57 protein-coding genes (2 of these 57 only partly in view) are annotated in these 56,213 nt (G+C 61.7%); 3 read left to right on the top strand and 54 right to left on the bottom strand.

Features of this window, described 5'->3' with window-relative positions:
- Positions 1-1,260, top strand: partial view of an SLC13 family permease gene (locus PCLY_RS19575; RefSeq protein ID WP_061241324.1) — the 3' portion only. Its footprint begins 198 nt before the window's first position; 1,260 of the gene's 1,458 nt are visible here — the last part of the coding sequence; its start codon lies off the left edge, out of view; its stop codon occupies positions 1,258-1,260.
- Between the two features lie 116 nt (positions 1,261-1,376).
- Here PCLY_RS19575 and PCLY_RS19580 read toward each other — a convergent pair whose 3' ends face one another.
- The 12 genes from PCLY_RS19580 to ccmA form a co-directional block, all read right to left on the bottom strand.
- Positions 1,377-1,871: a hypothetical protein gene (locus tag PCLY_RS19580; RefSeq protein ID WP_231740180.1), complete on the bottom strand. Its 495-nt coding sequence runs from the start codon at positions 1,869-1,871 to the stop codon at positions 1,377-1,379.
- Positions 1,872-1,969: 98 nt separating this feature from the next.
- Positions 1,970-2,473: a DUF6630 family protein gene (locus tag PCLY_RS19585; protein ID WP_231740181.1), complete on the bottom strand. Its 504-nt coding sequence runs from the start codon at positions 2,471-2,473 to the stop codon at positions 1,970-1,972.
- A 180-nt stretch (positions 2,474-2,653) separates the two neighbouring features.
- Positions 2,654-2,980: a hypothetical protein gene (locus PCLY_RS19590; protein WP_061241326.1), complete on the bottom strand. Its 327-nt coding sequence runs from the start codon at positions 2,978-2,980 to the stop codon at positions 2,654-2,656.
- Positions 2,977-4,188 (bottom strand): c-type cytochrome biogenesis protein CcmI, encoded by a 1,212-nt coding sequence (gene ccmI, locus PCLY_RS19595; protein ID WP_061241328.1) that lies wholly within the window; start codon positions 4,186-4,188, stop codon positions 2,977-2,979. The genes PCLY_RS19590 and ccmI overlap by 4 nt, the downstream gene beginning before the upstream one ends.
- Complete coding sequence (locus PCLY_RS19600) at positions 4,185-4,673, bottom strand: cytochrome c-type biogenesis protein (protein ID WP_061241330.1); 489 nt, start codon at positions 4,671-4,673, stop codon at positions 4,185-4,187. Before PCLY_RS19600 ends, ccmI begins: the two co-directional genes overlap by 4 nt.
- On the bottom strand, positions 4,670-5,209 hold the full coding sequence (locus PCLY_RS19605; protein ID WP_061241332.1) for a DsbE family thiol:disulfide interchange protein: 540 nt from the start codon (positions 5,207-5,209) through the stop codon (positions 4,670-4,672). The genes PCLY_RS19600 and PCLY_RS19605 overlap by 4 nt, the downstream gene beginning before the upstream one ends.
- Positions 5,206-7,179: a heme lyase CcmF/NrfE family subunit gene (locus tag PCLY_RS19610; RefSeq protein WP_061241334.1), complete on the bottom strand. Its 1,974-nt coding sequence runs from the start codon at positions 7,177-7,179 to the stop codon at positions 5,206-5,208. The genes PCLY_RS19605 and PCLY_RS19610 overlap by 4 nt, the downstream gene beginning before the upstream one ends.
- Positions 7,176-7,664: a cytochrome c maturation protein CcmE gene (gene ccmE, locus PCLY_RS19615; RefSeq protein WP_061241337.1), complete on the bottom strand. Its 489-nt coding sequence runs from the start codon at positions 7,662-7,664 to the stop codon at positions 7,176-7,178. The genes PCLY_RS19610 and ccmE overlap by 4 nt, the downstream gene beginning before the upstream one ends.
- On the bottom strand, positions 7,661-7,837 hold the full coding sequence (gene ccmD / locus PCLY_RS19620; RefSeq protein ID WP_037002829.1) for a heme exporter protein CcmD: 177 nt from the start codon (positions 7,835-7,837) through the stop codon (positions 7,661-7,663). Before ccmD ends, ccmE begins: the two co-directional genes overlap by 4 nt.
- Positions 7,834-8,589, bottom strand: coding sequence for a heme ABC transporter permease (locus PCLY_RS19625; protein WP_061241339.1), 756 nt, complete (start codon positions 8,587-8,589; stop codon positions 7,834-7,836). The genes ccmD and PCLY_RS19625 overlap by 4 nt, the downstream gene beginning before the upstream one ends.
- Before the next feature lie 65 nt (positions 8,590-8,654).
- Positions 8,655-9,326 carry a heme exporter protein CcmB gene (ccmB, locus tag PCLY_RS19630; protein ID WP_037002833.1) on the bottom strand — a complete coding sequence of 224 codons (672 nt, stop codon included), beginning with the start codon at positions 9,324-9,326 and terminating at the stop codon, positions 8,655-8,657.
- The gene (ccmA, locus tag PCLY_RS19635; protein WP_082768113.1) at positions 9,323-9,967 is read right to left on the bottom strand and encodes a cytochrome c biogenesis heme-transporting ATPase CcmA; all 645 of its coding nucleotides are present in this window, start codon (positions 9,965-9,967) and stop codon (positions 9,323-9,325) included. The genes ccmB and ccmA overlap by 4 nt, the downstream gene beginning before the upstream one ends.
- Before the next feature lie 230 nt (positions 9,968-10,197).
- On the opposite strand from ccmA, the gene fliK reads away from it, so the two are divergent.
- Positions 10,198-11,748: a flagellar hook-length control protein FliK gene (gene fliK / locus PCLY_RS19640; RefSeq protein ID WP_061241343.1), complete on the top strand. Its 1,551-nt coding sequence runs from the start codon at positions 10,198-10,200 to the stop codon at positions 11,746-11,748.
- Positions 11,745-12,089, top strand: a complete 345-nt coding sequence (locus tag PCLY_RS19645; RefSeq protein WP_061241346.1) for an EscU/YscU/HrcU family type III secretion system export apparatus switch protein — start codon at positions 11,745-11,747, stop codon at positions 12,087-12,089. Before fliK ends, PCLY_RS19645 begins: the two co-directional genes overlap by 4 nt.
- A gap of 200 nt (positions 12,090-12,289) precedes the next feature.
- On the opposite strand, the gene PCLY_RS19650 is transcribed toward PCLY_RS19645, so the two are convergent.
- The 42 genes from PCLY_RS19650 to PCLY_RS19855 form a co-directional block, all read right to left on the bottom strand.
- A complete protein-coding gene (locus PCLY_RS19650) occupies positions 12,290-12,712 on the bottom strand; it encodes a DUF2802 domain-containing protein (RefSeq protein ID WP_061241347.1) in 423 nt (140 codons plus the stop codon).
- Positions 12,713-12,715: 3 nt separating this feature from the next.
- Positions 12,716-13,195, bottom strand: a complete 480-nt coding sequence (locus PCLY_RS19655) for a chemotaxis protein CheW (RefSeq protein WP_003243242.1) — start codon at positions 13,193-13,195, stop codon at positions 12,716-12,718.
- Positions 13,196-13,290: 95 nt separating this feature from the next.
- Entirely contained in the window at positions 13,291-14,124 is an 834-nt protein-coding gene (locus PCLY_RS19660; RefSeq protein WP_061241349.1) for a CheW domain-containing protein, read from the bottom strand.
- 86 nt (positions 14,125-14,210) lie between these two features.
- Positions 14,211-14,999 (bottom strand): ParA family protein, encoded by a 789-nt coding sequence (locus PCLY_RS19665; RefSeq protein WP_061241351.1) that lies wholly within the window; start codon positions 14,997-14,999, stop codon positions 14,211-14,213.
- 82 nt (positions 15,000-15,081) lie between these two features.
- Positions 15,082-15,891, bottom strand: a complete 810-nt coding sequence (motD, locus tag PCLY_RS19670) for a flagellar motor protein MotD (RefSeq protein WP_061241353.1) — start codon at positions 15,889-15,891, stop codon at positions 15,082-15,084.
- Positions 15,892-15,903: 12 nt separating this feature from the next.
- Entirely contained in the window at positions 15,904-16,644 is a 741-nt protein-coding gene (locus PCLY_RS19675) for a flagellar motor protein (protein ID WP_061241355.1), read from the bottom strand.
- A 25-nt stretch (positions 16,645-16,669) separates the two neighbouring features.
- The gene (locus PCLY_RS19680; protein ID WP_061241358.1) at positions 16,670-17,800 is read right to left on the bottom strand and encodes a protein-glutamate methylesterase/protein-glutamine glutaminase; all 1,131 of its coding nucleotides are present in this window, start codon (positions 17,798-17,800) and stop codon (positions 16,670-16,672) included.
- A 45-nt stretch (positions 17,801-17,845) separates the two neighbouring features.
- Complete coding sequence (locus PCLY_RS19685; protein ID WP_061241360.1) at positions 17,846-20,071, bottom strand: chemotaxis protein CheA; 2,226 nt, start codon at positions 20,069-20,071, stop codon at positions 17,846-17,848.
- A 12-nt stretch (positions 20,072-20,083) separates the two neighbouring features.
- On the bottom strand, positions 20,084-20,872 hold the full coding sequence (locus tag PCLY_RS19690) for a protein phosphatase CheZ (RefSeq protein ID WP_061241362.1): 789 nt from the start codon (positions 20,870-20,872) through the stop codon (positions 20,084-20,086).
- A gap of 19 nt (positions 20,873-20,891) precedes the next feature.
- Positions 20,892-21,266, bottom strand: a complete 375-nt coding sequence (locus PCLY_RS19695; protein ID WP_169968482.1) for a chemotaxis response regulator CheY — start codon at positions 21,264-21,266, stop codon at positions 20,892-20,894.
- 99 nt (positions 21,267-21,365) lie between these two features.
- Positions 21,366-22,112 carry an RNA polymerase sigma factor FliA gene (gene fliA / locus PCLY_RS19700; protein WP_061241364.1) on the bottom strand — a complete coding sequence of 249 codons (747 nt, stop codon included), beginning with the start codon at positions 22,110-22,112 and terminating at the stop codon, positions 21,366-21,368.
- Complete coding sequence (gene fleN / locus PCLY_RS19705; RefSeq protein WP_162843938.1) at positions 22,109-22,939, bottom strand: flagellar synthesis regulator FleN; 831 nt, start codon at positions 22,937-22,939, stop codon at positions 22,109-22,111. Before fleN ends, fliA begins: the two co-directional genes overlap by 4 nt.
- Positions 22,940-23,030: 91 nt before the next feature.
- On the bottom strand, positions 23,031-24,341 hold the full coding sequence (flhF, locus tag PCLY_RS19710) for a flagellar biosynthesis protein FlhF (RefSeq protein ID WP_061241366.1): 1,311 nt from the start codon (positions 24,339-24,341) through the stop codon (positions 23,031-23,033).
- A gap of 11 nt (positions 24,342-24,352) precedes the next feature.
- Positions 24,353-26,482 carry a flagellar biosynthesis protein FlhA gene (gene flhA, locus PCLY_RS19715; RefSeq protein ID WP_394326858.1) on the bottom strand — a complete coding sequence of 710 codons (2,130 nt, stop codon included), beginning with the start codon at positions 26,480-26,482 and terminating at the stop codon, positions 24,353-24,355.
- 103 nt (positions 26,483-26,585) lie between these two features.
- Complete coding sequence (gene flhB / locus PCLY_RS19720) at positions 26,586-27,722, bottom strand: flagellar biosynthesis protein FlhB (protein ID WP_061241371.1); 1,137 nt, start codon at positions 27,720-27,722, stop codon at positions 26,586-26,588.
- A 9-nt stretch (positions 27,723-27,731) separates the two neighbouring features.
- The gene (gene fliR / locus PCLY_RS19725; RefSeq protein WP_061241374.1) at positions 27,732-28,508 is read right to left on the bottom strand and encodes a flagellar biosynthetic protein FliR; all 777 of its coding nucleotides are present in this window, start codon (positions 28,506-28,508) and stop codon (positions 27,732-27,734) included.
- A gap of 13 nt (positions 28,509-28,521) precedes the next feature.
- Positions 28,522-28,791, bottom strand: coding sequence for a flagellar biosynthesis protein FliQ (fliQ, locus tag PCLY_RS19730; RefSeq protein WP_061241377.1), 270 nt, complete (start codon positions 28,789-28,791; stop codon positions 28,522-28,524).
- Positions 28,792-28,802: 11 nt separating this feature from the next.
- Positions 28,803-29,588 carry a flagellar type III secretion system pore protein FliP gene (gene fliP / locus PCLY_RS19735; protein ID WP_061241378.1) on the bottom strand — a complete coding sequence of 262 codons (786 nt, stop codon included), beginning with the start codon at positions 29,586-29,588 and terminating at the stop codon, positions 28,803-28,805.
- On the bottom strand, positions 29,588-30,019 hold the full coding sequence (fliO, locus tag PCLY_RS19740; RefSeq protein WP_061241380.1) for a flagellar biosynthetic protein FliO: 432 nt from the start codon (positions 30,017-30,019) through the stop codon (positions 29,588-29,590). The genes fliP and fliO overlap by 1 nt, the downstream gene beginning before the upstream one ends.
- A 2-nt stretch (positions 30,020-30,021) precedes the next feature.
- Positions 30,022-30,498, bottom strand: a complete 477-nt coding sequence (fliN, locus tag PCLY_RS19745; RefSeq protein WP_061241383.1) for a flagellar motor switch protein FliN — start codon at positions 30,496-30,498, stop codon at positions 30,022-30,024.
- 70 nt (positions 30,499-30,568) lie between these two features.
- On the bottom strand, positions 30,569-31,540 hold the full coding sequence (gene fliM, locus PCLY_RS19750; RefSeq protein ID WP_061241387.1) for a flagellar motor switch protein FliM: 972 nt from the start codon (positions 31,538-31,540) through the stop codon (positions 30,569-30,571).
- 12 nt (positions 31,541-31,552) lie between these two features.
- Positions 31,553-32,074 (bottom strand): flagellar basal body-associated protein FliL, encoded by a 522-nt coding sequence (gene fliL / locus PCLY_RS19755; RefSeq protein ID WP_061241391.1) that lies wholly within the window; start codon positions 32,072-32,074, stop codon positions 31,553-31,555.
- Between the two features lie 240 nt (positions 32,075-32,314).
- Positions 32,315-33,541 (bottom strand): flagellar hook-length control protein FliK, encoded by a 1,227-nt coding sequence (locus PCLY_RS19760; RefSeq protein WP_061241394.1) that lies wholly within the window; start codon positions 33,539-33,541, stop codon positions 32,315-32,317.
- A 67-nt stretch (positions 33,542-33,608) separates the two neighbouring features.
- On the bottom strand, positions 33,609-33,962 hold the full coding sequence (locus PCLY_RS19765) for an Hpt domain-containing protein (protein WP_061241399.1): 354 nt from the start codon (positions 33,960-33,962) through the stop codon (positions 33,609-33,611).
- 30 nt (positions 33,963-33,992) lie between these two features.
- Positions 33,993-35,681: an ATP-binding SpoIIE family protein phosphatase gene (locus PCLY_RS19770; protein WP_061241401.1), complete on the bottom strand. Its 1,689-nt coding sequence runs from the start codon at positions 35,679-35,681 to the stop codon at positions 33,993-33,995.
- Entirely contained in the window at positions 35,681-35,986 is a 306-nt protein-coding gene (locus PCLY_RS19775) for an STAS domain-containing protein (RefSeq protein ID WP_061241404.1), read from the bottom strand. Before PCLY_RS19775 ends, PCLY_RS19770 begins: the two co-directional genes overlap by 1 nt.
- Positions 35,987-36,071: 85 nt before the next feature.
- Positions 36,072-36,521: a flagellar export protein FliJ gene (fliJ, locus tag PCLY_RS19780; protein ID WP_061241407.1), complete on the bottom strand. Its 450-nt coding sequence runs from the start codon at positions 36,519-36,521 to the stop codon at positions 36,072-36,074.
- 46 nt (positions 36,522-36,567) lie between these two features.
- Positions 36,568-37,914, bottom strand: a complete 1,347-nt coding sequence (gene fliI, locus PCLY_RS19785; RefSeq protein ID WP_061241409.1) for a flagellar protein export ATPase FliI — start codon at positions 37,912-37,914, stop codon at positions 36,568-36,570.
- A complete protein-coding gene (fliH, locus tag PCLY_RS19790; RefSeq protein WP_061241411.1) occupies positions 37,904-38,707 on the bottom strand; it encodes a flagellar assembly protein FliH in 804 nt (267 codons plus the stop codon). Before fliH ends, fliI begins: the two co-directional genes overlap by 11 nt.
- Before the next feature lie 3 nt (positions 38,708-38,710).
- Positions 38,711-39,727, bottom strand: a complete 1,017-nt coding sequence (gene fliG, locus PCLY_RS19795; RefSeq protein WP_061241412.1) for a flagellar motor switch protein FliG — start codon at positions 39,725-39,727, stop codon at positions 38,711-38,713.
- Complete coding sequence (gene fliF, locus PCLY_RS19800; protein WP_061241414.1) at positions 39,720-41,507, bottom strand: flagellar basal-body MS-ring/collar protein FliF; 1,788 nt, start codon at positions 41,505-41,507, stop codon at positions 39,720-39,722. The genes fliG and fliF overlap by 8 nt, the downstream gene beginning before the upstream one ends.
- A gap of 10 nt (positions 41,508-41,517) precedes the next feature.
- Positions 41,518-41,847, bottom strand: a complete 330-nt coding sequence (gene fliE / locus PCLY_RS19805; protein ID WP_017679158.1) for a flagellar hook-basal body complex protein FliE — start codon at positions 41,845-41,847, stop codon at positions 41,518-41,520.
- 234 nt (positions 41,848-42,081) lie between these two features.
- Positions 42,082-43,497, bottom strand: coding sequence for a sigma-54-dependent response regulator transcription factor FleR (gene fleR, locus PCLY_RS19810; protein WP_061241416.1), 1,416 nt, complete (start codon positions 43,495-43,497; stop codon positions 42,082-42,084).
- 3 nt (positions 43,498-43,500) lie between these two features.
- Positions 43,501-44,715, bottom strand: a complete 1,215-nt coding sequence (locus PCLY_RS19815) for a sensor histidine kinase (RefSeq protein WP_061241418.1) — start codon at positions 44,713-44,715, stop codon at positions 43,501-43,503.
- Positions 44,716-44,880: 165 nt separating this feature from the next.
- The gene (locus PCLY_RS19820) at positions 44,881-46,356 is read right to left on the bottom strand and encodes a sigma-54 dependent transcriptional regulator (protein ID WP_061241649.1); all 1,476 of its coding nucleotides are present in this window, start codon (positions 46,354-46,356) and stop codon (positions 44,881-44,883) included.
- Between the two features lie 257 nt (positions 46,357-46,613).
- Entirely contained in the window at positions 46,614-46,907 is a 294-nt protein-coding gene (gene fliT / locus PCLY_RS19825) for a flagellar protein FliT (RefSeq protein WP_061241420.1), read from the bottom strand.
- Positions 46,908-46,933: 26 nt separating this feature from the next.
- Entirely contained in the window at positions 46,934-47,314 is a 381-nt protein-coding gene (gene fliS / locus PCLY_RS19830) for a flagellar export chaperone FliS (protein WP_061241427.1), read from the bottom strand.
- 113 nt (positions 47,315-47,427) lie between these two features.
- On the bottom strand, positions 47,428-47,820 hold the full coding sequence (gene fliS / locus PCLY_RS19835) for a flagellar export chaperone FliS (RefSeq protein ID WP_061241430.1): 393 nt from the start codon (positions 47,818-47,820) through the stop codon (positions 47,428-47,430).
- 6 nt (positions 47,821-47,826) lie between these two features.
- Entirely contained in the window at positions 47,827-49,293 is a 1,467-nt protein-coding gene (gene fliD, locus PCLY_RS19840) for a flagellar filament capping protein FliD (protein WP_061241431.1), read from the bottom strand.
- Positions 49,294-49,371: 78 nt separating this feature from the next.
- Positions 49,372-49,755, bottom strand: a complete 384-nt coding sequence (locus tag PCLY_RS19845; protein ID WP_061241434.1) for a flagellar protein FlaG — start codon at positions 49,753-49,755, stop codon at positions 49,372-49,374.
- Positions 49,756-49,827: 72 nt separating this feature from the next.
- The gene (locus tag PCLY_RS19850) at positions 49,828-51,312 is read right to left on the bottom strand and encodes a flagellin (protein WP_061241436.1); all 1,485 of its coding nucleotides are present in this window, start codon (positions 51,310-51,312) and stop codon (positions 49,828-49,830) included.
- Positions 51,313-51,558: 246 nt separating this feature from the next.
- Positions 51,559-56,213, bottom strand: the 3' portion of a protein-coding gene (locus tag PCLY_RS19855) for a glycosyltransferase (RefSeq protein ID WP_231740182.1). Its footprint extends 439 nt past the window's final position; the window shows 4,655 of its 5,094 coding nt (coding positions 440-5,094); its start codon lies off the right edge, out of view; its stop codon occupies positions 51,559-51,561.

A 56,213-nucleotide genomic window follows, 5' to 3' on the forward strand; every position in this document is an offset into this window, starting at 1 on the left:
TCGCTGCTGCCGATCCTGTTGATCCCGGCGCTGGGCATCGACAGCCTCAATGCCGCCACCGCGCCCTACGCCAACCCGACCATCTACCTGTTCCTCGGTGGTTTCGTGCTGGGCCTGGCCATGGAGCGCTGGAACCTGCATAAACGCATCGCCCTGATGACGCTGCTGGCCATGGGTAGCAAGCCGAGCAAGCAGATCGCCGGCTTCATGATGGCCACGGCCTTTCTCAGCATGTGGGTGAGCAACACCGCCACCACCATCATGATGCTGCCCATCGGCCTTTCGGTGATCGGCATGCTCACCAGCGAGAAGAACACCGGCGAGGCCGAGCGTGAACGCTTCGCCACTGCACTGCTGCTGGCGATTGCCTATGCCGCCAGTGTCGGCGGTATCGCCACGCTGATCGGCACCCCGCCGAACGCCCTGCTCGCCGCTTTCCTCGCCGAGAACTATGACGTGCAGATCGGCTTCGGCCAGTGGATGCTGCTCGGCGTTCCAGTGGCGGTGATCATGCTGGCGTTCATCTGGTGGTGGCTGACCCGTGGCGGCTTCAACCTGGCCGGGCATGACAGCACGCAGCTGATTCGCGGCGAACTGGCCGAACTCGGTCCGCTGAGCCGTGGCGAGAAGCTGGTGGCCATGGTGTTCGTCGCCACCGCACTGGCCTGGGTGTTCCAGCCGTTGATCTCCGACTGGGTGCCCGGCGTCAATGACACCAGCATTGCTATCGCCGCGGCACTGGCGCTGTTCATCATTCCGGTGGACACCAAACAGCGCGTATTCCTGATGAACTGGGAAAGCGCCAGCAAGCTGCCCTGGGGCGTACTGCTGCTGTTCGGCGGCGGCCTGTCGCTGGCGGGGGTGATTCGCAGCACCGGCCTGGCCGAATGGATTGCGCAGAGCCTCGGAGCCCTGGGCGCCCTGCCAGTCATCGCGATGATCGGCGTAGTGGTGCTGGTGATCATCTTCCTCACCGAAGTCACCTCCAACACCGCCACCGCAGCAGCCTTCCTGCCGCTGCTCGGCGCGCTGGCCGTGTCGCAGGGCATGCCGGCCGAGCTGCTGGCGATTCCTGCCGCCATCGCCGCCAGCTGCGCCTTCATGATGCCGGTGGCGACGCCGCCCAACGCCATCGTGTTCGGCACCGGGCACATGAAGATACAGTCGATGATCAGGGCGGGCTTCGCCCTCAACCTGTTCGGCGTGGTGCTGGTGACGGTGATCAGCTACCTGCTGGTGGGCATGATCTGGGCACATTGAGCCTGGATCGCACCAACAAGAACGGCGCCTTCGGGCGCCGTTTTTTATGGTGCGTCGCTTTTGCCGAGGGAAAGATACGATTGATACCGGACCTTTCCCAAACTATTCGAAGCGCCTTAAAAAATACTGTCCCAGCTCCGGGTGGTAAATGCGCTGATAGCTATATATTCACCGCTCCAGGACTTGAACGTCAGCGTGCCATTAAAGTCCGGATAGACCGTCTTCTTTTCATTCAGCAGCCACAGTTGCACATTTTCAATCGGTTTCGAGGTGACTTTCAAATCGCCACTCTCTGGCGCCATATGCGGCAAGCTATAAACAGCGCGCTTTAACTGCCCGCGATAGCGGTAAATCATCGGACTGCGATAATCCTGCGTTTTTGGCCGGTAATACTGGTTGTAACCAACAATACTGACTTCATTGCCACTAAAGCTGACGAACATGAAATTGGGGGTTTCGCTGGTAATCAGGCTGTTATCCGCCAGCATTCTCGATACATCTTCACGACTTAACAGGCTGTTATCCCTGCGGTCGAGGCCGGTGTAAACATGAAGACCCTGCAGATCGGTCATGGCTTTCAACAACAGCTCTTTCGAGGGCGTCGGGTGCATCCAGCGCACCGAACGAGACGTACAACCGCTGACAATTAACAAAATGATCAGACATATCGCTAACCGGCCGGCGGTAGCGGGGGTTACATACGAAGATCTCAGCACAGCACCAGTCCTCGCGGTTGTAATTGCAGATTGAGTTGCTCGATTTTGGGCTGCTCAGTGATGACGCAGATGAAACGCGGATTTTCATGCAAATAGACGTTGCCATCACGCTGCAGCATACCGACCTCCAGCAATTGCAACCCGGCCTGTTGTAATTGCTGCTGCAACACCGGCAGATAAAAACCACCGGCGTCATACAGGAACGCTTCACGACTGATGTCCTGAACCGGAAAGCCCTGCTCATCATAAAGACTGTCGGTAGACAAGGTAATACCGGCCTGCTGAACCGGTGCCAATGCGTTTAATCCATCAACACCCCAAGGATCAAATTCCTTCCATTCGACATAACAAAGATAACGCTCACCCAACAGTGCATCCAGCCAATAGAGTTGCTTATACTCCCCCTGCCGCTCATCAACCGCAGGCACTGCAGTATATTTTTCCGAGAACCCCGGAATGGCTTGCGCCAAAGCAATTAACAGTGCTTCATCACTCATACTTTATCCTTTTAGCTTATGTAGGTGAAGTGTCCTTACTCTTTTAAGTTGCTGAAGCGACTAGCCAATCATTACGGCAGAGGAATAGGCGGCTATGTGAACCGCCGTGCATCCAGAAGAGGCTGACGGATAAATGGAAAACGGCGCCAGAGGCGCCGTTGAAAGGCCAAAACAAATGCCTCACCGAGATTGGTAGTGCCGGTACAGCCCTGGCGGAATGCCCGAGCTGTCGGTTTCCTGCCACGGCCCGCCGGCTTGCGAAGACCAGCTCCAGCCGCCGTCCCAGCGATAGAAGACGCGCTCGCGGTAGTACAGGTCGCGCGCCCCTTCGACCACGTAGACGCCCAGCCCCGGATTCCAATGACTCTTGACCCCGGGTGGTGGCGCATAGCGCGGATGCGATGGCTGCTGCACCGGCGGCAGCTCACCCACCGGCGCACTCGGCTGCTGCAAAACGCAGCCACTGAGGCCAAGCCCGAATGCGCAGGCGAGGATCAGGCGCTTCACTGGGCCTGCCCGTCGCGGCTGTCGATCAACAGCGTCTGCACGTCACGAGCGGTGTTGGCAACTGGGCCGGTCTTGCCGCTCCACTCGCCCTGGGTGGCATTGCCAGCGCGGGAAACGCGGGCCACCAGCTGTACCTGGTCGAATCGGGAAATCTTCAGTTCGGGCATCATCGCATCCACGTCGGAGAGGCTGACTTGCGCCGGCAGGTCAGAGACCTTCAGGCGTTTGACCGCCAACGGCATCGGCGGGCCGCTGAGAGCGCGAGCGAAGACGAATACGGCATCGTCCGGCTGCACGTTCTTCTGCACCTCGGGCGACAGCGACACGCTGACCTCCAGCGCATGCACCTTGGCCTCCGGCGCTGCAGCCGTGCTCGGCTGCTCACCCTCACCCAGTTGCTGACGGGCGCGTTCGATGCCGCCGACGATGGCCGCGCGGGACGGGTCCTGCTCCGGCAACACGGCGACCAGGCGCTCCCAGTAACGCACTGCATCAGCATAGCGCTGACTTTCATAGGCCGCGATGCCGAGCAGGCCAAGGCTGGTGACCTCCTGCGGGTCCGCCTTGAGCGCCTCGTCGGTGAGTGCCTGGAGTTGCTCGTTCCACTGTTTGCCTTCGGCAAAATACAGCGCCTGCGCCCACTGACCGAGCAGCTCCGGGGCACGCCCGGCAATCTGCACGGCGCGTTCGAACGCCTTGGCGGCGTCGCCGGCACGCTCCTGCGCCATGTAGGTACGTCCCAGGAAGTACCAGGCTTCGGCCGAATCTGGCTGCTGCTTGACGGTCTGCTCCAGGCGCGCGGTCATCTCCTCGATGCTCTGCGGCTGCATGGCCGCCAGCTGACGGGTCTGCTCGACCTGGTCGAGCGCGCCCCAGTGCAGGTACAGGGCCACACCCAGCACCGGGACCAGCAGCGCCGACACCAGCGGAATCTTGCCGCCGAGCACGCTGCTGCGGCGCTGCACGCCTTCGGTGTCATCGAGCAGCTCGCGCGCGGCCTCGGCGCGACCGGCCTCCAGCTGCGCATCATCGAGCACGCCAGCCTGGCGCTGGACTTCCAGCTCCTGCAGGCGCTCCTGATAGAGAGTGACGTTGAGTGCGGTGCGGTCTTCTTCGGCCTGCAGCTTGCGAATGCGCAGCACCGGAATCAGCAGAAACGCCAGGGCGGTCAGCAACAGCAGCCCGGCGGGCAACCAGAAATCGATCATCGGTCTTTCTTGTCCTGAGAGGCTTGGTCGAGCAGTGCGGCGAGGCGCGCCTGCTCATCGACGGAGAGGCCTACGGCCGAACGGTTTTTCTGCTGCCCACGACGGCGCAGGACGATCACCCCGAGCACGCCAAAACCCAGCACCAGCAGGCCGGCCGGGCCGTACCAGAGCAGCAGCGTGCGACTGGTCAGCGGCGGTTTGTAGAGCACGAAGTCACCGTAACGCGCGACCAGGAAATCGATGATCTCATCGTTGCTCTTGCCCGCTTCGAGCATGCGGTAGATCTCGTTGCGCAGGTCCATGGCGATCGGCGCATCGGAGTCGGCGATGTTCTGGTTCTGGCACTTCGGGCAACGCAGCTCTTCGACCAGGTTGCGATAACGCTGGCGTTCAGCCTCGTTGGCAAACTCGAAGGTATCGATGGCGGCATGCGCGCTGGCCAACAGGCCCAGCGCCAGACCGGCGGAAATCAGCAAACGCTTCATGGCTGGGCCTCGTCGACCAGTTGCTGATAGACCGGCGCCAGTTGCTCACGCCAGATGCGCTCGTCGATGGCGCCGACGTACTTATGACGAATGATGCCCTTGGCGTCGACGAAGAAGGTTTCCGGCGCGCCGTACACGCCCAGGTCCAGACCGAGGCTGCCTTTGGCATCCTCGATATTGAGCTGGTAGGGGTTGTGCAGGTCACGCAGCCACTTCTGCGCCGGCTCGAGCTGATCCTTGTAGTTGATGCCGTGGATCACCACTCCGGCTTCGGCCAGCTTGTTCAGTACCGGGTGCTCGTGCCGGCAGGCCGGGCACCAGGTGGCCCAGACGTTGACCAGCGCCGGCTTACCCTTGAGATCGTCCTGGGTCAGGGTGCGCGACGGATCGGTTACCGAGGGCAGGCTGAAGGCCGGAAATGGCTTGCCGATCAAAGCCGAAGGCAGCTCGGACGGGTCGAGGAACAGGCCGCGATAAAGGAACACGGCAATCGCCAGAAAGGCCAGCAGCGGCAACAGCAGCAGCAAACGTCTCATGCGTTGGCCTCCTGCATGCCCAGGGCTTCGCGCACGCGGGTTCTGACCTTGATCCGGTAGCGCTTGTCAGCCGCGGCGAGGAAGCCGCCGAAGGCCATCAGCAGACCGCCGAGCCAGATCCAGCGCACGAAGGGTTTGATGTGAATGCGCACGGCCCAGGCGCCCTGCTCCAGCGGCTCACCCAGGGCAACGAACAGATCGCGGGTGAAACCGGCGTCGATGCCCGCCTCGGTCATGGTCGACTGCTGCACGGTGTACAGACGCTTCTCCGGGTGCAGCACCTTGATCTGCCGCTCGCCGTCGAAGACCCGCACCGTCCCCTTGTCGGAGATGAAATTGGGCCCTTCGTGGTGCACCGCGCCTTCGAACTGGAAGCGATAGCCCGCCAGTTCCACCGATTCACCCGGCGCCATGCGCAGGTCGCGCTCGTAGCTGCCCAGGCTGGTGAGCACCACACCCAGGGCGCACACAGCAAACCCCAGGTGCGCCATCTGCATGCCCCAGTAGCTGCGGGTCAGGCTCGGCAGGCCCTTGATCAGGCCCTTGTGGCGCGTCTTGTCGAGAATGTCGCGCACCCCGGCCAACACCACCCAGAAGGCCAGCAGGCAGACCGCCAGCACGGCCCAGTGGAAATCGCCATGCACGAAGGTGGCGATCAGCGCCAGCACTACGCTGGCGATCAGCACCGGAGCCAGCATGCGCCCCAGCCAAGTCAGCGGGGTGTCCTTCCAGCGCACCAGTACACCGACAGCGATCACCGCCATCAGCAGCGCCATCAACGGCAGGAACAGCGCGTTGAAATAAGGCGGGCCGACCGACAGCTTGGCGCCGGTCAGGGCGTCGAGCACCAGCGGGTAGAGGGTGCCGAGCAGGATCATCGCGGCCGAAACCACCAGCACGATGTTGTTGACCAGCAGCAGCGTTTCACGCGACCACAGGCCAAAACCGACCTGGCTCCTGACCACCGGCGCACGCACGGCGAACAACGCCAGCGAGCCGCCGACCACCACCAGCAGGAAGGCGAGGATGAACACGCCGCGCTCCGGATCCGTGGCAAAAGCATGCACCGAGGTCAGCACACCGGAGCGCACCAGGAAGGTCCCCAGCAGGCTGAGGGAGAACGCGGCGATGGCCAGCAGTACGGTCCAGCTCTTGAACACGCCACGTTTCTCGGTCACCGCCAGCGAGTGAATCAGCGCGGTGCCCACCAGCCAGGGCATGAAGGAGGCGTTCTCTACCGGGTCCCAGAACCACCAGCCGCCCCAGCCGAGTTCGTAGTAGGCCCACCAGGAGCCGAGGGCAATACCGATGCCAAGGAAGGCCCAGGCGATGATGGTCCACGGCCGCGACCAGCGCGCCCAGGCGGCGTCGAGTTTGCCGCCGAGCAACGCGGCAATGGCGAAGGCGAAGGCCACGGAGAAACCGACGTAGCCCATGTACAGCATCGGCGGATGCACGATCAGGCCGAAGTCCTGCAACAAGGGGTTGAGGTCGCGACCATCGGTCGGAGCATTCGGCAGCAGGCGCTCGAAGGGGTTGGAGGTGACGATCAGAAACAGCAGGAAGCCGACGCTGATCATGCCCATCACCGACAGCACGCGGGCGAGCATCTCTTCCGGCAGATGGCGCGAGAAGATTGCCACGGCGAAGGTCCAGCCAGCCAGGATCAACGCCCACAGCAGCAAGGAACCTTCGTGCGCGCCCCACACCGCGCTGAATTTGTAGTACCAGGGCAGCGCCGTGTTGGAGTTGTTGGCCACGTAGGCGACGGAGAAATCGTCGACCATGAAGGCATAGGTCAGGCACAGGAAGGAGAACAGCAGAAAGGCGAACTGCCCCCAGGCAGCCGGCTGCGCCAGGCTCATCCACTGGTGGTCACCACGCCAGGCACCGATCAGCGGCAGAGTCGCCTGTACCAGGCACAGACACAGGGCCAGGATCATCGCCAGATGGCCGAGCTCGGGGATCATTGCGCGCTCTCCTGCTGATAGCCCTGTTTGGCGGCCTTGGCCTCATTGTGCTTCTGCATCATTCCGCTCTTTTCCAGTGCCTGCATGACTTCAGGCGGCATGTAGTTCTCGTCGTGCTTGGCCAGCACCTCGTCGGCCACCAGCACACCCTGTTCATTGACCCGACCGAGGGCGACGATGCCCTGCCCTTCACGGAACAGGTCCGGCAGGATGCCGCTGTAGCGAATGGTCACGCCATGCGCGCCATCGGTGACGACGAAGTCCACCTCCAGCGAATCGGCGGAACGCTTCAGCGAGCCCTCTTCCACCAGGCCGCCGGCACGAATGCGCGTATCGACCGGCGCCTCGCCATTGGCGATCTGGCTCGGGGTGTAGAACAGGTTGATGTTCTCCTGCAGTGCGGTCAGCGCCAGCGCCACGGCGATGCTGACGCCGCAGAGGATGGCCAGAATGATGTACAGACGTTTCTTGCGAACCGGATTCACTTCGACTTCTCCCGGCGCAAACGGCGCGCCTCGTCTTGCAGGTAACGGCGACGGGCCAGAATCGGCAGCGCCACATTCAATGCCAGGATTGCCAGGCTGATGCCGTAGGCGCTCCAGACATATGCGCCATGGGTGCCCATGGCGAGAAACTCGGAGAACGAGGAAAAGCTCATGCCTTGCCCTCCACCAGATTCTGCACTTCGGCTTTCACCCAGCTGCTACGCGCTTCGCGCTTGAGCACTTCCAGGCGCATGCGATAAAGCAGTACGGCACCGAAGAAGCAGTAGAACCCCAGCACCGCGAGTAGCAACGGCAGCCACATTTCCACCGGCATGGCCGGCTTTTCGGTGATCTTGAACGTGGCGCTCTGGTGCAGCGAGTTCCACCACTCCACCGAGTACTTGATGATCGGGATGTTGACCACGCCGACGATAGCCAGTACCGCGCAAGCCTTGGCAGCGCTGTCGCGGTTGCTGATGGCATTACCCAGGGCGATGACACCGAAATAAAGAAACAGCAGGATCAGCATGGAGGTCAGCCGCGCATCCCAGACCCAGTAGGTACCCCAGGTCGGCTTGCCCCAGATGGCACCGGTCAACAGCGCGATGGCGGTCATCCAGGCACCGATGGGCGCAGCTTGCTGCAGCGCTACGTCGGCCAGTTTCATCTTCCACACCAGGCCAACCAGGCCGGCAATGGCCAGCATCACGTAGATGGACTGAGCGAGAAAGGCGGCAGGAACGTGGATGTAGATGATGCGAAAGCTGTTGCCTTGCTGGTAGTCCGGTGGCGCGAACGCCAGGCCCCAGACCAGACCGGCGACGATCAGCAACACCGCAGCGATGCTGAGCCAGGGCAGCCAGCGGCCGCTCATCTCATAGAACCACTTGGGCGAACCCCATTTGTGAAACCACGTCCAGTTCATGCTCGACTCATTATTCAGGCCTGATCCGGCGGTTATCCGGTTCAGATGTCAGTCACGGTTCGTTGTTATTCGCCGACGCTGATGGTCAGACCGGCGGCAATCGCAAAAGGTGTCAGGGTCACCGCCAAAGCAGTGAGGCTGGCCAGCCATAACAGATGACCGGTCGCCGGCAATCCTTGCAGGGCCGCCTGCAACGCCCCGCTGCCAAGAATCAGCACCGGGATGTACAGCGGCAGAATCAGCAGCGCCAGCAGCAGACCGCCGCGCTTGAGACCGACGGTGAGCGCCGCGCCCACCGCACCGAGCAGGCTCAGCACCGGAGTGCCGAGCAGCAGGGATATCAGCAGCACTGGCAGGCAACGCCCGGGCAAACCGAGCATCAGCGCTAGCAAAGGCGCCAGCAAAACCAGCGCCAGACCACTGAACAGCCAGTGTGCCAGCACCTTGGCCAACACCAGAAGAGGCAGGGGGTGCGACGAAAGGACCCACTGTTCGAGCGAGCCATCTTCGAAATCACTGCGGAAAAGCCCGTCCAGCGAGAGCAGCACGGCCAAAAGCGCCGCCACCCAGACCAGGCCGGGAGAAAGGGTTTGCAACAATTGCGTCTCCGGCCCCACCGCCAGCGGAAACAGGGCGATGACGATGGCGAAGAACACCAGGGGGTTGGCCAGATCGGATGGACGGCGCGCCAACAGGCGCATCTCGCGCGACAACAGCTGAGTGAAGACATTGCTCATGCGGCGTACTGCCCCAGATCCAGATCGCGATAAGTCGCCGGCTTGTGCTGCAGGCTGTGGTGGGTGGTCAGCACCACCACGCCGCCGCGCTCGCAATGGGCGGCCAGATGCGCTTCGAGCTGCGCCACACCGCCCTTGTCCAGTGCAGTGAAGGGCTCATCGAGCACCCACAACGGCGGTGTATCGGCAAGGTACAGACGCGCCAGGGCCACACGACGCTGCTGGCCGGCCGACAAGGTATGACAGGGGACGTCCTCGAAACCACGCAGGCCGACTGCCTCCAGCGCCTGCCAGATCGCCTCGCGGCTGGCCGGGCGATGCAGCGCGCAGAGCCAGGCCAGGTTCTCTTCGGCAGTCAGCAAGCCCTTGATGCCAGCGGCATGACCAATCCACAGCAGGTTGCGCGCCAGTTCGCCGCGTTGCTCGGACAAGGTCTTGCCCTGCAACAGGATGTCACCGGAGGTCGGCTGGCGCAGGCCGGCGACCAGCCGCAGCAGACTGGTCTTGCCACTACCGTTGGGCCCGCTGATCTGCAGCATGTCACCGCCATCGAGACGAAAGGCCAGTTGCTCGAAGAGCATGCGCCAATCCCGCTCACAGCTGAGCGCCACGGCTTCTAGAAGGGGAACGGGACGGGTCATCGATACCTGGCAGGGTTAAAGTCGACGGTGCTCCGGCCGCTATACTGACGCGTGCCGGAGGTACTATGCGCAGCGGGGCGGCATTATACATGGCGCGCCGCTGTCCCCGCAGTCAGCATTTTCGACAGGGTGTGAATCGCGTAGGCTGGGCCATGCGCGCCAGCAGTCGAAACCACCGCACCAGGCGCAGCCCTACGGCACCAGCACAGGACGGAGCCTCACCAAAGCCCATGAGCGAAATCAGCAGTCCACGCCCGCTCCCCCCTGCGGCTCCTGTCATCCGTAACACGGCGACGGCCGCCGATATGGCCGTGCGCCTGCTGCAACCGCTGGAAGGTATGCTGGCCGCCGGCGAAAGCGCCAAGGCCGAAGTGATAGCCGTGCGCGAGCAGGCGCAGAGCTTTCAGTTGCTGCTCAAGCTAACCCTGGAAGGCGGCCGCCAGGCCACCGTGCAGGCCGACAGTTCGAGGCCGCTGGCCCAAGGCACGGCCCTGACCGTGACCGCCCTTTCCGATACGCGCCTGAGCGTACTGCTGCAACCAGGTAGCGACAAGGCCGTGACCCAGCTTGACCTGCAGCAACTGCCACCCGGCACGCTGGTGCAGGGCAAGGTCGTCAGCAACGCCCCAATGCCCACGCCAAATGCGCAGAACGCGCAGAACGCGCAGACGATCTATCGCCTGGTGGTCAACCTGCTCAACACACCGCTGGCGGGCAACAAACTGGCCATCGACAGCCCCTTGAACCTGCCGCTCGGCAGCCTGCTCAGCGCCCAGGTGCAAGGCAGCCAGAGCCTGGCGTTTCTGCCGCTCAGTGGCCGCCTGGACCAGCTGGTTCTAGGTCAACAGCTGGCCGCTCAGCAGAACCGCCAGGCCTCGCTGGAAGGCCTCTTCAAAGGCCTGCAAGGGTTGGCTGGTGCTGACGAGGCGCTGCGCGGTAGTGTCGACAAGCTACTCGGCGCCCTGCCCGACAGCAGCCAACTCAGTACCGCCAAGGGTCTGGCGCAGGCACTCGAGGGCAGCGGCCTGCTATTGGAGGCCAAGCTGCTGCAAGGCCAGACCAGCGGCCTGGCGCAGGACCTCAAGGCCAACCTGCTACGCCTGATCGCACAACTGGCCCCGCAGCTACCTGGCGGCGCTGGCTCCCTGGCCGGGCTGCAGAACGCGCTCAATCAGAACCTGCCGAACCTGGCCAGGCAACTGCTCGGCGTCAATGCCAACGGCACGGCCCGCCAGCAGGCCCTGACCTTCCCCCTGCCCTCGCGGCTGCTGCAGAACATGGATGGCGAAGCCGACCTGGAAACCCTGCTCAAGCTCGCTGCTTCTGCCATATCAAGGCTGCAGACCCATCAATTGTCCAGCCTGGCGCAGACTCAGGTAGACGCCAACGGCAACCAGTTGACCACCTGGCAGCTGGAACTGCCGATGCGCCACCAGCAGGAGGTGATTCCGCTGCAGATCAAGCTGCAGCGCGAGGAGCAGAACGCCAAAGGCGAGAAGAACGAAACCAAGGAACCACTATGGCGGATCGATCTGGCCTTCGACCTCGCTCACCTTGGCCCGCTGCAGGTTCGTGCGCAGCTGCTGCGCGGCAGCCTGTCCAGCCAGCTCTGGGCCGAGCGTGCCGACACGGCATCGCTGATCAGCGCCGAACTGGGCAACCTGCGTGAGCGTCTGCAGGCCGCAGGCCTGGAAGTGGGCGAGCTGGCCTGCAGCCAGGGCATGCCTCCACAGGGGCCGAAAACCTCGCTGGAGCAACGCTGGGTGGATGAAACCGCATGAGCCGCAAGCAGCAGCAACCCCAGGCTCGCCAAGCCATCGCCCTCAATTACGATGGGCAGAGTGCCCCTGTACTCAGCGCCAAAGGCGATGACGAACTGGCTGAAGCCATTCTCGCCATTGCCCGTGAATACGAAGTCCCGATCTACGAGAACGCCGAACTGGTACGCCTGCTCGCGCGCCTGGAACTCGGTAATGCGATTCCAGAATCACTGTATCGCTGCATTGCCGAAATCATCGCCTTCGCCTGGTACCTCCAGGGCAAGACACCGCCCGGCTTTACGGCGGATGCCGAGCGCGACGTCACCCCGCCGCTGCCATTGCTCAAGGGCCCGCCCCACTGAGTATCAGTCGCTCGCCAGGCCCTGGCGTAGCGCCTGCCAGAAGCGACAGATGCACTGAACTGCCCGCGGCACGGGCGACCATTGCAGAATTTCACGGATTCGACAGCGCAGGGCAAAAGCCCGGCAATGATCGGCCAGGCGGACGATCGGTGACTCAGGGGCCCTGACGAGGTGCTCGACAGAGCGTCAGGGCCGGGCCGCTAGCGCGACTGCCCCGCTTTGGGCTTGTGCAGCCGGCTGATCAGCTCAGCCTCGGCCGTACTCAGGCCGCAGGACTGGGTGAGATCATCGACGCTGGCCCCCATGCCTACCAGGCGAGCGGCCTGAGTGAAGGACAGACTGCTGGGGTCGCGCTGCTCGATCTGGCTGACCTTGTCCGGTAGCGGCGCCACCACTCGGCGCAGCTCATGCAGCTCTTCACCCATGCGAATGCTGCCGGTCAGGTAAGCATCCAGCCGCTTGTTCAGCTCCTTGATCCGCGCGTCGCGCACGGTGTCGCGCTTGGCCTGCTCAGCCAGCAGACGCTGCTGGTTGCGATACAGGCCATTGCAGGCGATGCCCAATGCCACGCATAGCAGCGCCACGAAGGCCAGGGCCGCGGCAAGCATGGCAAACTCGGACATGGCTCAGATGCTCTCCAGCTCCGACCACTCTTCCTCGGACATCATCTTGTCCAGCTCGACCAGGATCAGCAGTTCGCCATTCTTGTTGCACACGCCCTGGATGAACTTGGCCGACTCGTCGTTACCAACGTTCGGCGCCGTCTCGATCTCGGACTGACGCAGGTACACCACTTCAGCCACGCTATCGACCAGGATGCCCACCACCTGCTTGTCTGCCTCGATGATGACGATGCGGGTGTTGTCGGTAACCGGCGCCGAACCCAGGCCAAAACGCTGACGGGTATCGATCACGGTGACCACGTTGCCGCGCAGGTTGATGATGCCCAGCACATAGCTCGGCGCACCCGGCACTGGAGCAATCTCGGTGTAGCGCAGTACTTCCTGTACCTGCATCACGTTGATGCCGTAGGTCTCGTTGTCCAGGCGAAAGGTCACCCACTGCAGAATCGGATCTTCGGCACCTTGTGCAGAACTTTTCTTCATGTCCCTAGCCTCGTCAAAAACCGCTCAGTGCGGCATGCGCGGGTCGACCCGCTTATCATTAACTATAGAGCCGGTTGGCACAGGCTCACCAATTCTCAATGCACTTTTCCGCCATTCAGGCGTTTCGCGCCACCACTGGCGATCAGTTCGGCCAGCGCCTCCACGTCCAGCAACGCGCACATATGTTCGATCACCGTGCCGGCCAACCAGGGGCGCTGCGCTCGCTGACTGCGCCATTTGACCTCGCTCGGGTCGAGGCGGATCGAGCGGCTGACCTGATGAACCGCCAACCCCCACTCGTAGCCCTGAACCGAGATCACGTACTGCAGGCCCTCGCGGAAGTCTTCGCGGTAACGGTCCGGCATCACCCAGCGCGCCGTGTCCAGCACCTTCAGGTTACCGGCCTGGCTCGGCAGAATACCGAGGAACCACTCCGGCTGACCGAACAGCGGAGTCAATTCCTGGCCTTCGAGCGGATAGATCGAACCCAGGCAGATCAGTGGCACGGCAAGGGTCAGCCCGGCAACGTCGAACAACAGGCACTCGAAGGGCTCCTCGGCCCACGCCGGACGACCATCGGCCAGCAAGGCGGCTGGTTGCGGCGCCTGTTCAGCGGCCGTGGCGACCTCCGGCGGCGCCTGTTCGACGACAGGCGCCTGTACCGGTGCCAGCAACTCCACTGGAGCAACCAGCACCGGCGCCTGCGACTCGAGCACCGTGGCCAGGGCAACCGGAGCAACCGGGGCCACAACAGGCGCTACGGGTTCGAGCAGCCTGGCATCACGCACCTGCTCCTCGAGCACTGCGGCCTCGAACTCGTCGAGACTGACGGACATTTCCAGTTCAGCAGCGGCATCCTGCAGCAGACCATCGAGATAGGACTGCAGGGCGAGCTGGGAACGCGTGGCAGTGGCGAGGTTACGACTCATGACTGAAACCCGGGATAAGATCTTTACAGCCTATCGGCCGCAGCATGCTCCGACTTGAGTGACGCAGTTCAACACAGACGCGCATTTCAGGCCACCTGCGTCGCAGGCTGATGGCTGAGCAGGTGCTTGAGCAGCGCCCTGTAGGCAATCACGCCACGGCTGCCGGCATCGAACTGCGAAGGCGTGCGCCCCGCCCGACTGGCATCGCGCAAGCGCGTGTCGACCGGAATGTAAGCCGGCCACAGGTGTTCAGGATAGGAATTGCGCAGCACCCGCAGCGTGCTCATGGACGCCTGGGTACGACGGTCGAACAACGTCGGTACGATGGTGTAAGGCAAGGCCTGCTTGCGCGAGCGATTGATCATCGCCAGCGTGGTGATCATGCGTTCCAGCCCCTTCACCGCGAGGAACTCGGTCTGCACCGGGATCACCAGTTGCTGACTGGCCGCCAAGGCATTGACCATCAGTACGCCAAGCAGTGGCGGGCTATCGATGATGGCGTGATCGAAATCCTCCCACAGCTGCGCCAGGCTCTTGGCAATCACCAGGCCCAGGCCGCTCTGCCCCGGCGACTGACGTTCGAGCGTGGCCAGCGCCGTGCTCGACGGCAACAGGGAGATATTCTCGTGGCTGGTACCGTGCAACAGCTGCTTGGGCAGGCCCTGCGGCACGTTGCCCTGGTGCAGGAACAAGTCGAAGCAACTGTGCTCCAGCGTATCGGGATCATGACCGAAATAACTGGTCATCGACCCATGCGGGTCAAGATCGACCACGACCACACGCTTGCCGGCATCGGCCAACAGGCCTGCCAGGGCGATGGAGGTAGTGGTCTTGCCGACCCCACCTTTCTGATTGGCTACTGCCCAGACTTTCATCTTCTCTCATCCTCCCGGCAAGAGGCGCTCAGGCCGAGAATGGCTGTCGCACGCACGCAGCAGGCGACTGGGATTTGACGGCTCACGACTGTGGAACCCCCGACGCAGACGCCGGTGCAGGTTGCGTGCCAGCTCCCGACTGCTGAGTCGCGGCACTGCCAGCGCTACGTCGCGTGTCGAGATTGCGCGAAATCACCAATACCACGCGGCGGTTTCGCCCCCTGCCCTCCGCTGTGGCATTGTCGGCTACCGGCTGGAACTCACCATAGCCTACGGCCGCCAGACGTGAGGGGTCGACACCATCCATGGCGAGCATGCGCACGATGCTCGACGCACGCGCCGAAGACAGCTCCCAGTTGGTTGGATACTGGGCAGTCTGGATCGGTAGATTGTCGGTAAATCCCTCGACCTTAACCGGGTTCTGATAAGGCGCCAGAATCTTGGCGACCTTCTCGATAATATCGAATGCCTGATTGTTCGGGATCGCATCGCCGCTGGGAAACAGCAGGCTGGAGCTCAGCTCGATTTCGATCCACATCTCGTTGCCACGCACGGTCAGCTGATCGCTCTGGATCAACTCACCAAATGCCTCTCGCACACTGGAGGCAATGTTTTGCAAGGTGGAATCCGAACTGGGATCGTCGAGCGCGGTGTTGTCGGGCTCACTGGTGCGAGGTCGCTCCTCACCAACGGGAATCGGCTTGATCGAGCGATCAGGCTGATTGAATACACCGGTCAGAGACTCCGAGAGAATCTTGTACTTGCCTTCGTTGATCGAGGAGATCGAATACATCACCACGAAGAAGGCGAACAACAAGGTGATGAAGTCGGCGTAGGAAACCAGCCAACGCTCGTGATTCTCGTGTTCCTCATGATGCCGCCTGCGCGCCATGCCATACCTCCATCAGTCCATGAAGCCTTGCAGCTTCAGCTCGATGGAACGTGGGTTTTCACCCTCGGCGATGGACAGGATGCCTTCGAGAAGCATCTCGCGATAACGCGACTGGCGCAGCGCGATGGACTTGAGCTTGTTGCCCGCCGGCAACAGCAGCAGGTTGGCGAAACCGACGCCGTAGATGGTGGCGACGAAGGCCACGGCAATACCGCTACCGAGCATGCTCGGGTCGGCCAGATTGCCCATCACGTGAATCAGGCCCATTACCGCGCCAATGATACCGATGGTCGGAGCGTAGCCGCCCATGCTCTCAAACACCTTGGCCGCCTGGATATCGCGCGCCTCCTGGGTGTAGAGATCGACCTCGAGGATGCTGCGAATGGACTCAGGCTCGGCGCCGTCGACCAGCAACTGCAAGCCCTTGCGCGCGTACGGATCGGGCTCGGCATCAGCCACTGCCTCCAGACCCAGCAGGCCCTCCTTGCGCGCCACCATGCTCCAACCGACCACGCGATTGATGCCGCCCACCAGATCGATGCGTGGCGGGAAGAAGATCCAGCGCACAATCCCCATGGCGCGCTTGAACACCTGCATCGGCGCCTGGAGAAAAGCGGCGCCCAGCGTACCGCCAATGACGATCAGCGCCGCCGGGCCGTTGAGCAGCGCCCCGGCGTTGCCCCCTTCAAGGTAATTGCCACCCAGAATGGCAACGAACGCCAGGATGACGCCGATTAGGCTCAATACATCCATGCGCAGGTTCCACACTTAGCCTTGGTCACTGGCACGCCTCGGTCAGGTGCCGACCGATGTCATCCAGACCGTAAACCGCATCGGCCAGGTTGGCCTTGACCACCGCCATGGGCATGCCATAGATCACGCAACTGGCTTCATCCTGCGCCCATACCTGACTGCCCCCCTGCTTGAGCAGGCGCGCACCCTCGCGGCCATCGGCGCCCATACCGGTCAGCACCACGGCAAGAACCTTGTCGCCGTAGGATTTGGCGGCAGAGCCAAAGGTGATATCAACGCAGGGTTTGTAGTTGAGACGCTCGTCACCGGGCAGAATCTTCACCACGCCACGCGCGTCGACCATCATCTGCTTGCCGCCAGGCGCCAGCAGCGCGAGCCCGGGACGCAGGACATCGCCGTCCTCGGCCTCCTTGACCTGAATGCGGCACAGCTTGTCCAGGCGCTCGGCGAAGGCCTTGGTAAACGCGGCGGGCATATGCTGGATCAGCACCAGTGGCGCCGGGAAATTGCCCGGCAACTGAGTCAACACGCGCTGCAGCGCCACCGGACCGCCCGTGGAGGTGCCGATGGCCACCAACTTGTAGGCCTTGCGCTTGGGCGCTGACGATACAGGAGCTGCGCCACCGGCCGAGACCGCCGGACGTGCAGCAGCGGTGGGCGCCGGAGCAACCGGCCGCGTCGAAACGGCTGGACGACTAGTCGGCGCCGCACTCGGGCTGGCTGCGGTCGGCGCCACTGCAGCGGAGCTGAAACGACGATTGCTGCGGGCGATGCTGTGGACCTTCTCGCACAGCATCTGCTTGACCTTCTCGGGATTGCGCGAGATGTCTTCGAAGTTCTTCGGCAGGAAATCCACCGCACCGGCATCCAGCGCATCGAGCGTAACGCGGGCACCTTCATGGGTGAGCGAGGAGAACATCAAGACCGGAGTCGGGCAACGCTGCATGATGTTTCGTACTGCGGTGATGCCGTCCATCATCGGCATCTCGTAATCCATGGTGATCACGTCTGGCTTGAGTGCCAGCGCCTGATCGATGGCCTCGCGCCCGTTGGTGGCCGTGCCCACGACCTGAATGCTGGGGTCAGCAGACAGAATTTCCGAAACGCGCCGGCGGAAGAAACCGGAGTCGTCCACCACCAGAACCTTAACAGCCATACACTCTCCTAGACGGCGCGAAGCCATGGCCCGCGCCGCAAAACATCAGAAACGTCGAGCGTAGCGCTTGAGCATGCTCGGTACGTCGAGAATCAACGCGATGCGTCCGTCGCCGGTGATCGTGGCGCCAGACATTCCGGGCGTGCCTTGCAGCATCTTGCCCAGTGGCTTGATTACCACTTCTTCCTGCCCGACCAATTGATCGACGACAAAACCGATGCGTTGGCTGCCAACGGTGAGAATCACCACGTGACCTTCGCGCTGCCCTTCGTGGAAGGCCTGCGGCACCAGCCAGCGCTTGAGATAGAACAGCGGCAACGCCTTGTCGCGCACGATCACCACCTCCTGACCGTCGACCACGTTGGTGCGCGACAGATCTAGGTGGAAGATCTCGTTGACGTTGACCAGCGGGAAGGCGAAGGCCTGATTTTCCAGCATCACCATCAGCGTCGGCATGATCGCCAGGGTCAGCGGCACCTTGATGATGATCTTCGAACCCTGGCCCTTCTGCGAGAACACGTTCACCGTGCCGTTGAGCTGGGTGATCTTGGTCTTGACCACGTCCATGCCCACGCCACGGCCGGACACGTCGGAAATCTCGGTCTTGGTCGAGAAACCCGGGGCGAAGATCAGGTTGTAGCATTCGAACTCGTTGAGACGATCGGCTGCGTCCTTGTCCAGCAGGCCTTTCTCCACCGCCTTGGCTCGCAGCACGTCGGCATCCATACCTTTGCCGTCATCGGTAATCGACAACAGGATATGGTCGCCTTCCTGCTCGGCGGACAGCACCACGCGGCCTGCGCGGGCCTTGCCAGCCTTCTCGCGTTCTTCGGGGGTTTCCACGCCGTGGTCGACGGCGTTGCGCACCAAGTGCACTAGCGGGTCGGCCAGCGCCTCGACTAGGTTCTTGTCGAGATCGGTCTCCTCGCCCACCAGCTCGAGGTTGATTTCCTTCTTCAGGTTACGCGCCAGATCGCGGACCAGGCGCGGGAAGCGGCCGAAGACCTTCTTGATCGGCTGCATGCGGGTCTTCATCACCGAGGTCTGCAGATCCGCCGTGACCACATCGAGGTTCGACACCGCCTTGGACATGGCTTCGTCGCCGCTATTGAGCCCCAGGCGCACCAGACGGTTACGCACCAGCACCAGCTCGCCGACCATGTTCATGATTTCGTCGAGACGTGCGGTATCGACCCGTACGGTGGTTTCCGCTTCGCTCGCGGCAGGTGCCTTGTCAGCGGCCGGAGCCGCAGCGGCAGGAGCACGGGCAGGCGCAGGTGCGGGCTCAGACTTGGCTGCAGCAGGCTTGGCTGCCGGCGCAGCGGCCTTGGGTGTGGCAAGCGGTTTTTCAGCGGCTGCAGGCGCAGGCGTCGGCTCGCTGGGCGGCACGAACTTGCCCTTGCCGTGCAACTGATCGAGCAAGGATTCGAATTCGTCGTCGGTGATCTCGTCGCCGGCCGGAGCTGGCGCGGCGGCAACAGCAGCGACCGGCGCTGCCGCTTCGGCCGCAGCGGAGAACTGACCTTTGCCATGCAACTGGTCGAGCAGCGCTTCGAACTCGTCGTCGGTGATGTCATCGCCTGCCGGCGCGGCTGCCGGAGCCGAGGCCACTGGCGCAGCGACAGGGGGCTCGACCGTGCCGGCGAACTGCCCCTTGCCATGTAGCTGATCGAGCAGCGATTCGAACTCGTCGTCGGTGATCTCGTCGCCACCAGCACTGGGTTCAGGGCTCGCATTGGTCGCCGGGGCCTCACCCAGCGCGTCGAGCAGTTGCTCGAATTCGCTATCGGTGATGTCGCCAGACGCGACAGGCGCGGCAACGGACGCGGGCTCTGGTTCCGGCTCGGCCTGCTGCACCGGCGCAGGCGCCGGCTCGGCACCTGCCGGTTCAGCCAGGCGCGCCAGTGCGGCCAGCAGCTCCGGCGTGGCAGGCGTCGGCTCGCGGCGCTCACGCACCTCGCCGAACATGCCATTGACAGCATCAAGAGCCTCGAGCACCACATCCATCAGTTCCGAGTCGACGCGACGCTCACCCTTGCGCAGGATGTCGAAGACGTTTTCGGCGATATGGCAGCATTCAACCAGCTCGTTGAGCTGGAGGAAACCCGCTCCGCCCTTCACGGTATGGAAACCGCGGAAGATGGCGTTGAGCAGGTTCATGTCATCCGGTCGGCTTTCCAGCTCGACTAATTGTTCGGACAACTGTTCGAGAATCTCGCCGGCCTCTACCAGAAAATCCTGGAGGATCTCTTCATCGGCGCCGAAGCTCATATTGTGTGCTCCTTAGAACCCTAGGCTGGACAGCAGGTCATCTACATCGTCCTGGCTGGAGGCGACGTCATCACGCTTATCGGCATGAATCTGCGGACCTTCACCCCGCGATGGCTCTTTTAATTTTTCCTGTTCGGTGCGCAGCTCTTCGTGATCGTGCTGAATACCGGCAAAACGGTCGACCTGGCTGGCCATGAGCATCAGCTTGAGCAGGTTGCTTTCCACTTCGGTCACCAGTTGGGTGACACGCTTGATCACCTGACCGGTAAGGTCCTGGTAATCCTGCGCCAGCAGAATGTCGTTGAGGTGGCCGGACAGCTTGGCGCCATCTCGTTCGCTACGGGCGAGAAACAGCTCGACGCGCTTGGCCAGTTCACGGAAACCATCGGCACCGATTTCACGGCGCATGAAGCGACCCCATTCGACGCCCAGGCTCTGCGCCTCGTCGCTCAGGTCATTGACCAGCGGCGCGCTCTGCTCGACCAGATCCATGGTCCGGTTGGCAGCCTTCTCGGTCATGGTTACGACGTAGTTGAGGCGCTCGGTCGCGTCGGCGATCTGCGACAGCTCCTGAGCATGCGGCATGCGCGGGTCGAGCTGAAAATTGACAATAGCGTTGTGCAGCTCACGGGTCAGTTTGCCGACCTCATGATAAAGACCTCGATCACGAACCTTGTTGAGCTCGTTGATCAGTTGCACCGCGTTGCCGAAGTTACCTTTTTCGAGGCTATCAACCAGCTCACGGGCATTGGTTTTCAGGGACGACTCAAGATCGCCCATCGTGGAATCATCGTGTTCCATAGCACCCTCGCGGCTGACATCAGCCGTTGACCCGCTCGAAGATCTTCTCGATCTTTTCCTTCAGCACCTGGGCAGTGAAGGGTTTGACCACATAACCATTCACGCCGGCCTGAGCCGCCTCGATGATCTGATCGCGCTTGGCTTCAGCGGTCACCATCAGCACTGGCAGGTGCTTGAGGCGCTCATCGGCACGCACGGCACGCAGCAGGTCGATACCGGTCATGCCCGGCATGTTCCAGTCGGTCACCAGAAAGTCGAAGCTGCCGCTCTGCAGCATCGGCAGCGCCGAGGTGCCGTCATCGGCTTCCGCGGTGTTGGTGAAACCCAAATCCCGCAAGAGGTTCTTGATGATCCGTCGCATCGTCGAGAAATCGTCAACGATGAGGATTTTCATGTTCTTGTCCAAGTCGACCTCCGTACAGTCCCAAACGTATTGCGCTTGCAACTACGTCCTTTAATCGTGAAACCGCTTCCGCCTGCGAGTACGTCGCCTTCAGCCAGCGCGCCATTCGCTCAACCGTGAACGCAGACGCGCTGCGCATTGGCTGTGCAACTGGCTCACACGTGACTCGCTAACCCCCAGCACTTCACCGATTTCTTTCAAGTTCAGTTCTTCATCGTAATACAGCGCCAGCACGAGGCGTTCACGCTCCGGCAAACCGGCAATGGCATTGGCCAAAGCCGTCTGGAAACGTTCGTCTTCGAGGTCCCGCGAAGGTTCGAGGTGGGTGTGCCCGGCGTCTTCGTGCAACCCGCCGTGCTCGCCGTCCTGCACCAGGTCGTCGAAGCTGAACAGGCGGCTGCCCAAAGTGTCGCCAAGAATGCCGTAGTAATCCTCCAGACTCAATTGGAGTTCGGCCGCAACCTCGTGATCTTTAGCGTCACGTCCGGTTCTCGCCTCTACGGCGCGAATCGCATCGCTGACCATCCGGCTGTTGCGGTGTACCGAACGAGGCGCCCAGTCACCCTTGCGCACCTCGTCGAGCATGGAGCCGCGAATGCGAATACCGGCGAACGTTTCAAAGCTGGCACCCTTGCTGGAGTCGTATTTGCGCGAGGCTTCGAGCAGGCCGATCATGCCGGCCTGAATCAGGTCGTCGACCTGCACGCTGGCCGGCAAGCGGGCCAGCAGGTGGTAGGCGATACGCTTGACCAGAGGCGCGTAGCGCTCGATCAGCTGATGCTGGGAATCCTGCGCCTGAGCCTTGTTGTACATACGAAGTCCAGAGGCTGCTGTCATACGGCCGAGTCTGCAGTCGGTTGCTGCACCAGACGCTCGACGAAAAACTCCAGATGGCCACGGGGATTGGCCGGCAGCGGCCAGGTGTCAACCTTCTGAGCTATCGCCTTGAACGCCAGAGCGCACTTGGAGCGAGGGAAGGCTTCATACACAGCACGCTGCTTCTGTACGGCTTTGCGCACGCACTCGTCATAGGGCACGGCACCGACATACTGCAGAGCAACATCGAGGAAGCGATCCGTCACCTTGGTCAGCTTAGCAAAGAGATTGCGACCTTCCTGCGGACTGTGGGCCATGTTGGCCAACACGCGAAAGCGACTGATGCCGTGATCACGGTTGAGCAGCTTGATCAGTGCGTAGGCGTCGGTGATCGAAGTGGGCTCGTCGCACACCACCACGAGGATTTCCTGCGCGGCGCGAACGAAGCTCACTACCGCGTCGCCGATACCAGCCGCAGTATCGATCACCAGCACGTCGAGATTCTCGCTGATATCGCTGAACGCCTGGATCAAGCCGGCGTGCTGCATTGGCGTCAGGCTGACCATACTCTGCGTACCGGACGCTGCCGGCACGATGCGGACACCGCCCGGCCCTTGCAGCAGCACGTCACGCAGATCGCACTCGCCGGCGATCACATCGGCCAGCGTGCGCTTGGGCGTCAACCCCAACAGAACGTCGACGTTGGCCAGACCAAGGTCGGCGTCCATCAGCATTACCCGGCGACCGAGATCGGCCAGGGCCATGGACAGATTGACCGACACGTTGGTCTTACCGACGCCACCCTTGCCGCCAGTCACCGCAATCACCTGTACGGGATGCATACCCATGTTCTCTTTACACCTTGTCTAACTTCGACTTGGCCGTCAGGCCGTTCACTCCCACACAACCTGCGCGAGAGGGTGCAACATTATCGCCGCTTCAGCCGGCTCGCTGCGTCGGGTTGTGATAGAGGCCGGCGAACATCTGCGCCATGGCATCTTCACTTGGCTCCTCGGCGGCCTGCAAACCTACTGCCCGGCTCACCAGCTGATGGCTGCGCGGCACCTGCAGATTGTCCGGAATCCGCGGTCCGTCTGTCACATAGGCTACCGGCAGTTGCTGGCCTATAGCCAGGCCTAAAACCTCGCCCAGGCTCGCGGCCTCGTCCAGTTTCGTCAGTATGCAGCCTGAAAGGCCACAACGCTTGTAACTATGGTAGGCCGCCTTGAGCACTTGGCTCTGACTTGTTGCAGCCAGTACCAGATAATTTTTTGCCTTGATGCGCGCCGAAGCCAGACTTTCCAGTTGCAGGCGCAAGGCGGGATCGTTGCCCGGCAAGCCGGCGGTATCGACCAGCACCACGCGTTTCTTGGCTAGCGGCGCCAGGGATTGCAGCAGAGACTGCCCCGGATCGACCTGGGTCACCGACACACCGAGGATACGCCCGAGGGTCTTGAGTTGCTCCTGCGCACCGATGCGGAAGCTGTCCATACTGACCAGAGCGACCTGTTGCGAGCCGTACTTAAGCACGTAGCGTGCAGCCAGCTTGGCCAGCGTGGTGGTTTTGCCCATGCCAGCCGGGCCGACCAGAGCGATGACACCGCCCTCCTCCAGTGGCTCGACCTTGGGCGTCTTGATCGCATGCGCCAGATGCGCCAGCAGCATGCGCCAGGCCTGACGCGGCTCGGCAACGCCAGCCACCTTGCTCAGCAGCGCCTGCGACAGTTCGGCGGACAAGCCCATGCGCTGCAGACGACGCCACAGATTGGCCTGTTGCGGACGGCGAGTTTGCAGTTGCCCCCAGGCGATGGAGCCCAGTTGCACCTCGATCAGCTCGCGCAGGCCGTGCAGTTCGAAACGCATGGCATCCAGCGCCCTTGGATCGACTGCGGGCGTGGCAGGCGCTGCGGCTTCGACCGGGCGCTGCGGTTTGACCGGCGTTGCCAGCAGCTCGGGTGCCAGCAGCGATTCGTTGGCGAACAGTTGACGATCCTTGCCGCCATCCTGTTCGGCACGCGTGGTCAGCTCGGCCTGGGCGTTGGCAATACGCGCCTGGGTCTTGCGCAACTCGGCCTCCAGCGCGGGGTTCGCACGCACCGGTGCCGGCGCCTGGTAGTCCAGCGCAGCAGTCAACTCGACGCCACCGGCGACACGGCGATTGCCGATGATCGAGGCGTCAGCACCCAACTCGTCACGCACCAGTTTCATGGCGGTCCGCATATCGGCGGCGAAGAAGCGTTTGACCTGCATGACCCTTTACCTCAGTTCTGGCCAACCGTAGCGACTATGGTGACCTGCTTGTTGTCCGGAATTTCCTGGTACGCCAGCACATGCATGCTGGGCACCGCCAGCCGCGCGAAGCGCGAGAGCATCGCCCGGACCGGTCCGGCCACCAGCAGAATCACCGGTTTGCCGAGCATTTCCTGGCGCTGCGCCGCTTCCACCAGGGAACGCTGCAGCTTCTCGGCCATGCCAGGTTCGAGGAGGATGCCATCCTCACTGCCCTGACCGGCCTTCTGAAGACTGTTCAGCAATATCTGTTCCAACCTTGGCTCAAGGGTGATCACAGGCAGCTCCGGCTCTAGTCCCACAACGCTTTGCACGATGGCGCGGGCCAGCGAAACGCGAACGGCAGCGACCATGGCGGCGGGATCTTGACTCTTTGGCGCGACGTTGGCGATCGCCTCGGCAATGGTACGGATGTCGCGCACCGGCACCTGCTCCTGCAGCAACGCCTGCAATACCTTGAGCAAGGTCGACAGCGACACCAGTCCCGGCACCAGCTCCTCGGCCAGCTTGGGCGAGCTCTTGGCCAGCAACTGCAGCAGTTGCTGCACTTCCTCGTGCCCCAGCAGCTCATGGGCGTGCTTGTGCAGGATCTGATTGAGGTGAGTGGCGACCACGGTACTGGCATCGACCACGGTGTAGCCCAACGATTGCGCCTGATCGCGCTGACTGGGATCGATCCATACCGCTTCCAGGCCGAACGCCGGATCCTTGGCGGCGATACCATTGAGCGGACCGAACACCTGACCGGGGTTGATCGCCAGCTCACGATCCGGATAGACCTCGGCCTCGGCGACACTGACGCCCATCAGCGTCAAACGATAGGCATTGGGCGCCAGATCGAGGTTGTCGCGGATATGCACCGAAGGCATGAGGAAACCCATTTCCTGCGAGAGCTTCTTGCGCACCCCCTTGATCCGCGCCAGCAGCTGGCCACCCTGGTTGCGATCGACCAGCGGGATCAGCCGATACCCCACTTCCAGGCCGACCATATCCACCGGAGTCACGTCATCCCAGCCCAGCTCCTTGACCTCCTGAGCCTTCTGCGCCGGCAGCAGCTCCTGTTGACGCTGGACTTCCTTGACCTCTTCTTCCTTGATCTTGCGCTGGCGATGGGCGATCCAGTACGCGCCACCCGCAGCGATCAGGCCCAGGCCGATGAAGGAAAAGTGCGGCATGCCCGGCACCAGGCCCATGGCGATCATGATCGCCGCCGCCACGGCCAGCGCACGGGGCGAGGCGAACATCTGCCGATTGACCTGCGCGCCCATGTCCTCGGAGGTGGATACGCGGGTCACCATCACCGCTGCCGCCGTGGACAGCAACAGGGAGGGAATCTGCGCTACCAGACCGTCACCGATGGTCAGCAGGGTGTAGACCTTGCCCGCATCGGAGAAGGCCAGGCTGTGCTGCAGCACGCCGATGGCGATACCGCCGATGAGGTTGATGAACAGGATCAGCAGACCGGCGATGGCGTCACCGCGAACGAACTTGCTGGCACCGTCCATGGAGCCGTAGAAATCGGCCTCCTGAGCCACTTCGCTGCGGCGCTTCTTGGCCTCGACCTGATCGATCAGGCCGGCATTGAGGTCGGCATCGATAGCCATCTGCTTGCCGGGCATGGCATCCAGGGTAAAACGCGCGCTGACTTCGGAAATACGCCCGGCACCCTTGGTGACCACCACGAAGTTGATGATCATGAGGATGGCGAAGACCACGATACCGACCACGTAGTTGCCGCCAATCACCACCTCGCCAAAGGCCTGGATCACCTGGCCAGCAGCGCCGTGCCCCTCATGCCCGTTGAGCAGCACCACCCGCGTTGAAGCGACGTTCAGCGCCAGACGCAGCAGCGTGGCGGCCAGCAGAATGGTCGGGAAAACCGCGAAGTCCAGCGGGCGCAGCGCGTAGATACTGACCAGCAACACCACGATCGACAGCGCGATGCTGAAGGTGAACAACACGTCCAGCAGGAAGGGTGGGATCGGCAGCATGACCATGCCGAGCATGACCAGCAGCAGCAGGGGAATCCCCAGATTGCCGTGACGCAAGCCCGCCAGATTGCTGCGAACATCACCGATTAACTGTGCGCGATCTACTGCCACGTCCCTACCCCGAGCCATTCAATCTTTTGACGCGAAAATGCGCCTTGAAGGGGTAATGGCAAGAAGCGTTCCAGAAATGACGCAGTAGCGTGCAAGGCGCTCTTTACGAGTCGCGACGCAGGTCCGCAGGGATCGGCAGATCCGGCAACGGACCGGGCCGCTTGCCCTTGCCCGCCCGGTATTGCCGCAGCTGATAGACGTAGGCCAGCACCTGAGCCACTGCCAGGTACAGGCCTGCAGGAATCTCCTGATCCAGCTCGGTGGAGTAATACACGGCACGCGCCAGGGCCGGCGACTCCAGCACCATCACCTGGTGCTCCTGGGCAATCTCACGAATTTTCAGCGCCAGGAAGTCGCCACCCTTGGCCAGCATCACCGGCGCCCCGCCATTCTCCGGATCGTACTTGAGCGCTACCGCGAAGTGGGTCGGGTTGGTGATCACCACGTCGGCCTGCGGTACGGCCTGCATCATCCGCCGCTCGGCCATTTCCCGCTGCAGCTGGCGAATACGGCCCTTGACCTCGGGCTTGCCCTCGGTGTCCTTGTACTCGTCGCGCACTTCCTGCTTGGTCATCATCAGCTTCTGCTTGTGACTCCACAGCTGGAACGGCACATCCACCGCCGCGATCAGGATCAAGCCGCACGACAACCAGAACGCACTCCAGCCAACCACCTTGAGGCTATGTAGGATGGCGGCTTCGAGCGGCTCGTTGGCAATCGCCAGCAGGTCGTCCTGGTCCACCGACAGCACCACCAGGGCGACCGCGAGAATCACCAGAAACTTGGCCAGTGCCTTGAGCAACTCGACCAGGGCCTGAACCGAAAACATACGTTTGAGGCCAGCCAGAGGGTTCATCCGACTGGCCTTGGGTTGCAGCGCTTCGGCAGAAAACAGCCAGCCGCCCAACGCAATGGGACCGATCACGGAGGCGATCAGCAAGGCGATCAGAAATGGCTGCGCCGCCAGCAGCGCCTGCTTGCCCGAGGCCAGCAGGTGCAGCGCCATGCTGCCCTCGTTCATCAACACGTCACGCGGCAGGCTGAAATTACCGCGCATGATGTCCAGCAGCGCATTGCCCATGTAGGCGCCGAAGATGATCAGGGCCACGGTGCCGGTGAGGGTCACCGCCAGGGTGTTGAGTTCCTTGGAGCGAGCGATCTGACCTTTCTTGCGCGACTCTTCAAGCCGCTTGCCTGTGGGTTCCTCGCTCTTGTCGGCGCCACTCTCGCTCTCAGCCATGCTCGCCCCTCATCGCGTCAGGGCGAATTCGCCCAACTGCTGCAGGGCTTCGCTGGCCAGCGCCTGGAACAGGCTGCCGAAGTCGGAGAGGCTTACCCAGAAGATCACCAGGCCCATGGCCAGGGTCAGCGGGAAACCGATGGAAAAGATGTTCAGCTGCGGCGCAGCGCGGGTCATCACGCCGAATGCCAGGTTGATCACCAGCAAGGCGGTGACGGCAGGCAGGGTCAACAGCAGGCCGGCACCGATCACCCAGCCCAGCTTGCCGACCAGCTCCCAGTAGTGATTGACCATCATCCCCTGGCCATACGGCAGGGTGACGAAGCTCTCCGCCAGAATTTCCAATGCCACCAGGTGACCGTTGATGGCCAAAAACAGCAAGGTCACCAACATCAGCATGAACTGGCCGAGCACCGGCACGGAGACGCCGTTGGCCGGATCGACCATCGAGGCGAAGCCCAACCCCATCTGCATGGCAATGATCTGTCCGGCCACGGCGAACAGGTGGAAGAACAGCTGCAGGATGAAACCGAACATGGCGCCGATGAGCACCTGCTCGAGGATCAGCAACAGACTGCGCAGGCTCAGCGCGTCCACCTGCGGCATTGGCGGCAATGTCGGCACCAGCAGCACGCTGATGGCCAGCGCCAGGTAGAGCCGCACGCGCGTCGGCACCAACTGGGTACCGAAGATCGGCATGACCATCAACATTGCGGCGATGCGAAACAACGGCAGCAGAAACTGGCCGACCCAGGCGCTGATTTGCTCGTTGCTCAACTCCAGCATCGCGCCCTGCCCCTCAACCTATGAGGTACGGAATGTTCTGTATCAACGTCTGGGTGTACTCCATCAACTGGCTCACCAGCCAGGGGCCGGCCCAGATCAGAGTCAGCAGCATCACCATCAGACGCGGCAGGAAGCTCAGGGTCTGTTCGTTGATCTGCGTGGCTGCCTGAAACATGGCGACCACCAGGCCCACCAGCAGACTCGGCACCACCGCCAGACCAACGATCAGGACGATCAGCCAGAGCGCTTCGCGAAACAGATCAACTGCTACCTCGGGAGTCATCGTGAGCCTCGCTATATCGTGCCGAAACTGGCGGCAAGCGTCCCCATGATCAGCGCCCAGCCGTCGACCAGGACGAACAGCATGATCTTGAACGGCAATGAGATGATCAGTGGCGAAAGCATCATCATGCCCATTGCCATGAGGATGCTGGCGACCACCATGTCGATGATCAGAAACGGAATGAAGATCATGAAGCCGATCTGGAACGCAGTCTTCAGCTCGGAGGTGACAAACGCCGGTACCAGGATGGTCAGCGGCACGTCCTCGACACCCGCCAGGTCGGTGCGCTTGGACAGGCGCACGAACAGCGCCAGATCGCTCTCACGGGTCTGCGCCAGCATGAAGTCACGGATCGGCCCCTCAGCCCGCGTCAACGCCTCCTGGGCGACGATCTCTTCGTTGAGATAGGGCTGCAGGGCGTCGTTGTTGATGCGGTCGAACACCGGCGCCATGATGAACATCGTGAGAAACAGCGCCAGCCCCACCAGGATCTGGTTCGACGGCGTCTGTTGCAGACCCAGCGCCTGCCGCAGGATGGAGAAGACGATGATGATCCGCGTGAAGCTGGTCATCAACATGACGAACGCCGGGATGAAACTCAGCGCCGTCATGATCAGCAGAATCTGCAGGCTGACCGAGTATTCCTGCTGCCCCTGAGCGTCGGTGGACAGCGTGATGGCCGGGATCGACAGCGGGTTGTTGCCCTGCTGAATCAGCGTAGTGGCGCCAGGTGGGTCTTCGGCGAAAGCCAGTGAAGCAGCCAGGCTCAGCACCAGCACCAGCAACAAGCGCAGCATCAGGATTTGTCCTTCTGATCCTTGCCCAGCAGCTCCATCAGGCGCTGGGCGAACTCCGGCGTGGCAGGCTCGGCGTCTGGCAGGTGCACCGGCTCCTTGAGTACATGCAAAGGCGTGATGCGCCCCGCCGACAGGCCCAGCAGAATCTGCTCGTTACCCACCTGCACCAGCACCAGGCGATCGCGCGGGCCGAGCGCCTGGCTCGACAGCAGCTTGATCACCTGCCCGCCACGCGGGCTCAGTCGCTGCACGCGGCGCAGCAGCCAGGCAAGCAGGAAGATCAGCCCGATGACCAGCAACAGGCCCAGCAACAATTGGCCGAGCTGGCCGGCGATATCACTGCCAGCCATGGGCGTGGCAGCCTTGCCGGCGGGTTCGGCAGCCAGCGCCAAACCCGGCAGCACCAACAGTAACGCGATGAGTCGGGCCATGATCAGCGCAGCTTCTTGATACGTTCGCTGGGGCTGATCACGTCCGTCAGGCGGATGCCAAACTTCTCGTTGACCACCACCACTTCACCGTGAGCGATCAGGGTGCCATTGACCAGAACGTCGAGTGGCTCGCCGGCCAGACGATCGAGTTCGATCACCGAACCCTGGTTGAGCTGCAACAGGTTACGGATGGTGATGTCGGTGTTGCCCACCTCCATGGAAATCGACACCGGAATGTCGAGAATCACATCCAGGTTCGGCCCATCCAGGTTCACCGGCAGATTGCTCGGCGGCGGAGCGCTGCCAAATTCTTCCATCGGTGCACGGGGTGCTGCAGGTTGCGCAGGCTCAGCAGCGGCCTGCCCGGCCAGCATCGCATCGATATCGTCCTGATCGGCATCGCCCGCCTCGGCCAGCGCCGCGGCCCACTCATCGGCCAGTGCCTGCTCCTCGGGAGAGGTGTTTTCTTCGTCTGCCATCGTCTTTCCTCGCCTGGCTCCAGCTATTCGTTCGCATCGGGCTTGTCAGCCCGGAAGAGTTACCAGCACCTCAGCGCTGGCGTTCGATGGGCTCCAGCACCTGCAGGGCCAGATTGCCCTTGTGTGCACCCAACTTGACCTTGAAGGTCGGCACGCCATTGGCGCGCATGACCACGTTCTCGGGCAGCTCCACCGGGATTACATCGCCCGGCTGCATATGCAGGATGTCGCGCAGCCTCAGCTGGCGGCGGGCAACGGTAGCGCCCAGCGGTACGCTGACATCGAGAATGTCCTCGCGCAGCGCCTTGATCCAACGCTCGTCCTGGTCGTCGACATCGGACTGGAAACCGGCATCGAGCATTTCGCGAATCGGCTCGATCATCGAGTACGGCATCGTGATGTGCAGGTCGCCACCACCGCCGTCGAGTTCGATGTGGAAGGTGGACACCACCACCACCTCACTGGGGCTGACGATGTTGGCCAGCGCCGGGTTGACCTCGGAGTTGACGTATTCGAAATTGATGTCCATTACCGCGTGCCAGGCCTCGCGCAGATCGACGAAGGCCTGATCGAGCACCATGCGCACCACGCGCAATTCGGTAGGGGTGAATTCGCGGCCTTCGATCTTGGCGTGACGCCCATCGCCGCCGAAGAAGTTGTCCACCAGCTTGAACACCAGCTTGGCGTCGAGGATGAACAGTCCGGTGCCACGCAACGGCTTCATTTTCACCAGGTTGAGGCTGGTCGGCACGTACAGCGAGTGCACGTATTCGCCGAACTTCATCACCTGCACGCCACCGACGGCGACGTCAGCCGAACGACGCAGCAGGTTGAACATGCTGATGCGGGTATAACGGGCGAAACGCTCGTTGATCATCTCCAGGGTCGGCATGCGCCCACGGACGATACGATCCTGGCTGGTCAGGTCATATTGCTTGACGCTCCCAGGCTCCGCAGCGTCCTCGGTTTCGACCAGACCGTCGTCAACACCATGCAACAGCGCATCGATCTCGTCCTGGGAAAGCAGGTCTTGCACGGCCATCTTCGGCTCCCGCTACTGCAACACGAAATTGGTGAACAGCACCTGCTCGACCACAGTGCTGCCGGTTTCCTTCTGCGCCAGCTCCTGCACGCTGGCCAGCGCCTGCTGCAGGAGCATCTCCTTGCCCAGCGGCGTTTGCAGCGTGGCAAAGTCCTGACCGGACAGCAGCATCACCAGGCGATTGCGCAGTACCGGCATATGCACCTTGAGCTTCTCCATACCGGCTGCATCACGGCCCATCAACGCCATGCTCACCTGCAGGTAGCGGGTACGGTTCTGGTAGTTGAAATTGACCACGAAGGCCGGCATCAGGTCCTGGTAGATGGCCGGCTGATGCGCTGGAGCCGCCTCAGCCGCAGCCTCTTCTGGCTTGGTCTCCTCGTGCTTGTCACCCTTGCTGAGAATGAACCAGGTACCACCCACGGACAGGCCGACGGCCAGCAGCAGCCCCACCACGATCAGGATGATGAGTTTCAGCTTGCTCTTGCCGGCGGGTTGTCCGTCGGCAGCCGGTGCTGCTTCTTTCTTAGCCATGCCAATAATCCGTCACTATCGGAGTTCTTTCCGCATTCAAAGGGTTAAGAGCAAGTGTTATGCCAGCATATGAGCAGGCTTGTCTAACTCTGGGCTGCGGATTTAACAGCGCCAGCTCCTTGCTGTCACCCTAAATGCATTCGCCCGGGTGCCTTTTGGCAACCCGGGCGAATGCAAGTCTAGCGGAGGATCGACGCTCACCGGACATTGGTCAGTGCGACTACCCAACCCTGACGTCACTCACGCGTAGTAATCGACCAACCCACGACCCGAGGCCAGACGTTCGCTACGCACATCCTGATGAGCAACTGCTTGCAACTCATCACCGGCAAGCGAGTCGCCACGCGAGCCGGAGCCGCCCCGACCGCCTTCGCCCTGCCCCTGCCAGCCGCGGTTGAGCGATTGATCGGAGACGTTGGCATCGGCCAGGTTCATGCCTTGCTGCGCGAACAGCTCACGCAGGCGGTGCATCTGCCCTTCCAGCGCCTCCCGCACCCCGGCATTGGGGCTGGCGAAGGTCACCTGGGCCTGATCCTGAGACATGTTCACCCGCACCTCGAGACGCCCCAAATCCGCCGGATCGAGCTGAATTTCAGCCGACTTGAGGTTCTGACTGGACAGCCACATGACGCGATCCACCACCGCCTCGCTCCAGCCCCCCTGATGCATCGCCACTGGCTGACCGGGCACCAGAGGCGCCCGCTGAGCGGCGCCGGTCTGGTGATTGAGCGCCTGCGTCAACGCATTGAGCTTGCTGACGAACTGATCCGGACGATTGGGCTGAACGCTGTCCTTGAGACTCTCCTGAGTGTCCTTGGCCAGGCTTTCCAGTGGCAGATCCAGCGCCGCCTCCTCAGTGCTCTCGGTCGACTCTTCGCCCTTGCCCATGGAGGCCATGGCAGCGGCGAAGTCCGTGCTGGTTGCCACTCGCGCACTCTTGTTCGCGGCGTCCTGAGGCAACTGCGCCTTGCCCGCCTCATCCGCTGGCAGCTTGAGCTGCGCCAATGGGTCGAGCGCCTCTTCCTCCAACACTGGATCGGCATTCTCGACGCCTTCGCCTTTGGCGCCGGTTATCACCAGCGCCGGCAGATCCGGCGACTCCTCGGTTACCTGGGCATCGTCGACTTGCGCCTGAATGCCGCTCAGCGCCATTGCCAGCAACGGATCGAGCTCTTCTTCAGCCCCCTCCTGCGTCGGCAAGGAATTGCCGGACGCGGCAACCGCAGGCTCTTCGGCGGCAGCAGAAGCGCTATCGGACTCTTCTGCTGACGGCGCAGACTTCTGCTCCTGGCTAGTTTTATCGGTACTGCCAGCGCGCTCGCCGGGCTTGGCCTGGCGCTCCTTGGCATATACCTCGGCAAAGCTGGAAGCACCGTTCTTGCTGGGCTCCGGCGCTTTGGCCGGCGGCTTCGCTTTGCTCTTCACCTCAGGCGTAGCCTGCAGGCGTAGGTCGGGCAACGCGGACATGGACGCTCTCCGTCTGATGGGTCGTGACTGGATCAGAGCAAAGGACGGGCCAACTTGTGAGAAGACGTCAGACGCGGTAACGCTGACGCTCGGATTTGAAGAGAATGCGGACAATCGCAAACTCGCGCTCGATCTGCTCGATCAGGGCCGGAACCAGTTCCAGCTCGTCGCGCCGCCCCGCGTCCTCCAGCTCTTTGCACAGGCTAGCCAGCAGCACCGCGCCCATGTTGCTGCAACTGCCCTTGAAACTGTGGGCAGCCAGACGCACCCCCTGAGCATCGCCTTCGGCCTGAGCCTCATGCAGCAGGCGCACGCGCTCTTCGGAGTCGGCCACGAAGGTATCGAGCAGAATCGGATATTCGTCCTCCATGACATCCTGCAAGGATGCCAGGACAGCATCGTCGAGATGGATATCGGACACTGGGTCACTCCATGAACATCGAAGCGCGAATTATGCCTCAGTGGACCAGCAAAACTCCACGCTGACGCCCCGTCCGTCGGAGCAATGCCCGAAGCCATCGCTTAGCTCACGCACCAACGACAGCCCCCGCCCACAGAGCGCATCATCGGCCGTATCGATGACACTGGCTGGGTCGAAACCAGGCCCGCTGTCTTCCACTCGCACGATCAGCCGACCGCCGTTCGTCTCGGGCAGCATCTGCAGATGAAAACGCACATAGCCGTCATGCAGCGACGCCAGGCGCAGACGCCGCTCCCGGTAGTACTCGGCAAAGCCACTGGCATCCCTCTTGAGCGACGAGTCCAGGCCCATCACACCATGCTCCAACGCATTGGAGTAGAGCTCGGCGAGCACGGTATACAGCTCACCGCCACGTGGCCGCAGTGCTTGCACGTCCAGCAGCAGCTGCAGCAGAAACGGCAAAGGGTTGAAATGACGCAGACTCAGTGCACGAAACTCGAAACTGGCCGACCAGTCCATCACGCTACTCTGGCCGCTGTCGGCAAAGGCCAGCGGCCGGGGACGTTCATCGTCTTCGGCCAAACCGACCTGGACCATGCTGACATCGTCCTGTTGCTCACCGCGAAATGCCACCAGCGCCTGCTGGATTTCCTCGAACAGCGCCTGCGGTTGGCGATTGGCATCCAGCAGACCGAGCAGGCGCGCCTCGCCGAACAACTCCCCTTGCTTGTCGCTGGCTTCGAGAACACCGTCACTGAGCAGGAAAATGCGATCCCCAGGCGCCAGCGGGTAGACCTCACAACGGTCGCTGAAGGCCGCAGGCCCTAGAATCCCCAACGGCAGATGGCGTGACACCAAAGGCTGACGCGGACGGCCATCGGCATGCAGCAGGTAGCCATCGGGCAGCCCGCCGTTCCAGACTTCGAGCAAACCCCGCTTGCTGCTGATATTGAGCACGGTGGCGCAGCAGAAAACGCCGACCGGCAGGATACGCTTGAGCTTGGCGTTGATCTCGCGAAGGATTTCGGCGAGCGCATGCCCCTTGGCAGTCATGCCGTAGAACACCTCGGCCAGCGGCATGGCGCCAATGGCCGCCGGCAAGCCATGGCCGGTGAAGTCGCCAAGCAGCACATGCATGCCACCGGACGGGTTGTACGCGGCCAGTAGCAGATCGCCGTTGAACAGCGCATAAGGCGACTGCATGTAGCGGATGTTCGGCGCATCCAGGCAACCGGAATGCGCCACCTTGTCGAATACCGCCTTGGCCACGCGCTGCTCACGCAGCAGATGCTCGTTGTGCCGGGCGATCAGGTCGCGTTGCCGCAGCACCGTGTCATGCAGCCGGCGCAGGCGGTCCATCGCACCGATCTTGGCTTCGAGTATCACCCGGTTGTAGGGCTTGGCGAGAAAGTCATCGCCACCGGCCTCGAGGCAACGCACCAGCGCCTCACCTTCGGTCAGCGAAGTGAGAAAGATGATCGGCACCAGCGCCTCGCCGGCCTGCTGCTTGATCCGCCGGGCAGCCTCGAAGCCATCCATCACCGGCATCAGCGCATCCATCAACACCAGGTGCGGGCGCTCCTGCTCGAATAGCGCCACCGCCTCCAGGCCATTGCTGGCGGTAAGCACGCGATGGCCCTGGCGACTGACGATGGTGGACAGCAGCATGCGATCAGCCGCGTTGTCCTCGGCAATCAGAATCGCAAGACGATCAGGCATCAGCTGATCTGAAACAGCTGCTCGAAGTTGGAGATCGCAAGGATCTTGCGCACATCGCTGCTGCAATTGAGCAGACGAATTTGCGCAGAATCGCCGCCGGCATGGTCACGTAACAGCAGCAACATGCCCAGCGCCGAACTATCCAGGTAACTGGTATCACGCAAATCGACCTGATAGCGCTTGGGCGCGACGTTTACACGCTCGTAGGCGTCGCGAAACTCCTGATGAGAGGCGAAGTCGAAGCGTCCTCGAATCACAATGGTCAGCTCTTGTCCGTCCGCGGACGGCTGCGAAGTGATGGCCATGTCTACTCCTTTGTCGAGACTCTGCCAAATGGGGCGGTTCACGTCTCAAGGTGTAGCATCTGGCAGGCGACGAAACAACTTCTATTCAGGATTCACCGCGATCGACCAGGCGTTGCGCCAGCTCGTCGAGCAATTTCTGCTCACGCTTGTCCTCGGCCAATCGGGCTTCGTCTATGTAGCGCTGCACCAGTTTGCGCAGCCCTTCGAGCCGCGCATAGCGCTGCTGCCACACGGCACGCATCTTCTCAAGGTTGGCACGATGCCACTCGAGACTCTGCTGCTGCTGGCCGACCGCCGTTTCCAGTTGCGACAAAAAGCGTTGATAGTTCATCAGCCACTGGCCGGAAACGCCCTTGCTGCCCTCGCTGATCCACTGCTGCTGATAGTCACCGCGAAAACGTTCCAACTCGCCCAACTTGGCTTCGGCCTGGCCTACCAACCCCTTGCAATGCCCGAGCTGGCGGGCTGCCTCGCGCTCGGCCCTTTCTGCCATTTCGACGACCGGCTGCAGACGCTTGGCGCGACTGAGACTCATGACTGCATGACCTCACCGACGTCACAGGATTTGCGGGTCAACAGCATCATTGCCCCAGCACGGTGGCCAGTTGTTCTCGGCTCTGCTGCATACCCACGCTGTCATCCAGGCCCTGGCGCAGATACTGAGCCATCAGCGGCTGGCGCGCGATGGCCAGGTCAGTATCCGCATCACCACCAGGAACATAGGCCCCGACGCTGATCAGATCGCGACTTTGCTGATAACGCGACCACAGCTGCTTGAAACGCTGCGCCTGCTTGAGCTGCTCAGGCGGTACCACCTGCGGCATGACCCGGCTGATGGATGCCTCGATATCGATTGCCGGATAGTGCCCCTCCTCGGCCAGACGGCGAGCCAGGACGAAGTGTCCGTCGAGCACGCCGCGCGCGGCGTCGGCGATAGGGTCCTGCTGGTCATCGCCCTCACTCAGGACCGTGTAGAAGGCAGTGATCGAACCACCGCCGGCTTCGGCATTACCGGCACGCTCGACCAGTTTCGGCAGTTTGGCGAATACCGAGGGTGGATAGCCCTTGGTCGCTGGCGGCTCACCGATGGCCAGGGCAATTTCACGCTGAGCCTGGGCATAACGGGTCAGTGAGTCCATCAGCAGCAGGACGTTCTTGCCCTTGTCGCGGAAATATTCGGCGATGCGCGTGCAGTACTGCGCGGCACGCAGACGCATCAGCGGCGCATCGTCGGCCGGCGAAGCGACCACCACGGAACGCTTGATGCCCTCCTCGCCGAGGATTTCGTCGATGAACTCCTTGACCTCACGCCCCCGCTCGCCAATCAACCCGACCACGATGATTTCGGCCTCGGTGAACCGGGTCATCATGCCCAGCAGCACGGACTTGCCCACGCCGGTACCGGCGAACAGGCCCAGACGCTGACCGCGTCCGACGGTAAGCAGGCCGTTGATCGAACGGATGCCGACATCCAGCGGCTGACTGATGGGGTCACGCTTGAGCGGGTTGATGCTGGGGCCATCCATCGGCACCCAGTCTTCGGCCTTCATTCCGCCCTTGCCGTCCAACGCGCGCCCTGCGCCGTCGAGCACTCGCCCCAGCATGGACATGCCCATGGGCAAGCGCCCGGCGTCCGGCAGCGGCACGACCCGTGCGCCTGGCGCGATGCCAGCCAGGCTGCCGACCGGCATCAGGTAGATCTTGCCAGCGGAAAAGCCCATCACCTCGGCCTCGACCTGAACCGGGTGATAGCTGTCTTCATTGATGACCAGGCAGCGACTGCCAATTGCCGCGCGCAAGCCTTCGGCTTCCAGGGTGAGGCCGACCATGCGCAGCAGACGACCTTCGAGTATGGGCTGACTGGGCAGGCTGATCGCATCGCTGTAGCCCTCCAGACGCCGGGCGAAGCTCACACGATCAAGGCGCATCGGCGCTGTCCAGTTCCAGATTGATGTCCGCCTCGGGCGGCTGGGTAGCCTGCGCGCGCTGCTGCTCGAACAATTGCTTGAGAGCCTGCGCCATGCGCGTCTCGACACTGGCATCGATCTGACTGTGCTCGGTCTCGATGCGGCAGCCGCCCGGCAGCAAGCTGTCGTCCTCGAGAATGCGCCAGCTTTCCTCGTGACGCTCACGCATCGCCTTGATGGTTTCGAAGTCTTGCGGGTTGATCTGGATGCGCACGTTGTCGGCGCCCATGGGCAGCAACTTGAGCGCTTCGCGCAGCACCTGGCGAATCTGGCTGGAATCAGTGTTGAGCTCGCGCTGAATGACCTCGCGCACCATATGACTGACCAGGCGCACCACGGCCACTTCCATCTGCTGGTCCTGCTCGGCAATGGGCTCGAGCAACTGCGACATGAGCGTTTCCAGGCTGCCGACCTTCAGCGCCAGCGCGGCATCGGCCTCCTGTTTGGCCTTGATCTGGCCGGCATGAAAGCCGTCCTTCTCGCCGGTGGCGAAGCCTTCGTTGTAGGCATCCTGGCGGATGGCCTCAAGCTCATCGAGCGTCAGTGGTTTGACATCTTCGAGGGCGACTTCCTCGACCTGCGCAGCATCCTGCTCCTCTACGGCCGCGGCAGGCGCTTGCGCCTGCTCATCTGCGGCCGCATCGGCGTCGCTCGGCTCTGTGCCCGGCGCATCGAAGCTGGGCAGCGCCCAACGGTCGAATGTGCCCAGATCCTTGGCGCGAATCAGCTCGCTCTCAGGCTCCTTGGCTGCCATGGCTTAAACCATTTCCTCGCCGCCCTTGCCGCCGAGCACGATCTCTCCGGCTTCGGCCATACGCCGGGCAATGGTGAGAATTTCCTTCTGCGCACCTTCCACGTCGCTGACGCGCACCGGCCCCTTGGCTTCCAGGTCGTCACGCAGCAGCTCGGCCGCACGCTTGGACATGTTCTTGAACACCTTGTCCTTGATCGCCTCGTCGGCGCCCTTGAGCGCCAGCACCAGCACTTCGGACGAGACTTCGCGCATCAGTGCCTGGATACCACGGTCGTCGACATCGGCCAGGTTGTCGAAGACGAACATGAGGTCCTCGATCTGCGTCGACAGGTCTTCGTCCACTTCGCGAATGGAGTCCATCAACTGGCCTTCCACCGAGCTGTCGAGGAAGTTCATGATGTCTGCCGCACGCTTGACGCCGCCCATGCTGGCGCGTGTGGTATTGGCACTGCCGGAGAACTGCTTCTCGAGGATCTGGTTGAGTTCCTTGAGTGCCGAGGGCTGCACGGTATTGAGCGAAGACACGCGCAGGATGATATCCAGGCGCACCTTGTGATCGAAATGACTGAGCACTTCACCCGCCTGGTCGGGGTCGAGGTAGGCCACCACGATGGCCTGAATCTGCGGGTGCTCGTAGCGAATCACATCGGCCACGGCGCGCGGTTCCATCCATTTCAGGCTATCCAGGCCGCTGGTGCTACCACCGAGAAGGATACGGTCGATGAGGTTGCCGGCCTTGTCCTCGCCCAGCGCTGCGGTGAGCATCTTGCGGATGTAGCCGTCAGAACCCACGCCCAGGCTGGTCTGGTCGCCGACGATGTCGACGAACTCGCCCATCACCTGCTCGACTTGCTCGCGGTGGATGTTGCGCATACCGGCCATGGCGACGCCGACGCGCTGCACTTCCTTCGGTCCCAGGTGGCGCAGCACCTGAGCGGCGTCGGTCTCGCCCAGCGACAGCAGGAGAATCGCGGCCTTGTCGACCTTGGTCAGCTTGGTAGCGGTACGATTATCACTCATCGGAATTGATCCACTCTTTCACCACCTGGGCGACACGACCTGGGTCTTCCGCCACCAGGCTCTTGATAGCGTTCAATTGTGCATCATACCCCTCGCTGGGGCTGGGCAACATAATGCTCTGTGGGCCGCCGAGGCTGACACGATCATCGGACAGCTCGCCGCCCAGGCCACCCATCTCACCCAGCTCGACATCGCCGGAACCTGTCAGCGCCTTGCCACGACCGCCACCGGTGATGTTGTTGAGCACCGGGCGCAGCACACCGAACACCAATACCAGGATGAACAGGACACCGAGCACCTGCTTGACGATGTCCCAGAACCAGGGCTGGGTGTAGAACGGAATGTCCGGAATCTCTTCGCCCATCGATGCGGTGAACGCCGTGTTGATCACACTGACGCTATCGCCACGACTGGCATCGAAGCCCACCGAGTCCTGTACCAGACGCGTGAACCGCGCCAGGTCGTCGGCTGTCCACGGCACCCGGCTGCTTTCGCCAGTGGCCGGATCGACACGCACCTGATCATCCACCACCACGGCAACCGACAGACGACGCAGACGCCCCTGCTGCTGACGGGTGTAGCTGATGGAGCGATCAAGCTCAAAGTTGCGCGTGGACTGTTCGCGCTTGTCTGCCGGGTACGGCGCCAGCATCGGCTGTCCGGTTGCCGGGTCCATGATCTGTTGACCGTTGGCATCGACCAACGGCTGCCCGGCTGCAATCGGACCGGCCGGAGCGGCGGCGCCGCCTGCAGCCTGCTGCGGTGCGGCAGCCGGGCCAGGTGGCTGGTTGGACAGCGCGCCCGGCACACCCTGTGGCGGCAGGCTGCTCTGGCGCTGCTCGTTGACCTGCTGTTCACTGCGCAGCGCCGGCTGATCCGGATTGAACATCTCGGAGGTGGATTCCACCGCGCTGAAGTCCACGTCAGCTGATACTTCCGCCTTGTAGCGGCCAGTGCCCAGCACAGGTTGCAGAATGTTGTGCACACGCTGGGTGAACAGCGTTTCCATACGACGGGTGTAGTCGAACTGCTTGCCAGCCATGGTCAGCTCGGACAACTCCTGCTGATCGGAGAGCAGGTTGCCCTTCTGATCGACCACGGTGACCTGGCCCTTGTCCAGCTCAGGCACGCTGGTCGCGACCAGATTGACGATGGCCATGACCTGGCTCGGCTCCAGCGCACGCCCCGGGTAAAGCTCGACCAGAACGGAGGCCGAAGGCTTGCGCTCGTCACGCACGAACACCGAAGCCTTGGGCATGGCCAGGTGCACACGTGCCGCCTTGACGTTGTTGAGGCTGGAGACAGTACGCGCCAATTCGCCTTCGAGGCCGCGACGATAGCGGGTTGCCTCCATGAACTGGCTAGTGCCGAGGCCCTGTTCACGGTCGAGAATTTCAAAGCCGACGCTATTATCGGTGGGCGCCACACCGGCAGCGGCCAAACGCATGCGCGCACGCGCCAGATCATCGGCCTTGACCAGCAGCGCGCCAGAATTCGGTTCGATGGTGTAGTCGATGCCGGAAGCAGTCAGGGTCTCGACCACCTGGCTGGCATCCATCCCGTTGAGGCTGCCATAGAGCGGACGATAATCCGGCTGCTGCGACCAGAGCACCACGGCGAAACCGATCGCCACACTGGCAGCCAGCCCGACCAGAAGCCCGAGCTGACGCAGCACCGACATCTCGGCGAGGTTTTCAAGGAAGCTCAAGCCGAACAGCGGCTTCCTGGGCTCACCTGCATCGGCTTTGGCCGGTACGTTTGCTACTGCTGCTTCAGCCATGAATCAACCCTCAGACCGGCATCTGCATGATGTCTTGATAAGCCTGGACCAGCTTGTTACGAACCTGGGTCATGGCCTGGAAGGATACGCTGGCTTTCTGCGAGGCGATCATCACGTCGGTCAGATCGACCCCGCTCTGCCCCATCTCGAAAGCGGTAGCCAGTTTATTGGAGGCCTGCTGGGTCTCGTTGACCTTGTTCACCGCCTGGCCGAGCATTTCCGAGAAGCTCGGCGCCCCTTGCACAGGCTCGCTCACAGCCGGCTTCTGCCGTGCCATGGCCTCGGCCTGCATGGAACGCATTTCCAGCATCAAGCGATTGAATTCGACACCCTGGCTCATGACTTCCTCCACTGCCCGCTTTTTGACACTAGCGGCGCTATGCAGGGGTATCTGCAACAAGGGTGCCAGAATGAAAAGAAGCTCGGAGAGCGGCACAAGCGGAGAGCGGAGCGCCATGATCGATGTGCACGGCGCGCCCTACAGCCGGAGGATCAGACAGAGGGTGCCTGATGACGCTGAAGCGCCACGCAGCGCCGCAGCCGCAAAGGCCGCGACGCGCCGTGGCGAGCGACCTCAGCTGGCGTACAGATAGGCCTCGACGTCCATTCCGGCGTCACGCATCTGCGCCAGCTTGTAACGCAGGGTGCGCGGGCTGATACCCAGGCGCTCGGCAGCCTCCTTGCGGCGGCCACGCTCGGCGCGCAGGGTGTCGATGATCACCTGGAACTCTCGGCGGCGAAGGTCTTCGCCAAGCGCGCCGGAATCCACCACGCTCGCCGACTCGACCGGCGGAGCCACTGGAGACGCAACGCTCGGCACGACGGCCAGGCGCGGCGCAGCGCTCTGTACCGTCTGGCCGATAGGTGCGTGCAGACAGAGATCCTGGGCCTGAATCACCCCGCCCTGCTGCAGAATCAAAGCCCGCTGAATGGCGTTATCCAGCTCGCGCACGTTGCCCGGCCACTGATGCTGCACCAGGCTCTGCGCAGCCGACTCGGACAAACGCACCGGTGCCTGATTCATTTTTTTGACGTGCTTGGTCAGCAGCCGCTCGGCCAGCGGCAGAATGTCGGCAGGACGCTCACGCAGCGGTCGCCAGGCCAGGGGGAAGACCGACAGCCGATAGTAAAGATCCTCGCGGAAGCGCCCTGCGGCGACCTCACTCGCCAGATCCCGGTTGCTGGTGGCGAGCACGCGAATGTCCAGGTTGATCGGCTTGCGTGCGCCGACCCGTTCCACCTCACGCTCCTGCAGCACGCGCAGCAATTTTGCCTGCAGCCCCAGCGGCATTTCGGAAATCTCGTCGAGCAGAATGGTCCCGCCATCGGCCAGCTCGAACTTGCCTGGCTGCGCCGTGACCGCCCCCGTGAATGCGCCCTTCTCATGGCCAAACAATGTTGCTTCGAGCATGTTGTCGGGAATCGCCGCACAGTTGATGGCGATGAAAGGGCCGGATGCACGGGGCGATTGTTGATGGATATAACGCGCCAGTACCTCCTTACCCGTTCCAGATTCGCCGGTGATCATCACCGTCGAATCACTCTGCGCCACGCGGGAAGCCAGCTCCAGCAGCTGCACGCTGGCCGGCTCGAGCGCCACGGGACCGTCACGGTCCCCTGCCGTCAACTTTCCGAGAGCATGCTTGGCCACCAGCTCCAGCAATGTACGCGGCTCGAAGGGCTTGACCAGATAGTCGGCGGCGCCCTGGCGAATGGCATCCACCGCACGCTCCACTGCACCGAACGCCGTCATCAGCAAAACCGGCAACTGCGGGTAGCGACTGCGAATCTGCACCAGCAACTGGTGGCCATCCATGCCCGGCATGTTGACGTCGCTGACCACCAGGCCGAACGGCTCCTCGGTCAACGCGACCAATGCAGCTTCGGCGCAATCGACCGCCCGATAATCATGCCCGCCCAGGCACAGGGTGTCGGCCAGGGCTTCGCGCAGGGCGCGATCGTCTTCAACCAGCAGGACTTTGGCAGCCATGGGTTACTCCTGATTCGAGTGAGGCGCTGCATCGAGCAGCGGCAAAGAAACGATGGCGCAGGTACCGCGACCCGCGCGCGATTGCAGCAGCAACTGGCCCTGATGGGCGCGCGCCACAGCCTTGACCACAGCCAGGCCGAGGCCAGTACCCGTGGTTTTGGTGGTGAAGAACGGCTCACCCAGGCGCACCAGGGTTTCCCGGCTCATGCCGGGGCCGTTGTCACTGACGCACAGGCGCAACAGGTTGTCGCGTCGGTACAGATGAATCTTCAGGCGCGCATCGCGCCCAGCCGCCTGTATGGCGTTATCAATGAGGTTGAGCACGGTGCCGACCAGCGTGTCGCGGTTGCACAGCAACTCGCCGTCACGCACGTCGCACTGCCAGCGGACCGCCATCTCGCCTACATGTGCATCGGCCGCAGCGCGCAAGGCGTCGAACAAGACCGAAGGTGGCAGCCGATCCGGCAGCGGCAGCTCGCCACGGGCGAAGATCAGCATGTCGCGCACCTGATTCTCCAGCTCGTGCAAGCGCTCCTTCAAACGTCCAGCGAAGCGCTGCTGCTGCTCGGCAGGCAGCACCTGCTCATTGAGGTGGCTTGCGTAAAGCAGCGCGGCGGAAAGCGGTGTACGGATCTGATGCGCCAGGGAGGCGACCATTCGCCCTAGCGCGGAGAGACGCTCGTGACGAGAAAGCTGGTCCTGCAGGCGACGGGTTTCTGTCAGGTCGGTCAGCAGCACCAGTTGCCCCGGCTCCCCGTGCAGGGAACGGGTGGCGATGGATAGACGACGGCCGTCGCGCATGGAGATTTCGTGGCCATCGTCTTCGCGCGGCGCGAAATTGCGAGCGATCACCTGCCGCCAGAGCATCCCCACCAGCGGCTGACCGAGCAATGCGCGCGCAACCGGGTTGGCCTCACGCACGACGCCCTGGCCGTCGATCACGATCACCCCACCGGGCAACAGGTCCAGCAGACTTTGCAGGCGATGAGCCAGACGCTCTTTCTCAGCGAGTTCCTGCATGCGCTGGGCGCTGACCAACGCCAGCTGCCCTTTCAGCTCATTGACCCGAGCCTCGAGCAGGCTGTAGGACTCGCTGAGCTGGCTGGACATCTGATTGAACAGGGCAAAGGCCTGCTCCAGTCCCGCACGGCTGGCTTGTTCGAGCGGTGCGGAGGCACTGGGCTCGGCTGACTCGGTAGGACGAAGGTTGGCTTCCATCTGCTTCTCTCGTACGACGCACCGTCAGAAGACGGTCAGATACAAGAGCTTTAGCAATCCCCGTGCCTACTTTTTTATTCTTATTTATCAGTCACTTGAAAAAACAAAGCCGGAGCTTGCGTCAAAGCTCCGGCTTTATCTGTGGCATTTACCCAAAACGCAGGATCAATCCTCGTCTTGGCCGTCCTCGTCGCGGCGGCTCATGCCGTACTTGCGCATCTTCTCCACCAGCGTGGTCCGACGAATACGCAGACGTTCAGCCGCACGCGCCACCACGCCACCCGCATCATCCAGCGCCTGCTGGATAAGGCCCTGTTCCAGATTGCCGAGGTAATCCTTCAGATCCAGGCCTTCCGGGGGCAACATGGCCGGCGTATCGAGGCCCGGCAGACCCGCCATGATCGCCGCGCGCTCTTCCATCTCGTCACGCAAGCTGGCCGCGAGGTGCTCATCCTCGTCATCGACATGACGGAATTTCTTCGGCAGCTCGCCGACACCGATCACGCCGTAGGGATGCATGATCGCCATGCGCTCCACCAGGTTGGCCAGCTCACGCACGTTGCCCGCCCAGTCGTGGCGACACAGCGACATGATCGCCGCCGAGTTGAAACGAATGGAACCGCGCTTCTCGTGCTCCATGCGCGAAATCAGCTCGTTCATCAGCAGCGGGATATCTTCGATGCGCTCGCGCAGCGGCGCCATCTCGATGGGGAAGACGTTGAGGCGGTAGTAAAGATCCTCACGGAAACTGCCGTCCTCGATCATTTTCTCCAGGTTCTTGTGCGTAGCGGCAATGATGCGTACGTCAGCGGTCTGCGTCTTGTTGCTACCGACGCGCTCGAAGGTACGTTCCTGTAGCACGCGCAGCAGCTTGACCTGCATCGGCAGCGGCATGTCGCCAATTTCGTCGAGGAAAAGCGTACCGCCGTTGGCCAACTCGAAGCGCCCTGCCCGGCTGGTGATAGCGCCGGTGAAAGCCCCCTTCTCATGACCGAACAACTCGCTCTCGAGCAGCTCAGCCGGGATAGCGCCGCAATTGACCGGAACGAAAGGCGCCTCACGACGCTTGGAGTGGTAGTGCAGATTACGCGCCACCACCTCCTTGCCAGTCCCAGACTCACCCAGAATCAGCACGCTGGCCTCGGTATCGGCCACCTGCTGCATCATCTGCCGCACCTGCTGAATGGCACGACTGGTGCCTACCAGGCTGCGGAACAAATTGGGTTCGCGCTGACGACCACGATCACGGGCCTGGTCATACATCTCGCGATAGACCTGAGCGCGGTGCAGGGAGTCGAGCAGCTTGTTGTAGCTGAGCGGCGTCTCCAGGCTGGCGAGTACACGCCTGCGCAAATCTTCAGGCCACTCGGCCAAACTGGAGTCGCCCACCGTCAACAAGGGCAGAAACTCGTCCCAGCCAGCAATCTGTTTGGTCAGTTCCAGGGCACCGCCCTTGGCTTCAACGTCACCCAGCAAGACACTGAGCACTTCACGGCTGGAACTCAGCTCGGCCACTGCATTGCGCCAGTCCTGGCTCGTGCAGGCTAAATGCTCTTCCCCTAGGAAACTCAGAATGATCGCCAACTCGTGACGACGCGCAGCATTGTCATCGATCAACAGGATTTTGGTTTCACGCCACATCTTGTGTTTGTCTGACCCGAGGAGTGAGAGATCGCGCGCCAGATCTTCGGCGCGCACCAGCATTTGGCCACTAGTAAAGTCAAAAAATTGAAGCCAGTCAAATTTATGACGTAACTTTTTTGCCCGCACGTGAAACTAGCTAAGCAGCCGTTTGCAGAGAGGGGTAGTGATAGCAGATAAAAAAGAAGGAGAAACGATAGGATCAAAAAGCAAAACCGAGCCGAACCTGCTGGTTAAACTCGGTAAATGCGGAGTAATCAGCCGAAAAGCTGATAGACCTTGGCGCCCTGACGGGACTGATTGAGCTGCACCAACTCACCGGCCAGACGCTGCTGCTCGGTCTGACAAACGGTCACCAACTCTCGATAGAGCGACAGCAGGTTTTCCAGACCACTGCGCAGCTCTTCCTCGTCACGACTGTCGACCATGGCAGCATCGACTGCCATACGGCACTGCAGATCGAGCTCACCAATCGCAGCCCAGTCCTGCTTGGCCAGTGCATCACGCAGGGCGGAACCTGTCGCTTCCAAACGCTGGACAGATGAACTCATTGCCTTTCTCCTCCGATGCTCGCTCATTACTGAGCGATGGCATCCCAACCCTGTTTGACGTTGCGCAGCAGCATCGACACTTCCTCGAGAAGCTCCGGCTCGTTACTGACATTGGCCTCGGTCAAACGGGCGATCATGTATTCGTACAGGCTGTCGAGATTACCGGCCAGCTCACCACCTTGCTGATGGTCGAGACTCTCGCGCAGTCCCGCGACGATGGCAATACTCTTGCCGATCAACTCACCCTTCAACGCAGTCTGTCCGCGCTCCATGGCACCCCGTGCCTGAGCGATACGGGACAGACCGCCCTCCATCAACATCTGGATCAGACGATGAGGGCTGGCCTCTGCGGCCTGCGCTTGGTTGTTGACGGTCTGATACTGTTTGAGGGCCGCCATTGCGTTCATAGTCGCTCTCGCTCTACCGATGGGCTGATACTTGATATATCGACCCTGCGGCTCAAAGCTTTAACGCTTTTGTCGCTGAAACGGCACAGCCAAACCGAAAACGAAACGATCAATCAGCCAGCAGGCGCCGGTTCGACCTCGGGGCCGATGGCATCCCAGGCACTCTTGATATTGCTCAGAAGCGCTTGCACTTCATCCAGAGAGCGCGGCGTGCTATCCAGTGCCACTCCCGCCAGGCGGCGAGTCATATAGTCGTACAGCGCATCCAGGTTCTCGGCAATTTCACCACCGAGCTCCTTATCCAGAGCGGCCTGCAGCACACTAAGAATGGTAATGGTGCTACCCACTGCCATGCCTCGAATCTCGGTATCGCCTTCAGCCTGAGCGTGTTTGGCCAACATCACTCGCTGCAAAGCGCCTTCGAGCAGCAGCTGCACCGTGCGATAAGGCGACACCTCCTGGCTGGCTTTAACCTGCTTATAGGCATCGATAGGGTTCTTGCTCATGAATTACTAATCCTTTTTGACGAAGCCCGGCAGGTTGGCGAGCATGCTGCCCAGGCTTTCGCTGGTGCGCGAAAGCTGCCCGACCAGAGAATCCATGGCGTTGTATTGGGCGTAAAGGCGTTTTTGCAGACTTTCGACACGCTTGTTCAGCGACTCGCGCTGTTTATCGACGTCCATCTTGGTAGCTTGCAAAGCATCTGTGCGTTGCTTCAAGACACCGTCGGTTGCCACATAACCTGAAACGAACCCGGACAAACGCCCCATCAATCCATCGTCGCCGGTTAGATAGCCACCCACCTGCTCGAAATTGCTATCAAGCGCTTCTGTCAGCAGGGTGTCATCCAGAGAGAGTTTACCGTCCTTGCTGGTGGTAATACCCAAGCTAGCCAATGCACGAACGTTACTTTCGCTGCCACCGGTCATCTTCACAATTTCGTTACGCAGGCCAGACATAACATTGCGCACCGTGGAATCGCCAACCAGGGGGCCGGTCACCGGCTCATTGGAGCCATCGACTTTCACTACAGCTGTCAGTTGAGCCGTAGAGGACATCAATGCGTTATAGGCGTCGACGAACTTCTGCAGATTGCTTTTGACGCTGCCCTTGTCTACACCCACGGTCAGGTTGATCGTCTTGCCATCAGCAAGATCGGTAGTGCTTTGGGCAGACACCAGATCGAGTGTAACGCCCTCCAAGGCATCCTCGATCTTGTTGCTGTTACGCACCAGTTGCAGGCCATCAATGGTCAGCTTGGCGGACTTGGCTTGGGTGATTACGCCACCCGCTCCGGTATCCGAGCTGGGCTTCAGAAAGGCCTCTGCATCATCAGGATCTACCGTGGGGGTAAAAGCCTGGCCACTGAGAGCGTTATTGCCCGACGTGACACCATCTTCGGTAACGGCCACCTGGATATCATTACCGGCACCTGTCTTGGTCGAGCTGAGCACTAGGCGCGAGCCAGAGTCATCGGTAATGATGGCCGCACTGATGCCGCTATCTTTACCAGCCTCGTTGATGGCGTCACGCATACCTGCGAGCGTGTTGTTGGCTGCGGTGATATCGACACTGATACTGGAACTGCCAGCGGAAATTTCCAGCGTGCCACTGTTGAAAGTCGCCTCGGTTCCACCGGAAACCGATTGCAGCGCCACCTTGCTACTAGCTGCCAACTGCTGAACCTGAACGCTGTAAGTACCGGCAGGCGCCGTGGTGGCGGCCGTGGCCTTCAGCACGCTACTACTGGAAGTGCTGGCAGTGCGTGACTCGAACAGCGAAGACTTGTTGAGCGCATCCACGGCCGTTTTGAACGTATTCAACGCCCCGGTGAGGCTGCCCATTGCCGAGATGCGCGTGGTGGTCTGTTTCTCGAGATTATCAAGCTGATTGGTCTTCGGAGCACGCTCCGCATTGACCAAAGCCGTGACAATCTCGTCAATTTTGATGCCCGAACCGAGCCCAGTGATACCCGCCATGACTTTGCACCTCGTCAAAAATCCGACTGAACGCTATCCTTAACAGGACGTCAGTCAAAATTCATGCCAGGGCTGTAACTACGCCTCGGCCTTGAATAACAAGCTGCGCACCTCTGACAGGTTCTCCGCCAGCTTGAGCGCTTCTTCGGACGGAATCTGGCGGATCACATCGCCCGACCCTGAATCCGTCACCTTCACCACAACTCGCCCGGAACCATCATCCACCGCGAAGTTGATGTTGCGACGAACCGACTGCACGAACTCCTGAATGGTCGCTACCGCATCTTCAACATCTTCACGGCTGACCTCCTGAGCAGGAGTGACTGCTCGAGCGACAGTCTGTTCGTCGGTATTCGAAACCGTCGCAAGACCTTGTTTCTGCCGAGCTTCAGCAGCACTGGAGACGCCACCATCGCGGACAACCGTGGAATTGACCTGGGGCTTAATTGAGCTGACGTCCATAAATTTCTCCTCAGAATGAGGTAACGGGGGAAAGAGCTAAGCCCTTCCCCCCGTAGTCTAGCGCCTTCGAGCTTAGCCCAGGAGACTGAGAACAGCCTGCGGCAGCTGGTTGGCCTGCGACAAGATCGCGGTACCGGCCTGCTGCAGGATCTGATTCTTGGTCAGTTCCGAGGTTTCAGCAGCGAAGTCAGTGTCACGGATCCGGCTACGAGCAGCGGAGGAGTTCTCAGCGATGTTCTGCAGGTTCGAGATGGTGTTCTCGAAGCGGTTCTGCACGGCACCGAGCTGAGCACGCTGGCTGTCGATGTTGGAGATCGCACCGTTGATGATACCCAGTGCATCCTGAGCCCCAGTTGCGCTACTGATGTCGATGGTGTTCACCGCATCCAGCTCACTGAAGCCATCGGCACCCAGGCCACCGCTCATGCCGCTAACCTGGAAGGCATCAGCTGCTTCGAGCTGAACCTGACCGTCGGCGCGAGCACCGCCACCAGCAACAATGGTAGCAGCAGTGCCGACGTCGTCTTCGCCATCGAAGCTCTTGGCTTGCAGAGTTGCACCACCCGAACCGGCGTAGTTGGTGATCTGGATCGCATCGCCGCGCGAGCTGACCAGCTCGATGGTGTCGCCTTTGGAAACGGCCGAGATACCAGTTTTGCCAGTCTCGCGGTTGATGGCATCAGCCAGAGAGGTCAGGCTAGTAGTATCGGTCACGACCGCGGAAACGGTAGCAGCTTCGGTTTCCAGCGACTTGCTGGTCAAGCCCGACAGATTGAACGACACGGTACCGGAAGTAGTGATGCCACCAAGAGTAGCCACAGTGCGAGCGTTGGCGGTCACACCAGTTTCGTCGCTCTTGGCGTTGATGGCACGAGCCACTTCGCTGGCCGAACCACTGGCAGCGCCGGAGATGGCGACATCACCGTCAGACAGTTTGGAGCTGATGTTGAACGAGGCGCTGCCATAGGCACTGCCCGAGGTGGCGCTGAACGCTGCACCTGACGCGCTGGCCTGAGCTGCACCGCCGTCAGTGGTGAAACGGTTGATACCGATGCGATCAGTAGCGGCCGAACCGATGGAAACGCTGATGGTTTCGTAGGCGTTGGCACCGACCTGAAAGCTCTGCGAGCCGAAGCTGCCGTCGAGGATCTTGCGACCGCCGAAACTGGTGGTGTCGGAGATACGGTTCAGCTCTTGCTGCAGCTGAGCCACTTCACCCTGAAGGGCGGCGCGCTCGGTAACGCCGTTGGAACCATTGGCCGATTGCAGGGCCAGGTCACGCATACGCTGCAGGATGCCGGTGGATTGCTGCAGAGCACCTTCAGCAGTTTGCGCCAGGGAGATACCGTCGTTGGCGTTACGGGTAGCGACGCCCAGACCGGTGATCTGGCTGGTCAAACGGTTGGCAATCTGCAGACCAGCAGCGTCATCTTTGGCGCTGTTGATGCGGAAGCCGGTGGACAGGCGCTGGAGGGAAGTATCCAGGCCTTTGGACGAGCTGTTCAGGTTACGTTGGGTGTTGAGGGACGCAACGTTGGTGTTGACTGTAAGGGCCATGGTATTGCCTCCAGATGACCTTGAGAACCGTTTGTCTGAGCTTGCGAGCTCGGGCCTGCATGCTCAGACGCCCAGAGAGTTCGCATTCGATCTCTTTATCGGCGCTTGCCTAAGGAGCTTTAGAGACAATTTTCAGCTTTTTTTTATTCTTTTCACTCAGTCACTTAACTGGCCATTGATAGCCAAAGGCCGGCTTTGACTGAAAACCGTCGGACCAAGCGAGGGGTCCGACGGCCCATTTACTCATCAATCAGGCGTCCAGGCCTGACGCCAACGCTGCAGATTCTGCCCTTCGAGCATCCAATCGCGGTAGACCGCATCACGCAAACGATCCCCCGCGATTGCAGCCGCATCGAGATCGTTGATATGCATGCGGATGGCGTCAACCCAGTCACGGAAGCGATTCTTCACCCGAGTCACCGGCAGATCGCCGCGATAGCACACCAGATCACTGCACACCACCGGGAAACCACAGGCGCCATATTCGAGGAGGCGCAGATTGCTCTTGCACTCGTTGAACAGGTTCTGCTCCACGGGCGCCAGGGCCAGATCCAGATCCAGACTGGCCAGGGCAGCCGGGTAAGATTCGATATCGACACCCGTGTGGATTTCATTAACGTACGGCCGGATCGCGTCCGGGCACATGCCCATGAACACCCACTCGACCTCACCCGCCAGCTCGCGCACGACATCGACGATCAGGTCCAGGTCACCGGTATGGCTGACTCCCCCCGCCCAGCCGACACGCGGCTTGCGTCCACGCCGGCGCTGGCTCTCCAAGCCCTTCCACCATTTCACTGGCAGGCGGTTCTCGATTACCCGGATATCGCCATGCAGCCCTGCAAATGCCTCGGCCAGCGGCGCCGTGGACACCACGAAGCGATCGACGAACTCCAGCCCACGACGCAGCGACTTGAGGATGTCACGCGGCATCTGCGCGCGGTGCACACTCTTGAGTGGCAGGTTGGGCAGGTAGTCGTCCAACTCGTAGATCTTGAATGCACGCGAAAAACGCTGGATACGGCGCATGGCCTCCAGGCGCTCGTCACCGATTTGCCGTTGCAGCACGACCACGTCGGGGTCATAGCGTTCGAAATCAGTCACCGTCAGCAGCCCCATGGACAGGGTGCCATCGGCCAGCCCTTGCGCCTTGAGCGCCGCCAACGGCTGAATGACCCGGTAGTGGCCGCAGCCCCAGGGATCAGCGGGATGGGCCAGCACCACTGGCGAGGGCCGCCAGCTCAACGGGCGCCAGGTAAGCGACACGTCGCTCTCGAGATCGAAACCGCGCCCGCTCAACGCCAGGTTACGGTTGTAGGCGGTGTCGTTGGCCAGCTGCGGCAGATAACGCTCGTAGAGCTGATCCTCCGCGGCAACGTCCGCACGCGGCTGCTCGGCCTCATGCAGCACGATTGCATTCGCCGCCCAGACCGTCAGGTAACCTGCCGCACGAACCCGCAGGCACAGATCCACATCGCGGAAGGCTGCCAACTGTGCATCCAGGCCACCCAGCTGTTGGAAGAGCTCCGCACGAATCATCAGACAGGCTTCGCCAACGGCGCTGTAGTTCTGATCGACCTGGAGGCGATGCAGGTAGCCCGCAGCCTCCATGGACTCGCCTGCAAAGGCGGGCGTTGCCGGACCATTGAGCCCAAGCAACAGGCCAGCCTGTGCAATGCGCCCGCCAGGAGTCAGTAGTTTGCCACCCACCACTCCGACCTCGGGGCGCTGGGCATGGTTGAGCAGTTCGTCGAGCCAATCGGCGTTGACGATGGCGGCGTCACCGCCAAGCAACAACAGGTACTCTCCCCTCGCCTGCTCCGCAGCCCGATTCTGCGCCAAGCCACTGCCCCCTGCGAGCACTCTAACCTTGTCATCGCCGAGCGCCGCCACCTCACTCAGCCAGGCGCTGACATCCGGCCGATTACCATCATCGGCCAGCAACACTTCATAGTGGGCGTAAGCGGTTTTCTCCAACAGGCTCTCAATACAACGCTGCAGGGCGGCCAGCGGCACGTCCGTGCTGAGGACGATCGACACCGGTGGCGTAGCAGCGTGACCGTAATGAACCCGATAGCGGCCCGGCAGACCCGGCAGCACCTTGGCCTGATAACCGCGATTGCCCAGATGGCGCTCGATCACCCGGCGCTCGTCCGGGTTGTCACGCAACGCGGGGGCATCAGTGATCAGCAACGGTTCATCGATGTGCCCCAGCCCGGCCAGCCCCTCCTGCTCGATGAGCCGGGTCAGCAGTTCGAACTCGAAGGCGTCGGGGAACGCCACGTCGAAGCCGCCACAGGCGCGGAACAGATCGCGACGGAACAACCAGTGGCGCGCCATCACCATGGGGAAGCTGAGCAACAGATCGAGATTGAAGCCCGGCAGGAAAGCCCCGCCCAGATTGCCGTCCGGCAGGCGCTGCAACTGGTCGCCATAGACCGCGCGGCATTCGGGATTGCGAGCCAGCTCCAACCCCGCCACCATCAACCCACTCTGGGTGAACTCGTCGCCTGCGCTCGCCAGCATGAACCACTGGCAGTCACTCGCCTCGACCGCACGATTCACCTGCGCAGCCAGGGGCTCGTCGGTCATGCGCAAAAAATGCAGCTTGTCTGTCGCCGAGGTCGACGGAGCATCCGCAGACGTGATTACCAGAATGCGTAACGTCGAATACAGGCAGCGCTCACCGATCAGGCTCTGGAGCGTCACCATCAGCGCTTCGGATTGCCCATCCGCATCGACGACCACCACGCCAATCAGCGGTCCACCCTGGTGACTCTGCAGGTACTCGCCGATCTGGCGATTCTCGCTGGCCGTCGGCAGACGCTCGACCAGCCATTGAGCCAGGTCGCTCCTGACCGGCTCGCCAAGGCTGCGCAGCATCTTCTCGCGCTCATGCTGCAACCCGTCACTGGAGGAGCCCGCGTAACGGCCATAGAGCTCTCGGTACAGTGCAGGGAAGTTCTTGCGCTCACGCCCCAGCATATGATCGCCGCCGGCGCCAGGCGCCCGCGTATGCACTTCACTGGTGACGGTCGGGACATGCACGAACGGGTAGCGCGTGGCCAGACGCAACAGCATGTCCCAGTCTTCGAATGCGGCAAGATCGGTATCGAACTCACCGACAGTAGCGAGCATCTCGCGCGGATGTGCCCAGGTATTGACCGGAATATAGTTCTGCACGAACAACCGGTCGCGGTCGAACGTGTCGTGCTTGAACGGCTGGCCACGGCCCAGCTCGATGCGCTGCCCGCCCTCCAGCCGCTCGTTGACGTATTCCACCCCGGTATAGATGACACTGCCAGGATGCTGCTCGAAAGCCTCGGCCAGCACCGCCAAGTGATTGGGCAGGTAGATGTCATCGTCGTCGAGATAGACGATGTAGCGACCACGCGCCAGCGCAAGGCCCGCGTTACGTGCAGCCGAAAGCCCCTGGTTGCGGCCCTGGCGAATATAGGTGACGGGAAAGTCGTAGGCCGCCAGCAGTTGCTCGACGGGCTCACCGTTGTCGTTGATCAGGATGACTTCGAAGTCACGCAGGGTCTGGCTACCGACGCTGGTCAGGGCGTCCTTGAGCAGATCGGCGCGGTTGTAGGTGGTGAGGATGATGGAGAACAGAGCGCTCTCACCCAATGCGGCAAGCGCCTCAAGGCGCTCGCAGAGATTGCAAACGCGCACGCCCAGCGCTGAGTTCGACTCGCTCGGGTACAGGGCGAGCCGGCGGCGCAGATGTGCAGCGACATCAAGCTCTCGGCCCCGCAACACCCCCTCGGAGCCTCGCTCGAAGACGCCCTCGACGATGTAGACATGATCTTCGAGCGGAGCTGCGGATGCATAGAATTGAGTGGAATGCTGTGCCTGATGCACACGGTAGCCAACACCTGGGGTACTGGTGAATATGAAATCCGGGTTATGTTCCGCCAACTGCACGACCATATCCCAATCCCCCGCACCTTTCAGATGAGGGTTCCAGCGCCAGTCTGTCAGAAATGCGTGACGCCGGATGATGCTGGCAGAGGGCGTGACGTAGTTGTCGAATATCAATAAATCGGCGACTTCGTTTCGACCACCGACATAATCTACCGCCCTGTGCCCAGGGTGAGGTGGTGAAGCTAAAGACGTTCCACGTTCATCTATGTAATTGACTGGTGCGTAGCCAACCGCAACTTCAGGGTGAGCCTGTAACAAAGGCAATAATCGTCGAAAATGGCCGCTGAGCAAAATGTCATCCGCCATCAGGACTGTCATGAACTGTCCAGTGGCAATGCGAATCCCATTGAGCACGTTGTGGCTCGGCCCAATATTCCGGCGGTTACCCATGAAGCGCACTCGCGCATCGGTGGCGAACGCCCTCATTACCTCAGCCGTCTCGTCTGAGGAGGCGTTATCCAGTACCAGAACCTCTAGCGATTGCACGCCTTGCGCCAAAACCGAGGCAACGGTTTGCCCTATGAAGCGCCCATAATTGTAAGAAGGGATGATCACGCTGATCAGGGGCGCCTCGTCCCTTGCCTGAGCGGCATCAGCAGCGACAGCAGCTGTCAGAGCATTGATCCAGGCGTCAATCGAATATGGATAGCTATCCGGACTCGCCCGAAAGTGCCGCATCGTCTCCACCATCGCCCGATATTCTTCAGGTGCCATGGTGTCTAGAAACAGCTCAAGCGTATCGCGGTCAGGAAAGCGCCTGCCGTCCACATAGCTGTTCTCCGGAATCCAGGCAGGCACTGGCCAGTCCGCAATATGCACAGGCACCATGCCGGTAAGCAAGCAATCCAGCCAACAATCGGACAGCCAGCCAGCACTACGCTCAGGCGCGTGGCAATAGGCGAAATGCGCCTTTCCAGCATCGTGAACATCGCGACTATAAATGACGACCTGCCCTGCCTCGAATGAACGCT

The sequence above is a fragment of the Ectopseudomonas composti genome, assembly GCF_001567565.1.
In the GTDB taxonomy this organism is placed as follows: domain Bacteria; phylum Pseudomonadota; class Gammaproteobacteria; order Pseudomonadales; family Pseudomonadaceae; genus Aquipseudomonas; species Aquipseudomonas composti_A.

What these genes read in the sequence shown, in the direction of transcription:
- PCLY_RS19610 (WP_061241334.1), bottom strand. Translation starts at nt 7,179, where the DNA reads ATGATCCCCGAGCTCGGCCATCTGGCGATGATCCTGGCCCTGTGTCTG.
- PCLY_RS19820 (WP_061241649.1), bottom strand. Translation starts at nt 46,356, where the DNA reads ATGTGGCGTGAAACCAAAATCCTGTTGATCGATGACAATGCTGCGCGT.
- ccmA (WP_082768113.1), bottom strand. Translation starts at nt 9,967, where the DNA reads ATGACCCGTCCCGTTCCCCTTCTAGAAGCCGTGGCGCTCAGCTGTGAG.
- PCLY_RS19665 (WP_061241351.1), bottom strand. Translation starts at nt 14,999, where the DNA reads ATGAAAGTCTGGGCAGTAGCCAATCAGAAAGGTGGGGTCGGCAAGACC.
- PCLY_RS19605 (WP_061241332.1), bottom strand. Translation starts at nt 5,209, where the DNA reads ATGAGACGTTTGCTGCTGCTGTTGCCGCTGCTGGCCTTTCTGGCGATT.
- PCLY_RS19580 (WP_231740180.1), bottom strand. Translation starts at nt 1,871, where the DNA reads ATGCACCCGACGCCCTCGAAAGAGCTGTTGTTGAAAGCCATGACCGAT.
- fleN (WP_162843938.1), bottom strand. Translation starts at nt 22,939, where the DNA reads ATGGGTATGCATCCCGTACAGGTGATTGCGGTGACTGGCGGCAAGGGT.
- fliS (WP_061241430.1), bottom strand. Translation starts at nt 47,820, where the DNA reads ATGAGCAAGAACCCTATCGATGCCTATAAGCAGGTTAAAGCCAGCCAG.
- fliF (WP_061241414.1), bottom strand. Translation starts at nt 41,507, where the DNA reads ATGGCTGAAGCAGCAGTAGCAAACGTACCGGCCAAAGCCGATGCAGGT.
- PCLY_RS19775 (WP_061241404.1), bottom strand. Translation starts at nt 35,986, where the DNA reads ATGGCCATCACTTCGCAGCCGTCCGCGGACGGACAAGAGCTGACCATT.
- fliL (WP_061241391.1), bottom strand. Translation starts at nt 32,074, where the DNA reads ATGGCTAAGAAAGAAGCAGCACCGGCTGCCGACGGACAACCCGCCGGC.
- PCLY_RS19695 (WP_169968482.1), bottom strand. Translation starts at nt 21,266, where the DNA reads ATGAAAATCCTCATCGTTGACGATTTCTCGACGATGCGACGGATCATC.
- fliA (WP_061241364.1), bottom strand. Translation starts at nt 22,112, where the DNA reads ATGACAGCAGCCTCTGGACTTCGTATGTACAACAAGGCTCAGGCGCAG.
- fliH (WP_061241411.1), bottom strand. Translation starts at nt 38,707, where the DNA reads ATGGCAGCCAAGGAGCCTGAGAGCGAGCTGATTCGCGCCAAGGATCTG.
- fliQ (WP_061241377.1), bottom strand. Translation starts at nt 28,791, where the DNA reads ATGACTCCCGAGGTAGCAGTTGATCTGTTTCGCGAAGCGCTCTGGCTG.
- PCLY_RS19760 (WP_061241394.1), bottom strand. Translation starts at nt 33,541, where the DNA reads ATGTCCGCGTTGCCCGACCTACGCCTGCAGGCTACGCCTGAGGTGAAG.
- fliN (WP_061241383.1), bottom strand. Translation starts at nt 30,498, where the DNA reads ATGGCAGACGAAGAAAACACCTCTCCCGAGGAGCAGGCACTGGCCGAT.
- fliP (WP_061241378.1), bottom strand. Translation starts at nt 29,588, where the DNA reads ATGCTGCGCTTGTTGCTGGTGCTGGTGCTGAGCCTGGCTGCTTCACTG.
- PCLY_RS19850 (WP_061241436.1), bottom strand. Translation starts at nt 51,312, where the DNA reads ATGGCCCTTACAGTCAACACCAACGTTGCGTCCCTCAACACCCAACGT.
- PCLY_RS19680 (WP_061241358.1), bottom strand. Translation starts at nt 17,800, where the DNA reads ATGGCTGTTAAGGTTCTGGTGGTGGACGACTCCGGTTTCTTCCGCCGG.
- ccmD (WP_037002829.1), bottom strand. Translation starts at nt 7,837, where the DNA reads ATGAGCTTTTCCTCGTTCTCCGAGTTTCTCGCCATGGGCACCCATGGC.
- ccmI (WP_061241328.1), bottom strand. Translation starts at nt 4,188, where the DNA reads ATGATCGATTTCTGGTTGCCCGCCGGGCTGCTGTTGCTGACCGCCCTG.
- PCLY_RS19585 (WP_231740181.1), bottom strand. Translation starts at nt 2,473, where the DNA reads ATGAGTGATGAAGCACTGTTAATTGCTTTGGCGCAAGCCATTCCGGGG.
- fliJ (WP_061241407.1), bottom strand. Translation starts at nt 36,521, where the DNA reads ATGAGTCTCAGTCGCGCCAAGCGTCTGCAGCCGGTCGTCGAAATGGCA.
- flhB (WP_061241371.1), bottom strand. Translation starts at nt 27,722, where the DNA reads ATGGCTGAGAGCGAGAGTGGCGCCGACAAGAGCGAGGAACCCACAGGC.
- PCLY_RS19645 (WP_061241346.1), top strand. Translation starts at nt 11,745, where the DNA reads ATGAGCCGCAAGCAGCAGCAACCCCAGGCTCGCCAAGCCATCGCCCTC.
- fliS (WP_061241427.1), bottom strand. Translation starts at nt 47,314, where the DNA reads ATGAACGCAATGGCGGCCCTCAAACAGTATCAGACCGTCAACAACCAA.
- PCLY_RS19685 (WP_061241360.1), bottom strand. Translation starts at nt 20,071, where the DNA reads ATGAGCTTCGGCGCCGATGAAGAGATCCTCCAGGATTTTCTGGTAGAG.
- PCLY_RS19675 (WP_061241355.1), bottom strand. Translation starts at nt 16,644, where the DNA reads ATGGATGTATTGAGCCTAATCGGCGTCATCCTGGCGTTCGTTGCCATT.
- fliT (WP_061241420.1), bottom strand. Translation starts at nt 46,907, where the DNA reads ATGAGTTCATCTGTCCAGCGTTTGGAAGCGACAGGTTCCGCCCTGCGT.
- PCLY_RS19625 (WP_061241339.1), bottom strand. Translation starts at nt 8,589, where the DNA reads ATGAACTGGACGTGGTTTCACAAATGGGGTTCGCCCAAGTGGTTCTAT.
- PCLY_RS19770 (WP_061241401.1), bottom strand. Translation starts at nt 35,681, where the DNA reads ATGCCTGATCGTCTTGCGATTCTGATTGCCGAGGACAACGCGGCTGAT.
- PCLY_RS19650 (WP_061241347.1), bottom strand. Translation starts at nt 12,712, where the DNA reads ATGTCCGAGTTTGCCATGCTTGCCGCGGCCCTGGCCTTCGTGGCGCTG.
- fliG (WP_061241412.1), bottom strand. Translation starts at nt 39,727, where the DNA reads ATGAGTGATAATCGTACCGCTACCAAGCTGACCAAGGTCGACAAGGCC.
- PCLY_RS19655 (WP_003243242.1), bottom strand. Translation starts at nt 13,195, where the DNA reads ATGAAGAAAAGTTCTGCACAAGGTGCCGAAGATCCGATTCTGCAGTGG.
- PCLY_RS19815 (WP_061241418.1), bottom strand. Translation starts at nt 44,715, where the DNA reads ATGGAAGCCAACCTTCGTCCTACCGAGTCAGCCGAGCCCAGTGCCTCC.
- PCLY_RS19690 (WP_061241362.1), bottom strand. Translation starts at nt 20,872, where the DNA reads ATGGAACACGATGATTCCACGATGGGCGATCTTGAGTCGTCCCTGAAA.
- ccmB (WP_037002833.1), bottom strand. Translation starts at nt 9,326, where the DNA reads ATGAGCAATGTCTTCACTCAGCTGTTGTCGCGCGAGATGCGCCTGTTG.
- fliO (WP_061241380.1), bottom strand. Translation starts at nt 30,019, where the DNA reads ATGGCCCGACTCATCGCGTTACTGTTGGTGCTGCCGGGTTTGGCGCTG.
- fliI (WP_061241409.1), bottom strand. Translation starts at nt 37,914, where the DNA reads ATGCGCCTTGATCGTGTGAGCTTCGCCCGGCGTCTGGAGGGCTACAGC.
- fliD (WP_061241431.1), bottom strand. Translation starts at nt 49,293, where the DNA reads ATGGCGGGTATCACTGGGCTCGGTTCGGGCATCAAAATTGACGAGATT.
- PCLY_RS19845 (WP_061241434.1), bottom strand. Translation starts at nt 49,755, where the DNA reads ATGGACGTCAGCTCAATTAAGCCCCAGGTCAATTCCACGGTTGTCCGC.
- fliE (WP_017679158.1), bottom strand. Translation starts at nt 41,847, where the DNA reads ATGAGCCAGGGTGTCGAATTCAATCGCTTGATGCTGGAAATGCGTTCC.
- motD (WP_061241353.1), bottom strand. Translation starts at nt 15,891, where the DNA reads ATGGCGCGCAGGCGGCATCATGAGGAACACGAGAATCACGAGCGTTGG.
- PCLY_RS19660 (WP_061241349.1), bottom strand. Translation starts at nt 14,124, where the DNA reads ATGAGTCGTAACCTCGCCACTGCCACGCGTTCCCAGCTCGCCCTGCAG.
- fleR (WP_061241416.1), bottom strand. Translation starts at nt 43,497, where the DNA reads ATGGCTGCCAAAGTCCTGCTGGTTGAAGACGATCGCGCCCTGCGCGAA.
- PCLY_RS19600 (WP_061241330.1), bottom strand. Translation starts at nt 4,673, where the DNA reads ATGAAGCGTTTGCTGATTTCCGCCGGTCTGGCGCTGGGCCTGTTGGCC.
- fliK (WP_061241343.1), top strand. Translation starts at nt 10,198, where the DNA reads ATGAGCGAAATCAGCAGTCCACGCCCGCTCCCCCCTGCGGCTCCTGTC.
- fliR (WP_061241374.1), bottom strand. Translation starts at nt 28,508, where the DNA reads ATGCTGGAGTTGAGCAACGAGCAAATCAGCGCCTGGGTCGGCCAGTTT.
- fliM (WP_061241387.1), bottom strand. Translation starts at nt 31,540, where the DNA reads ATGGCCGTGCAAGACCTGCTTTCCCAGGACGAGATCGATGCGCTGTTG.
- flhF (WP_061241366.1), bottom strand. Translation starts at nt 24,341, where the DNA reads ATGCAGGTCAAACGCTTCTTCGCCGCCGATATGCGGACCGCCATGAAA.